Genomic DNA, 57,671 nt, shown 5'->3' on the forward strand with positions numbered 1-57,671 from the left:
CAATATTTAAAACTATAAAGCTGCAATCCAGTTCATGCCTTAGCGAATCGACTATTTTAAGCACCTTAATTTATAATCCGCCTAAGAAAAGCTGATAACATTATATTGACAGCATACAACTCGCTCATCTTGCCGTTTTCATTTATCATGAGGCCAAATGATCCAAAATTAAACAATTAGCTTTATTGGAAAGGAAAATACTATGGTAATTGATATTACCCCTTCACCGATTCGAAAAATTCAAACGAATAATCCTGCAACCTTGGCCCTTGGCATTAAAGGTTCACTGAGCGATGCGGATATTGAAAATCTCTATGGCCTTATAGAGGCTGAAGCATCATTAAATGAAACATTCAATATCATTATTATTTTTTACAGTAGTGATGAAGTTGAATGGGCAGCCCTGTTTAAATCCGATGTACTTTCGATGAACAAAGACCTACATGCAAAAGTCAATCATTGCGCTGTTGTTGGTGGCCCTAGCTACATGTCTTTTACAACTAAATTTTTAAGCCCATTTTTAGCACCCAATTTCCGGTGGTTTGCTGAAAGCAATATACAAGACGCATGGGACTTTGTTGACAGCCAGCCGATTGAGGAAGCAGAATAAAAACGCGAAAACTCAGTAAAGCTTATATTTTACTGTCGATTATTTTTAGCAATTTTGCATAAAGGTATTCTTTCGCCTTTCCAATAGCTTGAGGAAGACTATCGCCTTTTGCTAAATTACAGCTAATCGCAGTAGATAAAGTGCAGCCCGTACCACGCATTTGTGCAACTAAACGTGGCTGGCAAAACTCAATGACGTCTTGCTTAGTAACGAGATAATCACACGCATTTATCCCATTAAGGTGGCCACCTTTTACCAATACTGCTTTTGCACCCATAGCAATAAGGCTATTTGCTTGATCTATCGCCTTCCTATCGCATTTCACCATTTCTTCGCCTAGCAAATTGGCTAATTCACTAATATTGGGGGTTAAAAGATTAATATGCGGAAGAAGCTTAGATAGAATAGCATCTTTAAGATGATGCCTAGCCAATGAGCCACCCGAGCTTGCCACCAAAACTGGGTCATAAACAATAGGCTGATTGGGCATGTTCGCCAGCCGATTTGCTATTGTAGCAATATTTTCAACCGTTGCCACCATACCAATTTTAACCGCCCTAATAACATTGGCCGTGTGCGCTGCCTCTATTTGCTGGGCAATAAGCAAAGGAGACATTGGTTCAACCGCCACAACACCTTGATGTGTTTGCGCTGTAACTGCGGTTATTGCCACCGATGATTTGCAAAAAAGGCTATTTGCCGTTTCAATATCGCGGACAATACCAGCACCACCAGAGGAATCACTTCCAGCAATAATCAGCACATGGGGTAAAGTCATACCCGCCACTTCGCTGTTTCATCGAGCCATTCCTTGACACGCGCTTCGGGATCCGAATTTAAGGTAATATCAGTTACCACCGCAGCGCTATCACAACCTGCAGCGAAAACACCTTTTAGCCGATCTATATTTAAACCGCCAATAGCAACAAGTGGTAATTGCCCGATTATTTGTCGCCACCGACTTAATTTTTCGAGCCCCTGCGGTGCCCACTTCATTTTTTTCAATATGGTTGGATAGATTGGACCCAAGGCAATATAATCTGGCTGTTGTGCAAGGGCAGTCGCAAGTTCTGCTTCATCATGGGTTGATAGCCCTAATTTTAAACCATGGCTGCGAATAGCGGCAATATTAGCAATGCTTAAATCTTCCTGCCCTAAGTGGACAAAATCGCATTTTTCCTCAATAGCCAATTGCCAATAATCATTAATAATCAATTGGCAATTATAGTTTTTGCAAATTGCCTTTGATCTTTGAATATGGTGACGAAGTACATCATCTGATTGATCTTTCATGCGCAATTGCACAAGTTTAATCCCTAAAGGGACAAGCCGTTCCAACCAATCAGCACTATCAAATATGGGATAAAATGGATCTAATCTCATGAAAACACCGCCTGACCGATAACTGGAGTGGAGGGAGATGCAAAATCGCGTGGCTCTAAAAACTGTGCTTCAAAAGCTTGGCTTCCAGCTTCAATAGCGAGTTTAAACGCACGAGCCATTTTGACTGGATCACCAGCCTTGGCAACAGCCGTATTAAGCAGCACGGCATCGAATCCCAGTTCCATAACAATTGCGGCGTGAGACGGACGCCCAATTCCAGCATCCACAATAAGCGGAATATCCTTAAAATGCGCACGCATAGCCCGCAAACCATCGCAATCACGCGGCCCCTTTGCCGAGCCTATTGGCGCACACCAAGGCATAAGCACCTCGCAACCAGCATCAAGCAGCTTTTCACCGACAATCAAATCATCTGTGGTATAGGGAAAAACCTTAAAACCATCGTCACCCAATATTTTTGCTGCTTCCACCAAAGCAAATACATTGGGCTGCAATGTGTCTTGATTGCCAATAACTTCAAGCTTAATCCAATCGGTTTTAAATAAATCACGCGCCATTTTGGCAGTAGTAACCGCTTCTTTAACAGAATAACAGCCTGCAGTATTTGGCAAAATTTTTACACCAAGATCACGAATTAACTGCCAAAATTGCCCGCCTTGATTGCCCCCTACAGTCTCGCGCCGCAATGATAGAGTTACAATATCCGTGTTGGATTGGCGAACAGCATCAGCCAATATTGCTGGTGAAGGATATTGAGCAGTGCCTAAAAGCAAACGCGAAGATATATTTTCATTATAAAGTTTTAGCATATCAACCTCCTTGCATAGGACTTAAAATTTCAATGCGATCATTTTCTGTAATCAGGCATGAAGCGCGTTCATCAGCACTTACCAACTCACAATTTTGTGCAGTTGCAAGCCAATCACCTTCAAAACCTTGCTCAGTCAACAATTCGCTTAAAAACCGCGCTTTGGTTTTAACCTTGTTGCCATTAACAAAAACTTGCATAATTTGCTCCAATTATAGTGACGTGACCCATGTTCTAAACAAGGGCTGTGAATGCCCAAAACACTCAATCAAGACATAGCCTATCGGTAACGCGACGCGCCATTTCTGGTGATAATAAAAATCCATGACGATAAAAGCCATTTATATAAAAATGGCGGTTGCCTTCTTGGCTTATTCGCGGAAAATTATCAGCATAGGCTGGACGCACACCAACACCTGTTTCAATAATTTCGCTTTCAGCAAAAGCAGGATGTAATGTATAGGCGGCGTTTAACAACTCCATCATTGAACGCGCACTAATTGGCCCATCATAATCACTCTCAATCATGGTGGCACCAATCATGAATGTATTATTACTGCGTGGCACAATATAAAGGGGAATACGTGGATGCAAAAGTCGAACGGGCCGTTTTAAATGAACATCAGGGCAACGTATAAGTAGCATTTCACCACGAACACCGCGCAGATCCTTATCAACACCCATGCGTGCAATGCCAGTTGCATCAATAATCACGTCATAAGTTTTGGTTTCTTCTTCGCTTTCTAAAGGTGCAATAAAGGCAACGCCGCCTTGCTTTAATTTGTCTTGCAGTCCTTGCAATGCTTTGCGCGGATCAATGTCTGCTTCATTGGCAAAAAACAACCCTTTTTTAAAGCGACCGGCAAGATCGTCTTCAAGCTCAGCGATCTCTTTTTCACCCACCCAAACATGACTACTTGTCCGCTGCGCAAAACGATTAAGTTCGCTATGATCACGCTCTGGCGTTAAAACTAAAGTGCCATTATGCTGAACCAAATCGGGCAAATTTTCTGCCCACCAATTCATCGCTTGCCGCCCCAAATCTTCAACAATTTGTTCCGCGCTTTCACGCTCACAAAAAGGTGCAAGCATACCACCGGCGTACCAACTTGCTGCATGAGCAAAACTATCAAGAGGCGCAGAGATCGTAATATTGGCGCCTTTTAAAAATAGTTGATAAGCAACAACCAAACCGCCAACACCTGCCCCTTTAACCAGGATTTTCATATTTTTTCCTTCCAACTCTTAAACCATTTATAACTTAGTGAAACAATGGCGCCATAAATACATCACCCATGCAATGATGACAGAACGAAGGACAAAAATGGATTTGGAATCAATATATTTTAAAGAGCAAAAGCTCATTCTACCATCCCTCCGCCAGCATAATCTGGATCAGGTTCTATGGGTCATTGCGCCGTAAAAACTAGCAATATCTCAGCCCCTTGTCAGGACTCCCCAGGTGAAATCATTTAGCTAATATTTATAGTATTTTTTACAACAGTCAAGCTATAGAAAACTAGCTCTAGCGGCGTTCTTCGGGTGCAGGCGCGGGTAAAAACGCCATTAAACAAAAAAACAACCAACCAAAAATCATTGTCATACCACCAATAGGAGCCGCATAAGAAAATAAGCGAATCCCCCACGTTTGACTAAAGAGTAAATCACCAACAAAAAGCAATGCGCCAATCATAATCAAAGCACCGCTAAGACGCGTGAACATTGACCTTTTATCAGCAAGCGCCAATGCGACTAATAAAATGCCATGACCAAGCAAAATAGGTGCAATTGCTCCATAATTATTTTGTGAAACATGTATATGAGCCGCGGCAGCATAAGATGCAATGCCGCCTGCCCCAAAAAGACCACCGGTGAAACAAAACACCCGATTTGAAACGCGTTTCATCATGCGAGTTCACCTTCTTTTTCACTTGCAATAATCGCTGGCCTTAAGGCCTCTTCAAAAATATCAATAATATGATCGGGCGCTGTACTTACCCTGATCAAGTGATCTAACCCGCTTGCTGCGGGCTTACGAATAAAAACACCACGTCGTTGTAACTGAAGCAAAAGGCTTTGCGCAAACATAGGCCCCCTTTGGCAATCCATAGCTATAAAGTTGGTAGCAGAAACCAAAGGAATAAAACCACATTCAATGGCAATGGTGGCTAAACGATGACGTGACGCAATAATTTTAGTGACAGATTTTTGTAAATAATCTTGATTTTGCAAAGCTGCTAATGCTGCCTTTTGTGTCAAAATAGATAAAGAAAAATGATCCCGTATCCTATCAAAGCCACTCATTAAATGTTTATCACCTATAACATAACCGAACCGCATACCAGCCAGACCATAGGCTTTAGAAAAAGTCCGCACACGTAAAACATTAGGGCGCAGCGGTAGCAAAGATGGTAATGTGCCTTCGGGCGCCGTTTCACCATAGGCTTCATCAAGCACTAATAATATGTTTTCAGGAAGGACATCTATAAAATTTTCAAGCCCCCCCCTCTCATGCCAAGATCCAAGCGGATTATCGGGATTAGCAAGATAGACAATTTTTGCGTGATGTGTTTTGGCCGCTTCTAACAATCCTTGCAAGTCAGAGCGATAGTCACAATAAGGAACCGAAATAATTTCGCCGCCATAGGCCGTCACATGATAATTGAAGGTTGGATAACCTCCAAGACAATTAATAACCTTATCGCCCTTTCCAACAAACTGGCGTACAATGAGCCCCAAAAGCGTATCTGCGCCCGCATCGACAGCAATATTGTCCATTTCAATATTGTAAAAATTTGCTAATGCCTGCCGAATTTCAAAATTTGTCGGATCACCATAATGCCAAACGTCATTGATACTGGCTTTTACGGCCGCTAATACTGATGGAGCTGGACCAAATGCGCTTTCATTAGCACCAATACGCGCTAAAAAACCATAGCCAATTTGCCGCTCTAATGTTTCCGGCCCGACAAAAGGAACGTCATGCGGAATATTATCAATGTGTGGCAATAGCTTTGGATAGGACATATCGGTAATAACCCATTATAAACGATCTTCAATCATTAGCATGAAGATCGATTTTAACAAGCGATATCGACTTCACTTCTGCTTTATCAAATACATAAAGAGTTTATAATGAAAGATATATTTACAATATCTCGTCAAAATAAAAAATTCTTTGTGCGCTAAAAGCCAGACCTCGGTTATTTAAGCTAAACTAAGCCATACAATACGGAAATTTAATGCCAGCTAAATAGCAGTTGCAACAAACAAAAAAAATAATAAAAACCCGGCAGCAGAGCTACCGGGTTAATTTTAAACCAATCCTAAGATAGGATTAGAATGAACGCTGAAGGCGAACCATACCTTGGAAGGCATCTTGACCCTTCATGCTATCACGAAGACCTGAGTAAACAGTACCGTCAATAACACTTGAATTGAAGCCGTAGTTATTATTCCACTTAACATATGTAAGTTCAGGAGTGATTGTCAAACCAGGAACAAGTGTATGTGATACGTTTATAGACGCAGCTAAAGTACGCGCATCATCATATGATACTTGATAGTTAAAGCTGGTATTTGGTGTGAACTTATATGTACCACCAGTCCAGACAGCCCAGTCACCACCCCAATCACCATAAATGGAATTGATTTGACGATAAACACCAATTGTTCTAGATGTAAGAACATTTTGAGCATTGTAATAGCTACGAACGCCATCTACGCCATATGAACCATCTGCAACATAATAGTCATCCATCGACTTATAGCCGCCCATCACCCAAACAGACAATTGATCAGTAACATTAATGTCTGCACGGATTTTACCAGCCCACTCTTCATTACGGGCATCATAAGCAGCAACGGCCGAAAGTGACCCCCAACCTTGAGCAAATTTTAAACCACCAATAACATGCGGCGCATAATCATCGATCTGCTGCCCCAATACTTTTCCGTCTGCACGGATAGTATAGCCACCATTGGCAAGATAATCACGATGATAGCGGTTACCGTAATCATCTCCATCTTCATTACCTTGCTCAACACCCAAGATAGCGGAGAACCCATTACCTGCATTGAATGTATAGCTAATAACGTTTGTACGTGCAAATTCCATTGGATTAGCAACATCATCATTCAACACGCGACCGTAATAACCTGTCCAATGATTAAATATTGATTCGTCCATACCTACGCGAAGACCACCAAGCTCGATATAAGCAAAGCGAAGTTGTGTCTGGTCTTTAGCGTTGCTATATTCTGCGCCACCCTGCCATTGTGAGCGAAGCTCTACAAATGTGCGAAGTGTACCAAGCTCAGTCTCTGAAGCTGTATGGAAACGAAGAGTTGCACGTGTGCGCCATGCATAAGTGTCACGATCAATTTGATTACGTGTACGAGCTTTAACGTTGTCGCCACCTGCGATGTCGGCGCGAACATAACCTGAAATGCGCATGCAAGTTTCTGTACCAGGAATGTAATAGTAACCTGCGCCATAAGCGTCGCAAACGCGTACATATTCTACTGGTTCTGGATCTGCATAAGTTACAACTGCATCAGCTGCTTTTGCACCAGATACTGCAACAAGTGCTGCAGCTGAGCCAAGAAGAAGACTCTTAATGTTCATAGTATGACCTCCAGTCAAAGTTTTAAATAGGTCGGGGCAATTTAGAATTATGAGAGTAAGCTCCCGATCCCCTTAACCGAAAAAGTCGCCCCAAAGCGCTCCTTCTTCTTTCGACAGCTATACAGCTTAGCTTTTTACCACACAACCGCTAATTGATATTTGGAACCATTGTTAAATCAGTAAAATCCACGCTGTTGCAGAATAGTCACATTCCTTATACTCGGACCAAAGATCGTTTCGCTAATTTATAGTTATACCGCTCTAAAGCAGCAGATTTTGCAATCCAAAGCTCAACCAGCACGATTAAAGCAATTTCACCTGACATATTCTTATAGTTTAATAGATTTGTGCTAAAGAGACATACTCTATCCTTGTAAAGTAATAAAGCCAATCGGTAAAAGAGGAATTTTTTTACGAAAACATATTTGGAATAGAACTACAATCTACATCTAAAACTTCGAGTATCGGAGCTTCAATGTTGGAAATGGCGGCGCATCTCATATAATAAAGGAAATTATGATCGGCCTAAGGACGCATAACATTAAGCGAGTATGCAAGACAGCAGACGCAAGTTGCATGCTATCCTATTCTAGGCTTCATAAACGGCGCGCCATAAAACTATCTTTTAACTTTCAAAAAAATAAAAATATTTAAAAAAAAGGTCTTATACCATGAACATTCAAATATTATTATTTTAGATCATTTTTCTAGCAGCACCATAAGCCATAGCCTATTTTTTCTAACCAAGTCACTTAAATTAATAGGCACACATACAAAAAACCCGGCAGCAGAGCTACCGGGTTAATTTTAAACTAATCCTAAGATAGGATTAGAATGAACGCTGAAGACGAACCATACCTTGGAATGCGTCTTGACCTTTAAGGCTATCACGTACGCCGTATGATACCAATTCACCAGAATTGCTATAAAGTGCTTTATAACCGTAGTTATTGTCCCACTTGATGTATGAAAGTTCAGGAGTAATTGTCAAACCTGGAACGATCTGGTGAGAAATATTGATTGACGCTGCAAATGTACGGCTATCATCATAAGCTGCTTGATAGTTGAAGCTTGTGTTTGGTGTAAAGCGATATTTACCGCCAGTCCAAACAGCCCAATGACCACCCCAGTCACCATAAGTTGATGTAACAGCGCGACGAACGATAATACGATCTTGACCGTCTACAAGCCAATATGCCTGACCGCCTTCAACATAGCTATAGTCATTATAGTAATCGTCCATTGACTTATAGCCACCCATTACCCAAACAGAGAACTGATCGGTAACATTGATGTCAGCGCGAACTTTACCAGCCCACTCTTCGTTGCGTGCATCATAAGCTGCAACAGCTGAGAGTGAACCCCAACCCTGAGCAAATTTCAAACCACCAATAACATGTGGAGCATAATCATCAATCTGACCACCGAATGAACGAACACTTTCATAAGGATTCAAACCAGCATAACCAGCGGCGTTATAGTAACGGCTATAACGGATACCTGATGAATCGTTATCATCTTCATTACCCTGTTCAACACCAATGATAGCTGAGAAGCCATTACCTGCATTGAATGTATAGCTGATTACGTTTGTACGATTATATGCTTTAGGTGTCAAAACATCATCATTGATAACACTACCGAAGTAACCTGTCCAATGATTGAAGATTGATTCATCCATACCTACGCGAAGACCACCAAGCTCGATGTAAGCAAAACGAAGCTGAGTTTTATCAGCTGCATCACCATATTCTGCGCCACCTGACCATTGTGAGCGAAGCTCTACGAATGTACGAAGTGTGCCAAGCTCAGTTTCTGAAGCTGTATGGAAACGAAGAGTTGCACGTGTGCGCCATGCATATGTATCACGATCAATACCGAATACATCACGAGCATAAACGTTGTCGCCGCCTTTAATGTCAGCGCGTACATAACCAGAAATGCGCATGCAAGTTTCTGTACCAGGAATGTAATAGTAGCCTGCGCCATAAGCGTCGCAAACGCGTACATATTCTACTGGCTCTGGATCAGCATAAGTTACAACTGCATCAGCTGCTTTTGCGCCAGATACTGCAACAAGTGCTGCAGCGGAGCCGAGAAGAAGGCTCTTAATGTTCATTGTATGACCTCCAGTCAAAGTTTCACATAGGTCGAGGCAATTTAAAATTGTTGAGAGCAAGCTCTCGATCCCCTTAAACGAAAAAGTAGCCCTGAAGCGCTCCTTCCTCTTAATTTCAACATACAGACTAGAATAATTGTTACAACCCATAAATGCAGTTTGAAACGGTTATCAAAACAGTAGCACCTCCCTTGTTGCAGAAAAGTCACAAAAATGTCATTAAAGCTTCAATTTCGGTATAAATTGTTAGGAAAATGTTAATATATTAACGAATTACAGTTGGGGATAATGCAATTGCATTACCAAAATATAGATGATCAAGACTCAAGATAATGGTCAAAACATAGCCTACCATTCATGAATAGTTAGACACGCGGAGGGAAATTTTAGGATGATTCTAATTTTAGCCCGCCCAAAATCGATCCTTTTAAAAAAAAATGTGTTTTTTATTAAATAGGGCTTGCACTTGTATAAATAAGTGTTTATTGGAACCACATCTCACGGAGAGATGGCCGAGTGGTCGAAGGCGCTCCCCTGCTAAGGGAGTAGGGCTCAAAAGGCTCTCATGGGTTCGAATCCCATTCTCTCCGCCATAAATAAAATATTCTAAATATGTTTTTTTATAGAGATATTTTACAATCTTTTCTTGAGAACTCTATGGTGTAACGCCTAATGGCGTAAAACTGACACACAGACTTACTTGCCGTTCATTTATTAAAATCTTTTCTAAATTTATTAAGGGAATTTTTCATAATCTTTAAATATTGGAATCTCACTTCACCATCTAAGAGCCCCCTGTACAGTACGGGATAAATATTAATACGGAACGAAGTAAATTTGCTTTTATACATAATCAGCTTGCAAATTAATATATTGACAATCTACGTTGTGCTTGGCGGGCGATAAGAATAACAACCTTACTTGAATTAACATAAGATGGAATGAATTTTAACCACCAACAAATAGCTTTATGCGACCTTAATGATAAAAACTCTCCCAAAGGTGCTCGAATTAGCAATTTTATAATAGTCAATTAAAATATTTCTTTTTTTACGCATTCTGAATCAGAGTATTTAAGCATATTAAATACTTAAAGAGGATCAATATGTTGAAATTTTTTTTCAAAAAAACATTTTTTTGTTTTTTTAGCAATTATCTTGTCAGGATGTGCAAGTAGCCAGCCACCCGTAGCATCGCGAGTTTCGAATCAATTAGTCGCAAAAGTTTTTAGTACTAATAATCAACTTGCAGTCACCGCTTTTGAAAAGATTTGCGTTGAGAATGCGTTTTAAAAATTAAAATTGGATAAAAGCTGCTAAAGTCTATAGTGTGGGTAAGATTACTTTAAAAATTCCAATGGTAGCAAATGTGGCCAAAGAGTTGAGACCAGCATAACCACCAGTGATGGTATGATGGAGTTTGTTATTATTGCACCAAATAAAGCTTTGCCAAGTCCGCGTAATTACCGGAAAATCACTTATTATGACCAGTCTATTTGGTACGAGTATGATGATGCAAAAGCATTGGATGTAAGACTTGGCATGATGTTAGTCAAAAGATTTAAGAATGACATCACCATACCACAGGAAGTCAAAGAAAATAAATCGAATCCGCAACGGGGTTTAATATTATACGGCCCTACATATGCCAGTTATGAGAATGGTAAACTGTTACGCTATTCCTTATCTGCGATAGGTAGTGCAAATATTCTATCTACTAATTATAAAAGCTAAAAATCAAAGCAACTTAAGACTGTCATATCTATAAGGATACAATTGTTAATCGGTCTATTATAATTTAAATGTTTAATTTTTGAAATTAAACCCACCCATTGCGGTAGGATTTTTATGCAAAAATAATCATAGGAACGCATGAATGCGATATCGGCGTTTAAATTGCAAGATTGACCGGCTTATTGCCGATGCTGATCATAGCGATAAAAGTCACGCCCGTTTAGGTAAACGTTTAGAAAATGTTTAAAAACCAGTTTATGATTTTAACAGATAATGTCAACGTAAAATTGGTGCGTGAATGCGTGTTTCGCTTATCTATAATGTTATTGGGGGAACCTTGATTTTGTATTGGAGAAGTAAATTTCAATCTTGAAAGTATTTTGATTTTTTCCCAAAATCATTCTGGGAGCTACCCCAATAAACGAAAAATTAAAAACGTGCGTGTCGTTTGTGCTACACTCGCCTGCTTATATCTGCATAAGGCTGCACAATAAAGAAATTCTATACTCTTATAAACTAGCTCAACTATCAGCTTTTAGGAAAATTAACTGGTTCTTTAAGGGAGGATTGAACTCCCGACCTCCGACTTATAAATTAATTGGTCTATATGGAAAGGCCCGAACTAAGATGCATAGAGCCTAAATTTTAATGAACGTTTAGAACATCTCCTCATTTTAACCACCTCATGAGGTTCAAATGAACCTAAAAGCACTTCTTTTTATTCTACCCCTGCCCTAAACCAATTTTTCAAAAAGATTAAAATGCTTTAAATATTGAAATTATCTTACCCCAATAAGAAGCCAAGGTTCCACCAACAAAAGCAGAGATTAGAGAGACAAGCATTAACGCGCCAATGGCTCGCTCTCGCCACCGGTTGAAATCAGAAACTGGCTTTTCAACCTTTTCAAGCCGATGCAAAATTTCTTTTGCCGTACGTTCTGTATGATCTTGTTTTCGCTCAATGCGATCAATTCTTTCATATTGTAAGGCTCTCTTTTCTGTCGCCCTTTCCATATCTTCAATAGGACGGTCTAATTTGCCCTCAATAAGCCCAATGGCGCGGTCATGTGATTCTGTCACTTCCAGCACCTTTGCTTTTGACCAAAGCGGTCTGTTGATAATACCCACTTACTCAAAAGCGGTTCGGTTTGGATTAATTGCACTGGCTCATTTATCGCTGGTGGTTTTGTCCACCCTGCGCAAGAAAACTTTGCATTTGTCTGGCATCCCACCAATGGCAAGGCACAAAGCATAATTGCTATAGCTATTAACTTCATATTGGATCTCATTTGCTGTTTGATAGGCTTTAACGGCTGATTTGAGTGCAGCCTCTTCTTCATGCTCACGCCCATAAATGAAGCCGATTGATGCAGCGATGGTGATAACGGCAATCAAAACGCCAATTTTGTAACGCCACGTCATTTAAGTGTTCTCGCTTTTTGTTCTCTTAATGAAATAAAATGCACCAACGATTGCACCAATAACCATAATTGCCGCTAAGCCCCATTTAAAAGGTCCGTGACCACTTGCAAAGCCTGTTAACCCTGATGCTGCACCAACGATAGGCGCGATCACCTCTGGTTTAATTAAAGGATTGTCTTTAACAGCTTGTGGCTTCACATAATTAGATGAAACAAATTCACCCTTAACCCATAAGCTGCCCTCGGCTGAACGGCGATTAACAAGCCCTTGCAAGCGTTTTCCGCCTGCCTTGACCCATTTCATCAACTCGGCTGGCACTGCGTCATAGTCGCCATTATTGAGCTTTTTAAGCAATGTCGATTTTTTAAATGCCATAACACCAACATTATAGGTAAATGAAACAAGAGCTGCGAATTGGTTGTCGTGTAATTTAACCTCAACCGATTGTTCAACTGCTTGCTCATATTACGTCAAATCATTAGCAAGGATTTTCTCGGCTTCCTTTTCAGTGATAACCATGCCTTGCCGCAGATAAGGATCACCCGCCATGCTTGTGTGACCATAGCCGATAGTCCAAACCTTTGCGCTGTCTAAATAAGCCTTTGTTCGTAAGCCTTCCCATTGCTTGATATGGTTTAAGCCGTCTTGATTGATTTTGCGTGTCATTCGTTTTCCTTTGCGCATAAAAAAAACCGCCAATTAGCGGTATGTATTTCAAAATTTACATTTAATTATTCAAGCCGCGAAGCCCATAACCACAGATCGTTTAACTGACTTTCACTAATGTTATTGATTGCCGCAAGGTTATTCACAAGCGGAAAATCTCGGTTAAAGCTGGTTGCTTTTGTAATATCAATTTTAACCTCGTTACGCTCGGTTTCATCGGCTATATAAAGTGGGCTGCCCTCTGTTGTGATAGCAACAACCAATTGTTCCTCTGTTACGCCAATAACAAGCGCAGCTTGCCAAAATTGACGTGCTGTTAATGATGGGTAAATAATCGGCTTTTCTGGCTCTGGTGGCTTTTCTTGCAATAAGCCGTCTATAGTTGGATCGCCAAGCTCTTTAATAGTGACGCTTTCGCCGCTTTCTGTGTACCATGTTTCACCGCGATGATCTGGTACGATAACCCATTCACCATGCATCATATTATCTGGCGTTCGGTTAAACACTGCCGTTTGATTTTTGCCAGTTTCTGGCGGTGCTATCAATGTGCAGAATGCTGGGTAAGACCATTCATTTTCTCTAAATGGCGATTGTTTCGCTTGGCCTACCGCCAAAAACTCATATGTAATATTTGAATAATTATATATTAAAGGTGCGGTCATTTTTGCCTCATTGATAACGAATGCACATTAATAGCGCGACATTTCGTGGACGGTTTTCATTTGCTGTAGGGACGACACGAGAAGCATCAAAACTGGGGTTAGCGATTGAAGTTGCGGCATTACCTTGCGGATTAGTGTTTGAATAATTCCCTAACTGCGAACCGCTAAACGCACCGGAAGTAGTATAGATAGGCGAACCATTTTCGCTACCATGAATAGTGAAATTACCTGTAATATTCCTTATTGCATCGCCTTGTACTGATCCAAGCGTGCGGCCATTATCAAGGCCGCGCCCATTATCTAAGCCGCGAATAAATTCCCCGCACAAATATGGTAAACGAAAAGTTGTTGAGCCGTCACCAGTTGAATAAGCACCAGATTTAGATGTCCAATCCGCCTCACTTACTGCGCCACCATATTTTTGAACTACAGCCCAAAGCAAAGGCGCATCAGCTCTATTGATAAGCTGTCCATTTGCCTCTAACCAATCGTCTGGTGCTTTAGCTAGGGCAAATGGAGCCGTCATGCCAACATTATTGCTTTGCGACTTTATACTTGCAGCTATTTGCGATCGTTCACTTGCCGTCAAAAATAAATGTTTCGTACCCTCTGTGATGTTATCAGAATTGCGCAAATCTTGAATTGCTTTTCGTTCTGAACTTGTCAAAAATAGATTAGTGGAACCTTGCTTGACATTATCAGAATCAAGGTCAACCGCTTTAATTTTATTATCTGCATCACCTACAATAATTTGATTTTCAGCAAGCGTTAAATCTGCAATTTTCTGCAAATTAGAAAAATCAAATAATGTAACTGTACCATCAATATCATCGCCAATAATCCCCATGCCTTTGGTCATTGACAAAGAAGAAATAGACGATAGCAAGCCTGAATTAATCTTAGACAGAAAGTCGCGAACGGCTGCCGATAAGCTTGATCCATCTGGTTGATAGCGTATGAATGTTTCAATTGTTCCTGCCGCACTATCTGGGCAATCAAAGAACAATTTACCGCTTGTTGCGCTTGTAACTTCCGCTATGGGCAACACCATGCCATTGCTATGATGTATTGTAAAGCCAGGTAAAATATTTACAGCTTGCAAATCGGCGCCATTAGTCACGGTAAAATCTTTTGATCCTGCCGTTAAGACAATATTGCCAACTGTATAGTCTGGCCTTGCGCCAAACCTATAGTTAATATTATTCGCCATTAGTCACCTCGTCATCATCAATGATTGCTGGCATTTGTGGCGCGTTTATTCGTGCCGTTAGCCTGTCAATCTCTGCTTGCTTTAAGGCGTTTTCAGATTTAAGTTTTTCAACTTCTTGTTGTAAATCCTCAACTGCAAGTTGTGTATTGTGCAAATTGGTTGCTGCTACTAAATTACGATTGCGAAAAAATGCGCTTTCGGCCATAGCTTCGCTAGCCGCCACCTCGTAAGGCACGGTTATTTTATTGTTATCCATGTTATTTTTTCCTTAAAGCCCTGTTATATCAATGATCCAATAAAACATTTCGTTGTATTGCCGTCTTACTGTACTCCAACCATATTGTCCCTTATAAACCGGATTTTGTCCTGGCATTGTGAACCATTTTGCAGCATCTAAAATTAAACCGCTCCCGGTATTGCGTGGCGTATATACGTAAATATCTGATGTTGCTGTGTTGTTTTGCTTGTATCTTATAGTTATGCTTCCAACAGATAAAGCAAGAGCAGCGTAAGTCCTCCCTGCTTTTAGTGGCACTGTTATGCTTTCTGGTATCCATGTGGGGTGGTCTGGTAATTGTTGAACTGGTGTTGCATCAATTTCCAGACTACTGATAGGAAGAATACGACTTACCGCCGCTACTATAGAAAGCGGCTTTAAAGCTGAATGATACATCAATTCGCCTGAAGCATTAAAAACGCGCAAACCAAATTGATCTTGTGGCGTTGGGTAATTTTTACCAAAAGCATACCAATAAAATGTTTCCATTGGATTCCATGTATTCACAATGTAATGCCAAACACCGTTTCTTTTCCCATTTTGCACTATAGTTGCGCCTGAATCTGATCTTACTACTACCAACAATTGTTCATCTGACTGTATGTAAAGATCTGTAGCTCGGTCGATCATGGAAGGGCTTGCCCCCGTTCCCTTTTGCACTAGAACATAATTTCTGTAACTATCATCAATTTGCACAACATTATTATCATTAAAAACTTTTAAGCCGACTGCCATTAATGATATACCCCATATAAAATATATGAAGCATAATTATCGCCGATCCGATTACTACCGCCTACCCATTGCCATTTTAAATATTCACCCTCCACCCAAACGCTTGCAAAAATAATAGAATTTGTGTTGCCATTTTTTAAAAACATATCATCCCAATTTATATCTCCAATAACCCAAGGGTTGCCAGTTGAAAATTCGGGAATATGTAGTTGCCCGCTATCGGGCCAGCCTTTGGTGTAAAGGCTACCTAGTGTTCGGCACGGCTGCATATCGGTGTCAAAATATATTTGCCCGTTTTCGTTAAATAATCTTAATCCCTGACCCATTATTCACCTACCATAAACCTAATTGAACGCGCAAAGTGTTGTTGCCATCATAAACAAGCACTTGACTGTTGTTCATAACTAGCCGCGCCCCGTTTTCTGAACTGCGAATAATCACTTCACCCGACCGTGAAACTGAAAACCGATTATTAATATTGATTTCACCAGCTTGAACCCTGCCAATATCTGCTGCATTAAGTCGCAACTTGCCTTCTGCAAAGATGAAAGGAAATTCGCTATAACCTTCACTGGTCAAAATGAACCTATCTGCAACTGCTTGAATGTAACTTACATCATTGCTATCTGCCGTGATGAATAAAGCAGATTTTTTGGTTACGCTTCCTGTAGTTACTGCCGCCGACAACCCTATCCTTGAACTGCCACCGACATTATTAACTTCGGTTGTTACGCGGAATAAGCCATTAGCTGAAACATTGCCGACTTGCGCCTGTGTAGTGTCAACCCGATTAGAAACGGCTGTTAAACGCCCATCAACATTAGTTACCTTTGTATCAACTGAACTGATAGCCGTTGCATTGGCTTGTAAGCCCGTGCCTGGATCGTTAATTTTGCTTTCAATAGTGGTTGTGCGATTGGCCCAAGCTTCAACATCATTTGCTAAAGCAATAGTGCGTTCTGTAAATTTAGCATCTACATTCGCAACGCTTGCGCTTAATTCTTCCGTTTTAAGTGCCACTGCTTGCATTTGATTTGCAACGACTGATATTTCCTCGCGATAGCCGGCTCTTACATTACCAACGGTTGAATTGATCTCACGTTTTAAAACCTGAACCTGCGAATATTGGTCTGTGACCATATCCGCAACAAGTTTATCCATTCGTTCAATGTTTTGGTAAATGTATTCTTGGCCATCTGCTAACCATTTTAACTGACCATCAATTTTTTTATTGATTTCAGCTATATCAATGCCAAAGTAAACATCTAAATCAGACAACCGAATATTTGCCGTTTTGACCACAAGCCATTCAGACCATAGCGTGTCACGATTAGGCGAACCAATATAGCGACCGCGAACATAATATGTTGTATTAGGCAAGATAGCTTGGTGAGCAATAAGCGCAACGCCAACCTCATATTCATCAATTCGACCACTTGCAACTGGTGTGCTATTAACAGTTAAAACAACTTCATATTGTATGCCCCAAATATCAACTTGGTTGCCATCCCAATGAAGTTTAATAGCTGGCCGTCTTGCATTGTTTGAATTATCAAGAATTTCAGACGGTTCTGCATACCAGCCAACAATAGGTTGTGCTACTGGTCTAGGGCTTAAAGTTGGCGTAAATGTTGGTTGAACATAATTATCGGGTATGGCAAAATCATTTGGATCAACCTCAGATATGGTTATTGTTATGTTTTGACCAATTTGCCTGACAATATCATCAACGCGGAATTGCTTATTGCTGTAGAAATTACGCTTTGAAGTCCAAACGATAATATCGCCACATTCAATCGTGCTATACTTGTATGGAAGCGTTAAAACGTGCTTGCGCTCACGTCTTGCAGCTTTAAGGCTGGATTGCATAAGCCTTTGAACTTGAGACCATCTATAAACTGCTGTTAGCTTAATATCAGATAATAAACGCCTGCCACCGTCTTGATCTTCAAATATATCACTATAGACTGGTGTTGCTACTTTGCTGTTCCATCCTTCCTCTGGCTCTGGGTAACTTGCGGTAATACCATTGATTGAACTATCAATTGAGTGAAATGGAATATATTGCTGTGCATCATCGCTGATAATATCGCCATCTGTAAAAGCCATGACTGGCGTGTCTGGCTCGGCAAATACAATGCGATATTGCCCGCCTGTATCAATCAAATCCGCATTACATGCCGCCCTTAGTGCGTCTAATGTTTCTAGGTTTTCTGCGTCAACCGAAACCTCAAGACCCGATAAAAAACGTGGCTCCAAACCACTTGGCCCTTGAACCTGTTCACGACAAAAATTAACCGCCTTGATCCAATTGTCGTTTGGCAAGCGCACCTGTGACATATTTTGAAAGCCATAAAACCATTTTTTTTGGTTAAGGCTGTTTTTGCGGTAAATACCAAGCAATAGATTATAGATTTGAACGGCTGGTAAATGATCGCCATCACCGCCCCATGTGCTTTGGTCGGCTAAACGGTGTGAGCCATTACCACCAATAGAACTATCTTTTGACGGATCATAGAGTTTTAATCCCTCAACTTCAAACTTGAATGATGGCGTGCCAGAAAATATCTTAGCATCGGCTTGCGCTGTAATAACCACATAGGCCATGCCGCGACCAATACGGCTATTTGCATAAGAACGGTTATTGAAAGAGCCGATAACGCCGGTGAGCATTGAATTGGCTACGGTCTGATTGCCATCATGGAAATGAATCCAGAGCTTGTTGTTATATTCTTTAATTGGATGCCCAAAACCAAGATAAGTTGAGTCATTATCAATAGTAACTGGGTTGCCATCCACCCACATTGCAGTAATGCCTTGAACCGGCATATCTGATATTGCGATAACTTGTGTTAAAAAAGCGTTTGGTGTTTCTTTATCGCCGCCCCAAGTATTTGCATAAATCAGCGATCCAGCCGTAACAGTGCGCCCCATGATGAAAGACCGTGCAATATCGCCGCCGCCTTGCAAAGTGCCTTTAACGCCGTTTTCATAAGTTTGCGTTTTACTTTGCTTCTTCTTGCTAAGTTGATTACCTAGTAAGCTCAAACCTACGCCAATAGCTGCACGAACAAGCGCACCGCCAAGGCCAGCCCATAGCCAACCAGCAGTAGCAGCCAAGCCACTAAAAAAAGCCATATTGTTAAACCTTTTATTATTTATAACGGCTTAAAAAAATGCCGTTCTTGCGCAATGTAACCGCGCCTTTGATAAAGTTTTTCAGTGATAGGATTATAGCCTAAGCCAACCATAGAAGCGTATTTGCAACCACGTTCAACCGCCCACCTCTCGTAAAAATTAAGCATCTTAAGGCTTTCAAGCCCTCGGCTTTCAGGCTCTATGAACCATGCAATTTCTTGCGCAACTAAATCAGTTGAAAAATGCAAATAGCCGCATTGAGCCGCTAAAAAACCAACGATCTTATCGTCTTTAACCAATATAATGCAAAGGTGATTAAAATCATCTAAGCATTTTGCAAATAGATTATCAGCCATGCGATATGAAAAAGGCAAAGTAGTGCGTGATGCTTCATGAAACTGTTTTGCAAGAGCAATGATCTCGCCTGCATCTTCAATCCGTGCAAGTCTTATCATACGTTTGCCAATGTGCTAAAGTGGGAAGAAACACGGCCAACGCCAGTAGTGGGTACTGCCTCGCTTTTTTGCCCCCATGTGTGAACAATGGTGCTAACAACTGTCGTGTCTTGGCAAAAGTTATCACAGGGGAACCAATTTTGCTGATCTGCGTCTGAACGTGTAGAAGTGTTCATGCGTCTGATCTCTTGTGCGTGCGAATTGATTGTTAATTCAATGCTACCATCACCTCCTGCCTCTGGTGTATTAACTGTTATTTCATCAATATAGCCAAATAGCTGACATTGCGCCGCATCTAATGGAAGTCGAGACACCGGATCAAAAAAGCCCTCATAAATTTCAAAGATGCCTTGCTTGAAATTATAGGTATGAATGTAATTATAGCTTGCATCTTGGATCTGTGAGAATGTCACTGTTGTTGCTTGCGTTTGCAAGCCGATTGATTGTGATAAGCCGCTAATTGAAACTAGAGAACCTGACCCTTCAAAATTTCGAACGACTTCTTGCCCGGACAATGGATCTATGACGGGGAAAGAAACATTACCAACATCATTCCAAAAGCCATATTCAAATGGTGCGCCATTATCTAAGCGTTTAATCTTAAAATAAGTGAATGAGCGAACCATAATAGCATCACTCTCAAGTGCTGCCTGAACTTTTGCGCTTACTGCTCTCATAATACTTGCTCCGCGTCAAAACTGATTGAACCGCGCCCTGTGTCGTCAATACTCATATCCAAGCTATCTTTTGAAATCCGCATTATACAATAAGTGTCAGTTAACTTAACCTTTACGCCAGCTAGAATTGTAGAGGGAAGCGGCGGAGAAACTGACACTTGCGTTGCGTTAATAACCTCATAAACATTGTGTAGGCTCGCTTCGCCGATTTGCATATAATCGCCAACTGACAAAGTGAAACCGCTTGGAAGCCCTGCAAGTGAAACGCTATTGCGATCCGTTGTTATTGTCGACAATGTAACATTGCTAACATCTGGCATTGAAACGCCATCGCGCAAATAAGCTAAAGGCTTTTTAGCAGGTGCATAGCCATAAAACTTTTTTAGCGATCCTTTCATGCGAATGAATTTGGCTCGCCATTCTTCAAATTCGTAAGGGTGCATAGACTGGTATAAATTCCATGACGCAATCCAATAAGGCGTTGCCATATCTTGCACCAATACTTGACCACTTGCTGTCCGGCTAAATTCTTGGTTGTACTTCAATTCAAATTTTGTGCTTTTGCCTGGAAAGCCATTCAATAAATCTATTGGCATATCGCCCCCATAAAAAAAGCCTCACTAAAAGCAAGGCTATTAATAACGTTCATTTTTGATAATTTGTTGTTTTGATAATTAACGGCTGGCATTAATTGCACCCTACACCCTCAAAATAATTTCTTGAAACCTATTCATTATTGAAAAGGCTTTTTGATATTATGATAATAAAAAAAGAGGCTTGAAGCCCCTTTTGTTGTGGTTAAGATTACTTGCCAAATCCAGCAACTGCGCTATAGTTTGCAGCATTAACATTTTGAAACATTGAAATACTTTCTATGTTTAGATTTTTAATTTTAGCAATTATTATGTTCTAAGTTACGTCTACAGCTAAAAATGAAGGTACTACCAGTGTAGACGAAATCTGTGAAATGTTTGGGCGTATAGCAGAAGGAATTATAGCTCAAAGGCAACTTGATATTTCTATGTCAACTGTTATGGAATTGATATCGTCAGCAGAAGGGCCAGAAGATCAAAAACAAACTATTCGCAAATTAGTGCTACTTGCTTACGAGCAACCATCATATATAACCAAATCAATAAGAGATGAAGAAACAAGAAGATTCCGTAATCTTGTTGAAGTGACATGCTTTAAAAAAAATTACAATAAATAAGTCACCACCATGGCTATAATTCTAAAACCGCTTTGACGGTGTTTTTATAACGCCTCTTGTCACTTGCTCGGCTACCTGTTTCAATTGTGGTGATTGTGCAAATTGTTTGATTTGTTGCTGTGATATTTCTTGCGCCTTTTGCCCAACAATAACATCAAAATATTTTGAAGCCTTAACATCAACGCTAACATTGGTTAGCGTGCCACTTCCGCCTGGATTACCACCCTCACCATGCTGCGACACACCAAGACGACCTTGGGCATCTCTTTTAAGCGGTAAAATAGCTTCTGGCCCTGCTTCCCCCATAAGTCCACTTGAAAAGCTGCCACCATCTGCAAATCTGAAAGCCGTTGGTTTTGAAATAATAGAGTTCGTAAAAGCACCACCTTTTGCAAATCGTTGTGAGCCTGTGCCAAATGCGCCACCATTTGCATACAGTCCAACTGGCCCTATTGCGCTTGGCGCAGCAGGAAAGCCACCACCTAGACCACCCAGCAATGAACTTAACCAACCACCTCCGCCACCTAATCCAAGCAAATTACGAAATAAGCCGCTTATAAGATCATTGGTTGCCATGCTTAAAATCTGATTACCAAGATTTTTAAAAGCGCTTCCAAGGTTTTCCGTGAATTTTGTACCATTCACCAAACCGGCTGTTAATGTATTTGCAAAACTTTGAGCATAACCTAATCCCATCTGCAAAATTGAATTATAGCGGATAGCTGCCGCAGCTTGTTGATTGCTGCCATAAGGAATATTATATTGGTTCATTTTATCATAAACGCCTTGCTCCACTGTGGACAAGCCCATGCGTGTGCGTTCATTATTTAAATCAGCATTTAATTTCGCTTTGGCCGTAGCTTCGGCAATTTTTTCATATGCTTCTGCTTTTTGTTCGGCATCTTTAACCATTTTAGGTGTTAATTTACCAAATTGCTCTTCTGCCGCCTTAAGCAATTCTAATTTTATTTTATAAGCATCAGCAGCAATACCTGTTTTTCCCACTAATTGGGTCTCAAGCTCCAATTGCAACATACGATCATCTGCGCTTTTTAGCAAATTTTGATATGCGCTTGAAACGCCTTCTAACGACTTAACACCGTTATTTGGATAAGCCTGATTTTTCAAACGGTTATCATTGGCAATTTGGCCCTTAATGAAGCGATCTTCTTGATCTGGTTGCAATATGACTTTATCTTTGATCGCATTTTGTCGCAATTGAGTTAGACGTGTGTCATAATCAATTTGTTCCTTTGTTCGCGCGTTTAATTCTTCTTGCTTTTTAAGGTATGCCTCACCTGCCTCATATTGTGCTTCTGCTGTCTTATATGCGTCAATAGCTTGCTTACCAATATCAGTGAATGGTTTGATAAATTCCGCCCAACTAGCATTCGTCATTGTTTGGTTAATAGCGCCCGAAATATTATTAACTTTGTTAAGCTCACCAACAACTTGCCCCAAAATTTCAAGGAGACCTCTAGCTTTAGTGCCAAACATTCCATCTAGTTTTTTCTGTGCGTCGACTGCTGCATCACCACCTTTCTTTATTTCATTTAAAAGATTTTCAACAGTTTTCTTTGCGCTTTCATTTTGACCAGTTGAGTGCGGATCAAGCAACCAATTAAAGTGTTGTTGTGTCTCGTCAATTTTATCTAAAAGCGGTTGTAAATTTAGATTAACACCTTTCTGAGCCGCTGCTTGCTCTAGCGCGTTCATATATCCAACTGTTTGCAGTGCACTTTTTGCATAAGCTTGTAGCTTTGTATTTGCTTCATCCAATCCCTGTGCCGTACCAATACGCTTAAGCGCCTCTTCTGTACTTATCATTTTAGCATCAAGGTCTTGCAATGTTGCTTTAACAGCTAAAACGCCTTTTTGGGTTTGCCCCTCATTAACTGTAAAGCCTCTTGGTGCGCTTTTAATTAAGTTGGGCAATTCATCCCCCTGCGATCCTCCCCACCAACCACTACCCTCACGCAGTCTTTTATATTCAGCTTGTAACTCGTTCACCTTGTCTGTGGTTTCATCGAGCACTTGAATATTATCTGTTGTCGATTTTACCCCATCCATACCTTGAGCGGCTTCTTTCGCCATTAGCCCAAGACTTTGCAATTCACTCTTTAAATTAGCTGTACGTTCTGTCGCATCTTTAGCTGCCCCCTGATATGAAGCAACAGCTAACGAAACCGCTCCCACCGCAGTAACTGCAACGCCTAACGGCCCCCCCAAAAACGATAGCCCTCCCATTGCAACACTCATTACTCGTGCAGAAAATGAAGCGTTTTTCATCGCAATATTCATGACACCCAATGTTTGTGCCGTTGTTTTGCTTTGTGCCGCCATTGTAAGGCTTGCAGCATTTACGGCCTTATTAGCTAAAACTAATTGTCCTGCAGCCTGTGCTCTGGTCATGCCAACCAATTGACCAGCCTTAGCCGATTCAAGTGCTGCAACAGCCAGCACTCTATCAGCTTGTGCAGCTTGCAAAGCAGCGGCAGCAGCATTTTTGTCGGCTAATGCTACCTCATGCGCTGCCTTTGCCCTTGCAAGTGCAGCTGATCTGGTATTAAGCATTGTCGCGTTAGACTTTAAAAAAGCCGCATCAAGTGATAAAATAGAACTTAACGCCTTGGCTGGCTCGGCAATCATCGGACCAAATATACGTCCTGCACTAATTGCACTAAATGCAAGCATTGCATTCCCAACAAGGTCCATATTATTTGCTAATATTTGCAATCCCCCGCCAATAAGATGAGACGCACCTGTAATTTCATTCATTGTGCCGATATATTGCAATCCCGCATTTTGAACGAGTGTTACACCCTGTTCCATTGTAATTGGCATTTTTTGAAACTGGGATTCAATTGTACTTCCAGCAGCCAGGATTAACTGTAAAAATTTTGCAGTTGTTATCTCGCCCTCTGCACCAAATTTTTTGAGTCCTTCAACCGTTGTACCAAAGCCATCTGCAATAACTTGCGCTAACAAAGGTGCATTTTCACTGATGGAGCGTAATTCATCGCCTTCCAGTACGCCTGAGCCCAATGCTTGCCCTAGCTGCAAAATGCTAGCGGCCTGCTCCGACGCTGTCGTACCACCTAGAACAAAGGCCTTAGAAACAAGATTAGTAGCTTTTGCAATATCTTCTTCTGACTGTGCAACACCTTTTGAATTTCGCAAAATATGTGAATAGAGACTAACATATTCTTCAAGTCCAGTCCTCGCATTATCTGCCCCGGATCGCAATTGGTTCAGTGACCGCGATTGCATACCTGATGCTTGGCTAGCAGCTTTGATTTTATTACCAGCATTTACCCAAGTGTCGGCAAATCGCATAACTTCTTTTGTTGCAAGGTCGATACCCGCAATTTGTAAAACGTTTTTAAATCCGCTGAATACTTTTGTTGCACCATTAGCTCTATCTGCAATTCGCGATAGTGCTGTTTCTGTTCTTTTAGCACTAGTGTTAAAGCCATAAAGGCGGTTTTCAATAGCTTTCGCAGCACCGCCCATCTTATCCATGCGCTCTGCTGCTAATAACAATTGTGCAGAATTAACAGTTATGCCAAGATTAGCAATATCCATGTTTAAACTCCAATAAATATAGGAACTGAATTAATTTTTATTTTTGTAAATGAACCAATGGCTCTGCCAGCTTTTTCTAGAAAGAAAATTAATGGACTTAGTATATATTTTATTGGGCTTCTCATGCTTGGTTTTTTTTTATATGTAATTTACCAAGTAACGGGATCCAATCAATCAAACGCACCCAAAAACCTAAACATTCCAACTGATATGGAAAATACTATGCAATCAGAAGAAAAAACGGCCGCTCAAATTGCTACTGAAAATCTCAACCAATTGGCTACAGAATACAATTCTAGGTTTGTAAAAATAACACAAAAGCTAAATGTAACAGGCTGGTTAGGAGTCATATTTTTTATTGGTTCGCCAATTATAAGTATTCTTATGTTAGGAAACCAAATATCACAAGCAAGTATGCGCTACTCTTACAATGTTCCCAATTATTCATTGCAGTATTTAATCTGCGGATTTTTAAGCTTATTGGGCTTAATTTTCATTATTATTGGACGTGATTTTTATTATCCAAAGCAAGACAACCAATAAAATAAGAGGGCTATTGCGCCCTCTTATTCATTTCTGCAAGCGCTTGTTCCCTTGCTTGTGCCATAGCTGATATATAAGCTGTATCCAATGCAAATATGGCCTGTATATCATACCTATTCATAATGGTGCCGGTTAAGTCCATCCAGTCTTTTATATCCCTTGGCTTAATAGGTTCTAATCCGCTTTCTGTTGGCGTTCTAAAGCGGGATAGCTGACTAAACCAAGTAAGTATATGTTGCCCTGCCTCTGGCGGATCATAAGAGGGTACATCATGACCAAAGCGCAAATTTCTTTGCGCTCTGGTTTCTGTTCCCTTTTTAAAAATTGGTGTTTCATATCGTACTTTTAATACAATATAATCCATCAATTCAAAGGTTAGGGTTTCGTAAAATTTGCAAGCCTGTTGGCTGCCTCAACAACTTGCGCAAAAATCCAGTCTGTACTTTGCAAAATTTCTTTGGCTTTTGCAGTGCTAAAAATTGGCTTTTCCCCATTAAAGTCATTGTCGTTAAAGTCCCAATCAATGATATATGAGACAGCCTTATCAATCTCCCATTCAATCGCTTGTGACGCTTTCACCTGCTTCTTGGAAATGTGCCGTTCTTGAATAAGATCAATAATTTCGCGCTGTTTGGCCTTAGCAATATCGCTTTCGGCAGAACGAATAAAAAATTTGACCCCGATAGGTTCAAACGTAACGGGGTGCAACATATCCAACGTGTAGGATTGTTCTTTTTGAATAATTGTTGATAAATCCATTGATTGATCTCTTAAACTTAAGCGCTAATGGCTTTAGGCGCGACAACGATCTCTTGTTGGTTGTAACCAAATGTAAAGGTTGCGGTTACAAAGTCCTCAACGCCTGCACCAGATGTTGCAGGACCAGTGATAAGGCCACGATTGTACAAAACAGTATTTGTCATTGTAGCACTTGGCGCATCTGCCAATTCGCGCTTAAACGCATAATTATAATTGCTACGAGCAGCCTTAACCAATGCCAAATATGATTCATCAGATGAAACGAGGGCAAGCTCAAGCGTACCACTACCAGCATCTGTCATACCCTTTGCTTTTTGGGTAACAGTTGTATCAATTGTATCATAATTAACAATATTGGTTGTTGAACCAGATTCTGGCAATTGACCAATGTTTTTCACTTCAAGCCATGTTAAAGCTTCAAATTCGGATTGGGTTAAGTCTTTCGATTGTGGTGTGGTGCAAATATAGAATTTTGAACCTGAATTAGTATTAGCCATGCTTATTCCTTTGCATCGGTTTAGTGTTTTAGGGAGTATTTTGGCGGTATTTTTTGATTACCGCCCAATCAAAGGGCTTAAGTGGAATTTTCAACTTTCTAAAAGCCGCTTTAATTTTTTCTGTGCCTGGCAAATTGCCAATAGAAAAACTTCTATTATCTTGGGATCACAGACGTTAAAAAAGGCGGAATTAACCGCCTTATGCCGCCTTAACGGCAATTCGTTTTGCGTGGAGTGATCTCCATTGATCATCCAGATGATCGGTATTGAATTATAACGGGCACGCGAACGCGATCACCATCTTTGATGAGCGTTGCAATGCTGGGTCTCGAGTAAATCCGAACAATAACGCTACCTCGCTGTAGCCTTGTGCCTTTGCTAAAATGTTCGGCAACCTGCGCTGCTAAAACACGCGGTTGTATTTCGCCATCCCCCGCTTGTGCAACTACAGTTATTTGTAGCAAGCCGACATAAACCGTTGGGTCATCATCACGCACATAAAGGTTAAGGTTGGCATTTGGTAAATGCTGAACCTCAAGATATGTTTCTTGCGTTGGTGTAAATTCGATATTTGGCAGAACTACTTGTATAGTAGAATTAAAAGCCGTAACATGTATAAAAAGTAAATCAGGAATATCTGTTTCAATGCTCATTTATTAACTCGTGCCTTTACTTGTTTGCTCGCCTTTTGCAGTTGCATTTCCCAATTCTGAGCGGCTACCCCCACCATATGAGCGCCCCTCTGCCCCTTTGTGCCAAACTCAACATGAGCTGCGTAGCTTGCTGTAAATGACGCATAAATTGTTGATCCAAGTTTTGCTTTAGCGATGATAGGTAGAAACTTTGGTGCTTTATATGAGTTTTTTCCAGCGTTAGGAGCCGGCCGTGCATTTTTACGGATGGGGCTTAATTTTGTGGTTGAAACAACCATACTTGCCCGAAGAAAACCTGTATCGACGGGCGTATGCTTTTGAATATCTTCAATAACATATTGTGCTGATAAATGAAAAGCAGCTAACATGCGTGCACGCGTTTGTGACCGCCAATTGTTAATTTGGGCTGTAAAGGATTTTTGCATGGGAACCAGCTTAACTGAGAAAGAGATTTGTAAAGTTTCATTTGATAAATTAGTATTAATGAATCGTGCTGCAATTCTATTTGTATTAATATTACTTTTCAGCGTGTTAATGCTGTCAGGGTTTACATAAATTGGTGAAAAAATTGGATTTTTCCCCAATCAACGAACAAAAGAAATTTGGGAGGCAATATTTGATACTAATACACTTATTTTAAATTTATTATTTGTATCGAGCTCTTATTTATTATGTCTTTTATGTAAAATTTGGCGCGTTAATTGGCCTTCTATATTTAACACTTTTGAAGCACTAGTTCCGGCTTTTATCGGATTTATTTATTTTATTTTTTTAATGTTAATAATTGTAAGTCCAACAGTAAGATTAATATATGGCATGCAGATTACATCCAGCCAATTAAAAATAAACATTATATAATTTGTAGTAGCTACATCATCTTATAATATTATATTTTTTGCATGTATTTTTTCATTGTTAAAGGATGAAATTTCATTGGCGAACAATCATAAAAATAAAATACGTTTTTCTATATTTGTGTTAATATTATATTTTCTTGCATTATTTTTTTTTAGCAAATATGGATTTTCCTTCAAGCCAAATCTTTAGCGTAATTAAACCCTTATTATTTAAATAAAAACGGTCTAACTGTTAAATTCTGATGACTGATATTCTGTTGCTATGGCAAGAATTGCACTTGCCCCTCTTTGTTCACCAACCAAGCGAGCAACTGCTGATCTACATCGCTAAATCATTAGCACCAAATCAAAAAGGCAACCTCACGGGTACCTGTAAACGCAATTATTCAACTTCAATATACATGTCATAAAACATTTATGACTTATGTTCGTCAATAAAAAAATGACGGTTAAAAAAATATAGGTCAAGACATTGAACATCATGCAGGTTGCACCAAATCAAAAAGGCAACCTTACGGCTGCCTGTAAACGCAATTATTCAACTTCAATATACATGTCATAAAACATTTATGACTTATGTTCGTCAATAAAAAAATGATGGTTAAAAAAATATAGGTCAAGACATTGAGCATCATGCAGGTTGCACCAAATCATAATGGCAACTGCTTTAATATAGGTTGCCACTTTATGTTTTGGTTCTCTTACCCTTGAAACTGCGCCAATTAGGCTAACGAAATTTGCTTCTTATCCTTGGAGGCTCATATAATTTCCTAAAGCTTAACTCACCTACAAATTTGCTCAATGTCTTTAAAACAAAAGTTTATGGCTTTCACTAATTTAAGATATTTGGAACTGTGCAACAATGAATTTGGACTTATCGATGGTTTTTGATATGCAGATCTCAACCTATTAAACTGCACTATATTTTTTTACGAAGTGATGAAAAATTTCATTCGTTTTGACACACAATGAAGATAATTTACTGCTAAATCATACTTTCATGCCGCACATTAAATTGGCAATCCACCTAATGTTTTTCACAGCGGCAAAAATATCAGCTTTACTTTAATTAACATGGGATAAAGTGGACTTTGAATGATCTGGCAAGCTAGTTAATAGCACCAAAAAAGACATAAGCACCGCTGCAAGAAATCCAGGCTAGAGGATGTTAGCCTGCGTTTTCCGTTAAACTGCCGCTTATGGATGGCAGAATCTGGAATCAGCATGGGTGAAATTGCATAATATTTTGGGCACACAATCATAACTAAAGAAGTTTATGTGTGATTCTCATCAGATCACTTAAGATCAGCCGCAAATGCGTTAGAAATAACGCCAAGTTTAGTCTCAATAGGTTCAGTGAACCTCAAGAGAACTTCTTTTAATAAAGCTAAGTTATTGATTTTACTGGTGCTGTGAGGGAGGATTGAACTCCCGACCTCTCCCTTACCAAGGGAGTGCTCTACCACTGAGCTACCACAGCATCTTTGTGTGGGCGGTTCTTGCCATATCAAAATGATTTGCGCAAGCACCTATGACTATTTTTTTTAAATTTTTACCAATTTTTTTATATTGCATCGAAAATTATCGACAAAATATTCATGTTATCCAAACATTAGTTGTTACTACTTAAGTTAAATCGCAAAATGAATTTACCGTTTCGTTAGAATCACCAAAATATAAATGCTAATAAGGGTACTATTAAAGAACCCCTATTGTGATCTCATATTTAAAGCCTAAAATGCTTATTCACTTGCCGTTTTGCGTGCCCATGCTAAAGAACCAAGATGCGAGCTTGGTTTTTTACCAATAATTTCGCTAATGAACACTCCGGTTTCAACCAGTGCATCAAGATCAATACCTGTTTCAATTCCCATGCCGTGCAACATATAAACAAGGTCTTCACTGGCAACGTTGCCGGTTGCACCCTTAGCATAAGGACAGCCACCAAGACCAGCAACAGAAGAATCAAGCACATTAACCCCGAGATCCAAACAAGCTAAAATATTGGCAAGTGCCTGCCCATAGGTATCATGAAAATGCAACGCAATATGGTCCACCGCAATCTCGTTAAGTACTGCTTCCACCATTTTTTGTGCTTTTAGCGGTGTACCAATACCAATTGTATCACCCAATGATACTTCGTAACAACCCGCTTCATAAAGCCTACGGGAAACATCCCTCACCGCAGCTAATGGGACATCACCTTGCCAGGGACAGCCAAGAACGCAAGATACATAACCGCGAATTTTAATGTCTTGCGCCTTTGCCGCTTCTATCACCGGTAAAAACCGCTCGAAACTTTCATCAATGGAACAATTCAGATTTTTTTGCGAAAATGCTTCCGAGGCCGAGGCAAAAATAGCAATTTCATCAGCTTTAACTGCCAATGCGCCTTCAAGTCCTTTTAAATTTGGCACCAAAACTGGATAGCTAACCCCTCGCTTGCGCTCAATTTGCAGCATAACTTGCTCGCTATCTGCCATGGCTGGTACCCAGCGCGGCGAAACGAAGCTTCCAGCTTCAATAGTCTGACAACCAGCATTGGTAAGCCGATTGATCAACTCCACCTTCTGCGCAGTTGATGGTGGATTTTTTTCATTTTGCAAACCATCACGCGGACCAACTTCTACAATTCGCACATTTGCAGGATAAGTCATTTATTTGGCTCCATTTCATCAATTTAAAATACATTTTATATTAAGGTTCGTTTATTTTTATCTATTTATTGACAGTCCCACGATCAATCAGACGAAATTGATGGCGAGATTAAAGGGGTAAATTCCTTTTGCAAGAAAGCAATAAAACGCGGATCATTTGCATAAGCAATATTGACCCGCATTGCCGATTTTTTTATTTTTTGATCGACACGAAAGAAACGCCCAGGCGCTATGAAAATGCTTTGATCCGCAGCCCTAACACTCAAAGCTAATTCATCACAGTCGGCAGGTAACTTTGCCCATAGATAAAAACCACAATGGCGAGTCGGCCGTAATTCAATGCCAATTTTGGTAAAGATTGCACGTGCATCAGCAAAAGCATCTATTACACGTTGATTTAGCCGTTTTAAATGACGGTCATAATGACCACCCCTTATCAAGCGATCAACAAATCGCTCGACATAATCAGAACTTGCGATAGTGGTCAGCATTTTTAGCTTGCACAATTCACGAATGATTGCAGCATCCCCTGCAACATAACCAAGCCGTAAATTAGCGGAGAGAGTTTTGGAAAAGGAACCGATATAAAGAACACGCCCAATCTCGGCTGAAGCGGCGAGCCGCGTTAATGATGGTGGCAATAAATCACCGAACACATCATTTTCTACCAATAGAAAACCATATTCTTCGGCGATTTTTAACAAGGAAAAGGCTTTAGCAGGACTAAGCTCACCACCAGTAGGATTTTGCAATTGAGATTGCGTAAAAAATGCCTTGGGCTGATGAAGCATCAATTTGTTACGTAAATCATCAATGTCTGGCCCATCCTCCAACCTATCAATGCCAACGACATTGATATTAGCAAGGGTAAGCTTTGCGAATAGTGGATAATAGCCCGGATCATCTACAAAAACCGTATCACCAGGCGATAAAGCGTAGCGTATGACAAGATCCATAGCATGATTTGCACCATTAGTTAATAAAACACCATCACTTGCTACCGCAATAGAGCGCTCACTCAGACGTTGTCGCAATGTTTCGCGAAGTGGCGCATAGCCCCAAGGCGTACCATAACCAAAATCCACCCAATCACGACTCATCATTCTAAATTGAGAAAACTGACTTTTAAGCTCGGAATTTTCCATCCATGCGGCTGGAGGTCTTCCATCACCGGGTCGTACATCATAATGATGATCCAACTGTTCTAATAAGAGCGAAGCAATATCAATGGCATTATGAACTTGTGGACTTATTTCGTTATTTTTTTTTACATCAATTGCCAAAACATAATAGCCAGAACCTTTACGCGCGTGCAACAACCCCATTGCAACCAACCGGTCATAAGCTTCAGCCATAGTATTTTTAGAAACGCCAAATTGTAAGGCAGCTTTACGCACCGATGACAAACGCTCACCTGTGAGTAAGACTCCCTCGCGGATACGTTTTGCCGTAACGGCAACAATTTCATCCACCCTGCTCATATTGTTTTTAAACTCATTATCCCAACTGTACCAATAATTGCTTGGACAATTGTCCCTTGATTGTCCCAGTCATTTAATATGACATTTGCCCCGTTATCAAGTCTTATCAAGTCTTATAAGGAGAAACCCCTTTGGAAAACCAAAAAGAAAACCGTCTCGCCCATGTTAATTCTCGCATTGAGAATATGCGCAATATGACGCCAGAGGAGCGTTTGACTGCAACCTGTAAGGCAGCAGGTATTGCCCAAGAAGATGTTAAGGCCATGCAAGGCAATGCGTTACCGATTGATCTTGCCAATGGCATGATTGAAAATGTTATTGGAAAATTTGAATTGCCGCTTGGTGTTGCAACCAATTTTACAATTAACAACCGTGATTATCTTATTCCAATGGCAGTGGAAGAACCTTCAGTTGTTGCAGCTGCCTCTTATATGGCAAAATTAGTTCGTGAAAATGGCGGCTTTGAAACCTCCAGCACCGCACCAATCATGCGCGCGCAGATTCAGATTCTTGGTCTTAGTGACCCCTATGGCGCTCGCTTAAAAATTCTTGGTAGTGAACAACGAATTATTGAAGCTGCAAATTCACGCGACGCAATGCTTATCAAGCTTGGTGGTGGTTGCCGTGGTATTGAAGTACATGTATTCCCAGACAGCCACCGTGGCCCGATGGCTGTTGTACATTTAATTGTTGATGTGCGTGATGCCATGGGCGCCAATACTGTAAATACTATGGCTGAAACTGTTGCACCCATTTTGGAAGAAATTACCGGTGGTTATGTGCGTTTACGCATTTTATCAAACCTTGCAGACCTTCGTATTTCACGCGCCCGCATTCGTCTTTCACCGCAATCACTTGCCACCAAAGAATTTAGCGGTGAGCGGATTATTGAAGGCATGCTTGATGCCTATGAATTAGCTGCCATTGATCCATATCGTGCAGCAACCCATAATAAAGGTATTATGAATGGTATTGACCCAGTTATTGTTGCAACTGGTAATGACTGGCGTGCGATTGAAGCTGGCGCACATGCCTATGCGGTAAAAGATGGCCTTTATACCTCGCTTTCTACTTGGGAAAAGGATAAGGAAGGCTATCTTGTTGGCACACTTGAAATGCCAATGGCTGTTGGCCTTGTTGGCGGTGCAACTAAAACTCACCCAGCTGCACAAGCAGCACTTCGTATCTTACAGGTTGAAACGGCGCAAGAACTTGCCCAAGTTATTGTAGCTGTTGGCCTTTCACAAAACATGGCTGCTATGCGCGCTCTTGCAACAGAGGGTATTCAACGCGGCCATATGGCATTGCATGCACGCAATATTGCTATTGTTGCTGGTGCTGTCGGCGCTGAAATTGATATTGTTGCCAAAGAAATGGCGCAAAACCACGATGTACGTGCAGATAATGCTGCAGCAATTTTAAAGCGTATTCGCGGTTAACTCATTTAGGGAGGAGTTACAATGAATACAAAATCGAAGCCGGCTTCTAAAGCCGACTCCCCCGATAAACTTATCCTTGCTGAGGTTTGGGGCGATGTCGTTGATTTACGCCAGCTTGCAATTGCCATTGTCATTGGCGGCACGATCAGTCTTTCAGCCTTTCTGATTGCAGCTCATTTCATGCAACATAGTAACGACGCTGAAGACCTTGGCCGTTCTTATGCCATGCTGGTCGGACTTGTTGCTTGCATTTTGTCAGGTGCTATTTGCGCAAAATTGTTCAAGCCAAAAAGAATTGTCACCGAGGGCCACGAAAATGATGGCTTAAGGGCGGAATTAATTAGCGAACTTGCACAAGAAACTGGAACCATCGGCAAAATGAGCTATCTGCCTACAGAAGCCGTAAATGAGCTCAAGGAAATCGACCTTTACGATCTTTTCCTTGAACAAGAAGCAAAAGAAAAAGCCAATAAGGGAAAGGTATAAGTTTATGGAATTTCTCTTATCAGATATTGGTATAGCCATTGGCATGGGGCTGCTTGGCGCCATTCTTTTTGGAGCTATCGGCCTTGTTTCGGGTACTGACGAAACAACCACCCTTGCGCCTGTAACTCTAGTAGTGGTGCTTATTGGTGTACCGCCAGTTGGTGTTTTTACCTTTTGGATGGCTGCCGCTATCTCAAAACACATGACCCATGCTGTGCCAACGGCATTGCTTGGTATTCCAGGCGACACATTGGCTGTCCCCCTCATGCCTCATGCTCTTGCGATGCGCAATCTTGGCGCACCACATATTGCATTACGCAAAATGATTTCTGGCGGTATTATCGCCGCTCTTATTGCCGTTCCTTTATCGGTGGCCTTTGCACTTTTACTCGCCCCCATCAAGGATAATATTGCAGTTGCCGCACCTTGGTTGTTTTTAACAGCAGCTGTACTGATTGCCTATTTTTCTGCTGGGCGCTGGGCATCGGTTGCTTTACTTGTACCATTTGTTATGCTGATCATCGCTTTGCAAGCCTTTACCGCACAATTTAATGTAAAGTTAAGCGTTAGTTATTTTCTAGGTATTGCTATTGGCCCACTTATCGCTGCTCTATTTACCGTGCTTGCCCCAAAAGAGCGAAAAGCAATGCGCCGGTATAGTTTGCGCCAATTTACCCTTGCAGCTGATGTTAAAGGTTGGGGTGGATATTTTCCAAATCCATTTAAAGTTTTGGACAAAACTCAAATCATGTGGACGTCTATTACTGCAGCCATTTCCAGTGCAACTTTTGTATTTAGCCCTGTTGCTATGACGGTTATTCTTGGTGAAGCTGTTGGCTCACGCATAAAACATGCATATCATCGTATCACGACAGTTTTAGGCGTACGTAATGGTGTGACTGAATCAACCTATATTGCTGAAGCACTTATCCCGCTCATTGCTTTTGGTTTGCCACTAAGTCCCGTTGCTGCAGGTCCTGCAGCTCCGCTGTTTAATGCACCGCCAGTCTTTACTGCGGACATTGAATCTGGTCAATTCTATAACTTGCATAATCTTATGTCGCCTATGGAATTCCTTGGTTATGGCATGTTAGCGGTCATTATTGCTGGCTTGATTGCCTATCCCTTCGCTATGAATTACGCACGTGTTGCGGCTCTTTTTGTTTCACGCAAAATCAGTCATGAAGCAATTATCGCAACCTTTGTTGGTCTTGTTCTCGTCATCAGCGTTTGGGAAGGTGGTATATTAGGCCTTTTGGTGGTTCTAACCATTGGTCTATTCGGCGGTCTACTTTACCGCATATTTGGCTTTAACACAGGTGTACAATTTATGGCCTATTATACAGCTTTGCTCACAGTGCCAGCCTTTTTGGCGCTGTTTACATAAATCAGCTTATAATTAAACAACACTTAAAGGCTGAGGAGAAATCCCAGCCTTTTTTATTTTAATTATTAATAAATTTTGATTTTTGCATTTTGCACCACATATATATTATACGGCAATAAAATTTTGGAACTAAAATGGCGGATATTCATTAATATTAAGAAAGCGATTAATAAATTGATGGATTTTAAATAGGTCCATTAAAGTTTAATTTTGAAATTTAGCATAAAAATTTTTCAAGGAGATCAACAAATGGGTTTAGGTTTTTTCGCAAGCATTATTATTGGTGGCTTTGCTGGCTGGTTTGCTCAAATGTTCATGAATAGCAGCGGTGGCATTATTTTCAATATTATTTTGGGTGTTGTCGGTGCTGCATTGGCAAATTGGGCACTTGGCTGGTTTGGCGTTAGTTTTGGTGGAGCTTGGGGTTACCTTGTAGCTGGCTTTATCGGCTCATGCGCCCTTATCGCCATTGGCCGCGCCATTAGATAACTACATTAACTTTTCTTGCTTAAACATTAAAAAACTATGAACTCATCACAGTTCATAGTTTTTTATTCATTAGATAAAAAATCTACACGTCACTTTATGACAGTTAAACATCAAATGTTTATTTTGTCAGCAAAATGCTTTTCAATATCCTTTCCTTGCTAGTAAGCGGTAAACTTTTATTACTTATTTTTCAATTTATCCCTATACCGCAAAATCGTAGCCACGAGCTGTCTTTCCCCGCTTCTCTCCATGTCTATCTTTCACTAACAAAATAACGCAGTTACAGATACCGCTTTTGGTTAACGCTTTTTCAATCTTGCTAGGGTTAAATAAGAACCTAGGTTTTGGGAATATTATACACAAATTTAGAGCATTTTATCTCTAGCTTTGTAAAAGCCCAAGGTAAGTTTATTTTTAAAAGGTTGCATCATGACCAATGAGCGCTCGAACCAAAAACGAAGACTAGTTTTAAAAGGCACTGGGCTTTTTCTGGTAAGTGGACTTACGGGGTGTACAATGGATCGCTTTTTGCCGGCTATTGATACAACAACGACGAGCACAATCATGGGCCCCAATGCAGGCAATGCTATGCGCCCGCCAATAAGTGTTGACGCAAGAGTGACATCTGCTGATACAATGTATGCCCCAGTGAGCGAACGCGGCTTTCAACTACAAGCCATTCCCTATGAGCAAATACCCCGCCAATATAGGCGGCAAATTGTACCCAACACAACTGGCGAAGGCCCTGGGACAATTGTGGTTGATGCAAAAAATTATTTCCTATATTTTACCCAAAATGGTGGCGATGCCATACGCTATGGTGTTGGCGTAGGGCGTGCAGGTTTTAGCTGGTCAGGACGCGCTAAAGTACAATATAAGCGCGAATGGCCCGTCTGGACGCCACCGGCTGAAATGATTAAGCGCCAACCTGAACTGGTGCAATACCGAAATGGTATGCAACCAGGACCAACCAATCCCTTAGGCGCACGCGCACTATATATTTACCAAAATGGTAATGATACGGGCTATCGTATTCATGGCTCTCCAGAATGGTGGTCTATCGGAAAATCTATGTCATCTGGCTGCATCCGATTGATCAATCAAGATATAATCGATCTTTATGCACGTGTACCAGTTGGTACGCCCATTGTTGTTCGTTAAAAAACATCAATTTATCTAAGCAATTATCATTCTTGGATAAATTGAACTGCAAAGGGTAAGAATGTTGAGCGAACAAGTTGCATGGAATGGCTGTAAAGCACCACAAAAAATAACTTTAGACGGACAATATGTTCTGCTGGAGCCACTTACAACAACCCATGCCCAGCATTTGTTTGAAGCGTCAAAAGCTGGTTTAAGTGACGAGCGTTTTCAATATTTACCAGATTTAGCTCCAAACAATATGCAAGAGTTCCAAAATTGGATAGATCAGGCAATTAGCAATGATAGCCTAATATTTTTTGCTGCCATAGATAAATCAACCAATAGGACTGAGGGACGCTGTGCCCTTATGCGTATGGACCTAAACAATGGTGTTATTGAAATAGGCCATGTGCTATGGGGAGATGCTATAAAACGCAGCCGTATTACAACAGAAGCCTTTTATCTTTTAGCCGAATATGTCTTTTCATTAGGCTTTAGACGTTTGGAATGGAAATGTAATAATCTTAATGAACCATCCAAAAAAGCAGCTCTTCGGTTTGGCTTTCAATATGAGGGCTTATTTCGCCAGCATATGATTGTTAAGGGGCAGAACCGTGATACGGCATGGTTTTCGATTATTGATAAAGAGTGGCCAATTTTACGGCAAAAATATATTGCTTGGTTAAAACCAGAAAACTTTGACGAAAATGGGCAGCAAAAACAGTCGCTAAAACATTTTTAAAACCTTATCCTCAGTTTTATCAACATATTATAAAGGCCATTGGCAATGGCCTTTATTTTAATGTTTTAATTAAAGCCTATATCCTATTTAAACAACTTCTTTGTCGTCCAAAATTTGTGGCTTTACCTTAAAGAACCGCAAGATAATGAGGAAGAAAACTGGCACAAACATAACAGCAAGAACTGTCGCGGTTATCATGCCACCAAGAACGCCTGTACCAATTGCATTTTGACTGCCAGCACCAGGTCCATTAGCAATCGCCAATGGCAATACGCCAAGCGAAAATGCTAGAGATGTCATTAAAATTGGTCTAAAGCGTAATTTTGCGGCTTCCAATGCTGCATCTTTAAGCGTTAGGCCCTGACCATAAAGTTCGCGTGCAAACTCCACAATCAAAATAGCATTTTTTGCCGATAGTCCGATAATGGTAATAAGACCAATTTTAAAATAAAGGTCATTTGCCATATCGCGCATCATCACGGCAAGAACACAGCCAATAATACCCAATGGAACCACCAACATCACTGATACCGGAATGGACCAACTTTCATAAAGCGCCGCAAGCAACAAGAACACGAAGAGAATAGATAGCGCAAATAAAAGGGTAGATTGCGATCCCGATTTAATTTCTTCTGCCGTTTGTCCTGTCCATTCAAAACCAAAACCTTCTGGAAGAAGTTTAGCAATACGCTCCATTTCAGCAATAGCAGCACCGGTTGTATATCCTGGTGCCGGAAAACCTGAAATGCGTACTGACGGATAGGCGTTGTAACCAATAACCTGCGCTGGACCTTTTTTCCAATCTATATGGGCAAAGGCTGATAGTGGCACCATACCGCCATGGGTATTTTTAACATGGATATTTAACAATTGTTGTGCGTCAAGGCGCTTGGTATCAAGTGCTTGGACAACAACTCGCTGTAAACGCCCAACATTTGGAAAATCATTAACATAAGATGATCCCAGATTAGCCGTAATAGCTGTATTAATATCGGCAAATGTCACACCAAATGCGTTGGCTTTTTCGCGATCAATTTCAAGATGAACTTGAGCCGATTCAGGCAAACCTTGTGGGTAAACACCGGTTAAAATAGGGCTTTGATTTGCCATGGCAAGCAATTGCCCCATAGCAGCATTGAGTGGTACTTTTTCTGAACCACCCCGATCTTGCAAGCGGAAATTAAAACCATCGGACGCTTCAAAGCCTTCAATAGCACCAGGTAAAACTGCCATAGCTAAAAACACATCGCTTAAGGGCGCCAATTGGCCATTTGTCCAATCAACAACATCTTGGGCTGATTGACCGCTTTTGCGCTCACTCCAATCTTTTAACGTTACAAAGATAATACCAGCATTGGGGCCAGAGCCAAAGAAACTAAAGCCGCGTACTGCAATAACGTGTTCAACTGCATCATTTGATTGTAAAGTTTTATCAATTTTTGATAAAATTTCATTAGTGCGGTTAGAACTTGCCTCTGGTGGAAGCAATGTACTTACAACAATATAGCCCTGGTCTTCATTAGGAACAAAGCCGGTTGGCAAACGCATATATGCAAAGCCCAGACCAACCACAATCGCTATATAAACGACCATAACACGACGGCTTTTAGATAAGGCAAAAGCAACTCCACCGCGATAACTATTGGTTAAACTGTTAAATTTACGATTAAACCAACCAAAAAAACCACGTTTTTCATGATGACCTTTGGGGATAGGTTTTAAAAATGTTGCACATAAAGCCGGTGTCAGTGTAAGCGCCAAAAGTGCCGAGAATAAAATAGACACCACCATGGTAAGCGAGAATTGGCGATAGATTACACCCGTTGCGCCTGGGAAAAATGCCATTGGCACAAATACGGCTGATAAAACAAGGGTAATACCAATAATTGCGCCAGTAATTTGGTGCATGGCTTTTTGTGTTGCTTGTTTGGGTGGCAACCCTTCCTCAGCCATGATGCGCTCAACATTTTCAACCACCACAATAGCATCATCAACAAGAATACCAATGGCAAGAACCATAGCAAACATTGTCAGCACATTGATGGAAAACCCTGCTGCTAACATGATGGCACAGGTGCCAAGCAATGCCACTGGAACAACAATGATGGGAATAAGCGTATAGCGGAAATTCTGCAAAAAGAGGAACATTACCAAGAAAACGAGGATCACCGCTTCAATTAAGGTATGAAAAACTTTTTCAATGGATGCTGATACAAAAGGCGTTGTATCATAGGGAATGATATAACTTACACCTTTAGGGAAAAAGCTGGCAAGTTCCGCCATTTTGGCATGAATAAGTTTTGACGTTCCAAGTGCATTGCCAGAGTTTGATAATTGAATTGCCGCAGCAGCCGATGGTTGGCCATCAAGTTTGGTTGTAAAGTCATAGCCTTCTGCACCTAATTCAACACGGGCAACATCCGATAGCCTTACAGTAGATCCATCGGGATTAGCGCGTAAAATAATTGACGCAAATTCCTCTGGCGTTGTTAGCTGTCCTTTAACCAACACAGTTGCAGTAAGTTCTTGGGTCAAAGGATTGGGATCTGCACCAACACGACCAGCAGCTACTTGCGCATTTTGTGCACGAATAGCAGCGGTCACATCGTCAACCGATAGATTTAGTCCCACCATACGATCCGGATCAAGCCAGATACGCAATGCGCGCTCCGATCCAAAAAGCTGAACGCGACCAACACCTTCGATACGACGCAATTCACCAAGCACATTTCGGCTCATATAATCTGCAAGAGCAACATCATCGTAAGAACCATCTGGTGAGATCAAGCTAACAAACATCATAAAACCAGTGCCAGCTTCTTCAACCTGAATACCTTGATCGACGACTGATCTCGGCAAACGCGGTTCTACACTACGGATTTTATTTTGCACATCAACTTGCGCCTTTGCAATATCTGAACCAGTATTAAATGTTGCCGTAATTTCAAGGCCACCATTTGAATCGGTGCTTGATTGAAAATAGGCAATATTTTCTACGCCATTTAATTCTTCTTCAATCTGGCGGGTAACGCTGGCATAAATTTCTTGCGGTGAGGCTCCCGGATAAGCTGTCCTGATAGTTAATTGCGGCGGAGCTATTTTAGGGTATTGCATTACAGGAAGATATGGCAATGCAATAATACCAGCCAGAGTTATAAATATCGCTATAACAAAGGCAAATATAGGTCTTCTAATAAAAAACTGGGCCATAATGGTCTCGTTTCATCGGGGCTTATTTCGAATTTATCACAAACATTATAAATGCGAGCTATCATCAGCGTTTGATAATGTTGCGGATTTAATGATTTTATACGCCAATAAAATTTTTATTGGCTAATTGCGACACTAGCGCCATCTTTGATTTTTGCGCCACCATCGGTAATGATTTTCTCTCCGCTTTTAATGCCATTGTGAACAATCCAATTATTGTTAAAGACTTGACCAAGCGTAACAGCGCGTAAATGCGCAACATTTTTCTCATCTACTACATAAACTTGAGCGTTGCCCAAATTGTCACGAATAATGGCTCGTTGCGGAACGAGAATAGCGGCACTATTCACTGCCTGTTCAATACGAACACGCACATAAAGGCCAGCTAAAAGCTCGTCCTTCGGGTTTGGAAACTCCGCGCGCAAAGTAATTTGTCCTGTGGTTGAATCGACTGACGCTTCCGAAAACAACAGGCGGCCTTTTTCACTGTAAGGTGTGCCATCATCAAAAACCAGTTGTACACTGGCTTCCCCTGGGGCTGGGCTTTCAAGATCACCAGCATCTAAGCTGCGGCGAAGTTCACGCACGGCATTGGAAGACTGGGTAAAATCAACATAAACAGGGTCTAGCTGTTGAACCAAAGCAAGGTGATTAGCATCGCTTGGGCTAACCAAAGCGCCTTCCGTTACTAAGGCACGACCAATACGGCCGGATATTGGTGCACGCACTTCCGTGTAGCCAAGATCCAATTTTGCCGCATCAAGTGATGCTTGTGCTAGGGCAACATCCGCCTCAGCTTGCGCAAGAGCTGCAACCGCATTATCATAATTGGTTGTCGATGTAACCTCACGCTCGCGCAATTGCGATTGACGCTCGGCAAGTTGCTTGGCATTTAATTCAACAGCTTTGGCGCGCGCCAGTGAAGCCTCGGCACTTGCAACGCGCACGCGAAATGGCATAGGATCGATACGGTAAAGAACATCACCTTCTTTTACTGTGCTGCCTTGGGTAAAAACACGCTCAACCACAATACCAGAAATGCGGGGACGCACTTCGGCAACTCTTGTTGGTGCAACCCGGCCGGGTAATTCAGTAACAACTGGTACCGATTGTGGTTTGACAACAACAATATTAACTGCAGCAGGAGGGGGAGCTTCACCACCTTGTTCTTGCGCATAAAGTCCGTAGGATGACGTGCTTAAAAGTAAGAATGGTAAGACAAGTTTGATTAAAAAAGCTGGGGGACGCATGAGGATATACCTGTTATTTGGGGAGCTTCATAAAGGTGATACTTTTACTCAAGTAAATATTTGGTAAAAGTAAAATTTGCAAGTTAATTAGAATTTTACAACTCGTTAAAATAAAATGAAAAAATCAGTCTAACGCATTTTAAGCTTCATTTTTTGCCAAATCATCAATGCAATCTAGCAGTATTTGGCGTTGATCTTCACTCCAAGGAAAAACCCCGAGCATTTCAAGACTGCATAATCCGTGCATAGCCAAATAAGCTAGGGATAAATTGGGTTTCTCTAAGTTTTCTATGTTGAGATCTTTTATATCCTTCCAAATATATTGGATGATTTGTTCACGGATAGCTTGGTGGTTTGCCATGCTTGCACAAATGGCAAGACTAACGGCGCGTTCATTGTCGCCACAATGACGCCTAATCACCTCAATATTAGCCGACATGAGCGACATGCCTTTGGATTGTTCATCTGCGACTATTTGATCATAGCATGAAAAATGACGTTTGATGAGCGCACTGATTAAGGCTTCTTTGGATTTAAAATCATAAAGCACTGTCGCCTTACTAACGCCAGCTTTATTAGCAACAGCTTCAACAGTTAACTTAGCAACGCCGCTTTCTATGACAACCGCTTCAACAGCATCTAAGATCTGGTTTTGATCTATACTGCGTTTACGACCCATTCTTTTCAACCTATCAATTTATGCGAATTTATATTTAAACTTGTGTTTATATATTTCCAACCGGTTGTTTATAAAAAAAATCGCAATTTGTCAATGCTGGATTAGAATATCCTTTATCCTTTTAATGGGCGATTTTAAAATGGAAACCTGATATAAAACAATTATAAATTGCTTTAAATGCAACAAACAGACTTTATTGAAAATGTATATTGAACAAAATATTTATTCTAAAATATTGCATAATTTCAGCAAAAAATTCTATTTTATCATAAAATATTAAAATTTTTAAAATGTTAATTGCTTTAAATTTAAAAAATATATTTTATCATAAAAATATTAAATCCAACAACCTTTCGGTAAAAAGATATGAACAACCACATGACCTTTCCTTCCCTTAATGCTCCAAGTCTTTGTACACGCCACTGGTTGGTAGAGGCTATTGAATGTCTTGAAGCGGAAGCCAGCCGCTCAGCCGATACTCATTTGCTACGCTTAGATTTGCCAAGTTGCAATGGCATTACCCTTTATTTGAAGGATGAATCAAGTCATTCAACTGGCAGCTTGAAACATCGTTTAGCGCGTTCGCTGTTTCTTTATGCTTTATGCAACGGCAAGGTAGGGCCACAAACAGCAATTATTGAAGCATCAAGCGGCTCAACCGCTGTATCAGAAGCTTATTTTGCTAAACTGTTAGGCCTGCGCTTCATTACCGTTGTACCGCGCACCACATCCATTGAAAAAATTGCTGCGATTGAATTTTACGGTGGGGAAGTTCATTTTATCGATGATCCAAAGAGCGTTTATAAAACAGCACAAGATCTAGCTAATAGACTAAATGGCTATTATATTGACCAATTTACCTATGCCGAGCGTGCAACCGATTGGCGCGGAAATAATAATATTGCCAATTCGATTTTCTCACAATTAAGCCTTGAAAAAAATCCTATACCTGATTGGATCGTTGCAAGTGCAGGTACTGGCGGCACATCCGCAACCCTTGGCCGCTATATCCGCTATGGTCGCTACCCTACCCGCCTTTGTGTTGCAGATCCTCAAGGCTCGGTATTTCACAAACATTACATGGACCGTTCCATTCAAGAAATTGACGGTTGCAATTCGGTTATTGAAGGTATTGGTCGTGCAAGGGTGGAGCCATCATTTTTGCCTGATGTCATTGATCGCATGATTGCAGTCCCTGATGAAGCAAGCCTTGCGGCGATGCGTGTTATCAGTAAACTTATCGGTCGTAGTTGTGGTGGCTCTACTGGTACCAATCTTTGGGCAGTTGGGGAAATTGTTTCTGACATGATTAAAAACAATCAAACCGGCAGCATTGTTACTCTTATTTGTGATAGTGGCGAACGCTATCGCTCTACCTATCTTGATGATAATTGGCTTGCCAAAAAGAACCTTAATATCGCTCCCTATGTGGCCGCACTGGAAGCGCTATTTATCGATGGACAAGCTTTCACCAATTAAAAGCATATCAGCAATTATGATTGCATTTTTTGGCAAAACACCTAACTTTAAATAGAGTTGTTATTTAGCTCCATTTTTTAGGAGAATCGTATGAATATAGGTGAAGCTGCCAAAGAAAGCGGTGTTTCTGCCAAAATGATCCGCCATTACGAGAGCATTGGACTTATTAAGGCAGCCCATCGCAGTGATGCAGGCTACCGCCATTACACAATGCAAGATCTTGATATTTTACGCTTTATTCGCCGCTCTCGCGATTTGGGTTTTTCACTTGACCAAATTAACACACTTTTGTCACTATGGCGCGAACAATCGCGCAGCTCTGCAGACGTAAAAAAATTAGCCGCGCAGCACCTAACCGAACTCGAAGACAAGATGGCAGCGTTACGAGAAATGACTGATAAATTGCGACTGTTGATTAACCAATGTAATGGAAATGATGACCCTGATTGCGCCATTATTGAAACCTTGGCAGGAAGTACCCCTAATAGCCATTGCTGCTCTTCGGCTAAGCGCTTAGATTAAAGGTTACCCTAAGGAAGGGGTAAGCCCGAGACAATTTGATAGTTTTTACAATCTTATATTTTGCCAAATTTCTATTTCAACTTTGTGATTATCGATGCAGCTTAGATAACTTTTTTTAAGAAAGGCCTATGATGAAACAATTACTCGACATTGCTGATTTTAAAAAAGCAGCAAAGCGCCGCGTTCCAAAAATGTTTTTTGATTATGCCGATTCAGGCGCATGGACAGAAAGTACCTATCGCGCCAATGAAGATGATTTCAAACAAATAAAATTGCGTCAAAAAGTTCTGGTTGATATGACGGGCCGCAGTTTGCAAAGTGAAATGATTGGCCAAAAGGTGGCCATGCCTGTTGCCCTTGCACCAACGGGTCTTTGTGGCATGCAATATGCTGATGGTGAGATACTTGCAGCGCAAGCTGCTGAAGAATTTGGCATACCTTTTACTCTATCAACAATGAGCATTTGCTCCATCGAAGATGTAAGATCTTCAACAACGAAACCCTTTTGGTTTCAGCTCTATGTTATGCGCGACCGTGATTTTGTTGCCAATTTAATTGACCGCGCCAAAGCTGCTAATTGTGGCGCATTGGTGCTTACATTAGATTTACAAATATTAGGCCAGCGCCATAAAGATTTGCGCAATGGGCTTTCCGCACCACCGCGCTTTACACCAAAACATCTAATGCAAATGGCAATGCGCCCGAAATGGTGCTTTAACATGCTTAAAACCCAAAGGCGTACCTTTCGCAATATTGATGGCCACGCCAAAGGCGTCAGTGATTTAAGCTCGCTATCTGCTTGGACGGCAGAACAATTTGATCCCAAATTAAATTGGCAAGATGTGGAGTGGATTAAAAATAAATGGGGCGGCCCCCTCATTTTAAAAGGTATTCTTGATGCAGATGACGCCCATAAAGCAACTGAGAGTGGAGCTGATGCCTTAATTGTTTCTAATCACGGTGGTCGCCAGCTTGACGGCGCACCCTCAACTATCAGCATTTTGCCAGAAATTATTGATGCAGTCGGCAGCAAGATTGAAGTGCATATAGATGGCGGTATTCGCTCTGGCCAAGATGTCTTAAAGGCTTTAGCTCTGGGTGCAAAAGGCACCTACATAGGCAGGCCATTTCTTTATGGCCTTGGCGCTAATGGCAAACAGGGCGTGCGTCAAGTCTTGGATATTATCGCCAAGGAACTTGACATAACCATGGCACTTTGCGGCAAACAAAAAGTAACAGATATTGATGAAACGGTTGTTTACAAACCATAATCATGAATAAAACTTTTGCTTTAAATGCATAAGCAACAATAAAACGCAGATTATTTTAGAAGAAATTTAAATTTTGCATCAAAAACATTCTGTATATATTGATATTTAAATGCATTTAAACTCAATGAAATTTTCTGCCAACCACAAAAAAGCCGCGATTTAAATTACAAAATATGTGTAACTTTCATTTTTCTGTTTATACATAATACATACTGAGAAAAATACTCTTATCGCACTTGCGATAGAGTTATTTTTATTCAATGATGCAATTATAACTTATTGAAATAGCTTTAAATGACTTAGAAAAAAGAGGAATTTTACAATGGCTAGAGAAGGCGTTCTTGCCCGTATGGGGCGGTTAATTGCAGGCATAACCAATGCAGCAATAGATAAAGCGGAAGGAACAAATCCTGTTGCGATTGTCGAACAAGCTATTCGGGAAATTGATGATGCAGCAGAAGAAGCACGTCTTTCTCTTGGTCAATCAAAGGCTGAAGAATACCGCATTAAGACACGGCGTGGTGCATTAGAGACCGAACGCACTGGCCTTGATGATAAAATTCGTCTTGCAGTCAATGAAAATCGTGACGACTTAGCAAAAGCTGCCATTGCCCGCCAAATTGATCTTGAGTCACAGATCACGGCGCTTGATAAAGCGCTAAGCAATGTTAGTGAAGACATGAATGAGGGCCAACAGGCATTGCAAGCCATTTTGGCAACGCGCCGTGAGGCTGAAGAGCGATTAAGCGAATTGAAGCGGTCTTTTGCTGCCTCAAGCAAAGCTGAGGGCGGTAGTGGCAAAAATCCCCATGACAATGCTAGTGCCCAAGCAGACCGTGCTGCAAGCGCTGTTGCCCGTGTAACAGGCGTACCTAAAGGGGAAAAGAACCAATCGAGTGAGCTTGATGAACTAGATCGCTTGCACCGCGACCACGCTATCGCTGAACGACTAGCGCGCTTTAAAACAAGCAATTGAGGTAGATATGGCATTATTATTTGCCCCTGAATGCAGATTTTTTCTTATTGCTTTGATTGTCATGCTTTGTTTGGTAGCGATTGAAATCATTGCACTATTTACCGGAGCATCACTTAGTGATGTAATGGATAATAGTTTTGATTTTTCTTCTATCGGCGTTATTAATTGGTTTAATATTGGCGGCGTACCGCTAATTATTTTACTCATTATGATTTTTGCATGGTTTTCGGCCCTAGGTTTTTGTATTCAGGGGGTTGCCAATGGTTTTTTTCATCCACTACCTCAATCATTAGCAGCTATTGGTGCTTTATTTTTAACCATCCCTTGCGTTAGAGAAAGTAGCCGCTTAGTAGCGCGTTTTGTGCCACAAGACGAAACTTATGCGATAGAAGTTGATGATTTTATCGGCCATATTGCTAAGGTGACTGTTGGGCCATTAGATCAAGGCTTGCCGGGCTTGGTACGGGTAAAAGACAAGCACGGTAATTATCACAAATTGCGCGCGCGCGCCGCACCTAATGCTCCTAAAATGATGGTTGGTGAAGAGGTTTTATTGGCCGACATGGAAAACAGCATTTTTATTGCCATTCCATTTTCACCTGATGAATAGGCGTTTACGAGACAAACAACCTATTACACAGAAGTATATTAGAAATTATCACGCCTTTAGCCGCACCTGATACTGGACATTAAAGAGGGAAAATATGGACATTTTATTACCGGTTGGAATTATTCTTATTGCCGTTATCGGCATAGGCTTCGTATTAGGTACACTTTATACACGCTCATCTCGCGACCAAGCCTATGTTCGTACTGGGCTCGGCGGTCAAAAAGTCGTACTTGATGGCGGCTCCATCGTGCTGCCTATTTTTCATTCTACAGCTTTTGTCAATTTGAAAACACTACGTCTTGAAGTGCGTCGTGGCGAAAATGATGCCCTTATCACTAAAGACCGTATGCGTGTTGATATTGGTGCGGAATTTTATGTGCGTGTAAAGCCCGACGCCTCCTCGATTGCTCTTGCCGCACAAACCCTTGGTGATAGAACCAATAATGCAGAAGAACTACGTCTATTAATTGAAGCAAAATTCGTCGATGGCTTGCGTTCTGTAGCAGCCACCATGAATTTGGACGAATTACAAGAACAACGTGCTGACTTCGTTAAAGCCGTGCAAGAGGCGGTTGGTGCAGATCTGCAATCCAACGGTTTAGAATTGGAATCTGTGTCACTAACCCGTCTTGACCAAACAGATATTCGTCATTTCAATGCCAATAACTTCTTTGACGCAGAAGGTCTTGCAACTCTTACGCGTATTACCGAACAACGTAAAAAAGAACGAAATGAAATTGTTCGTGACACAGAAGTTGCGATTGCGCAAAAGGATCTTGATGCACGCCAACAGCAATTAGAGATCGAGCGGACCCAACGCCAATCTGAACTTAGCCAAGAACGCGATATTGCCAATATTGCTGCATCAACACGCGCAGAAACTGCTCGTCAAGAGCAAGAAGCCCAGCGCGCCGAAGAAGAAGCACGCATTGGACGCGAACAGGCAGTTGCGGAACGCGAAGCAACAGCACGTCAGGCACGTGAAACTGCTAATATTGAATCAAAATTGAATGTTCAACGACGCGAAACCGAAGCGCAACGCGATTTGCAACTTATTGCACAAGATAGCTCGATTGCCGTTGCTGACCGTAGTCGTCAAGAATCCGAAGCAAAAGCACGGGCTGAGGAAGCACGCGCTGATGCTATAGCTGCTGAAGAAAAAGTTTCGACTGCACGAGCCGTGGAAATTGCCGAGCGTGATCGCCGTATCGCAGTTATTGATGCCCGCCGTCAGGCAGAACAAGAAGCAACTTCAGTACTTGTTTCTGCAGAAGCAGAACGTAATGCTGCCAATGATAAGGCCACTGCAGTATTAACCCTTGCAAAAGCAGAAGCCGATGCAGCAGCAGAGCGTGCTCGCGGTATCTTGGAAATTGGTCGCGCGGAAGCGGAAGCAGAGGCTGCACGCAATGAAGCGCGCAATAAATTAAGTGCGCAGGTTATTGAATATGAAATTACCCGTGAGCGTATTCGTATTATTCCAAGTGCACTTGCTGAGATTGTTAAGCCAATTGAGAAGATTTCCGACATTCGTATTTTTGACACGGGTGGCATGTTAGGTCGCAGCAGTGATGGAAAATCTTCTGGCATTGGTATGGGCGAAGGATTAGCAGGCCAATTGCTTGCCTATAATGCACAAATGCCGGTACTAAATGAACTTTTAAAAACTGCTGGCTTTGATGATAAGGATGCCGTTTCATCATTGCTCAATGAAGCAGTTGGCAAAAAAGCTGAAATTGGCGCAGGTCAATCACCAAACGTGCAAACCTCTAATATCATTAGCCCCAAGAAAAGCTAAAATAAATTTAAATGGGAGCATACTTCCTTTAAGCGAAAGGTGCTCTCGTTTTTTTAAAGATGAGATTTTAAAGTAAAAGCTATTTCATCATAAATCCTGCATTTTCATATGCAGGATTTTTTTTGTTATAAAAACTCTAGGAAACAGCTTACACTTTTTCATTGAAGCTGTATTTTTCCAACTATAAAAAAACCCTGCAAATATCAATATTTGCAGGGCATTAGATTGAGTCAGTTTATTAGTCACTCTTAAAGAGTTTAAACATTCATTGCCTTTTGTAGGTTTTCATCAACCTTATCAAGGAAGCCTGTTGTTGAAAGCCACTTTTGATCTGGACCAACCAATAGGGCTAGATCCTTGGTCATGAAACCAGATTCAACGGTATCAACGCAAACCTTTTCAAGAGTTAGTGCAAAGTTTTTCAAGGCTTCATTACCATCCAATTTTGCCCGATGAGCAAGACCACGCGTCCAAGCAAAAATAGAAGCAATTGAATTGGTCGATGTTTCTTCGCCTTTTTGATATTGGCGATAGTGGCGCGTTACAGTGCCGTGCGCTGCTTCTGCCTCAACCGTTTGACCATCTGGTGTCATCAAAACAGATGTCATAAGACCTAATGAGCCAAAACCTTGCGCGACGATATCTGACTGCACATCACCATCATAGTTTTTACAAGCCCAAACATAACCGCCAGACCATTTAAGGGCCGAGGCAACCATGTCATCAATAAGACGATGCTCATACCATAATTTACGCTTTTCGAATTCTTCCTTAAATTCTGCATCATAAACTTCTTGGAAAATATCTTTAAACCGGCCATCATAGGCTTTCAAAATGGTATTTTTGGTTGAAAGATAAACAGGGAAATTACGCTGCAAGCCATAATTTAATGAAGCACGAGCAAAGTCACGGATTGAGTCATCAAGATTATACATAGCCATAGCAACGCCGGAGCTTGGTGCATCGTAAACATCATGTTCAATGACTTCACCATCTTCGCCAACGAATTTAATGGTAAGTTTGCCTTTACCAGGAAAGCGGAAATCGGTTGCACGATATTGGTCACCAAAAGCATGACGGCCAACCACAATCGGCTGCGTCCAACCTGGTACAAGACGAGGAACATTTTCACAAATAATGGGTTCACGGAAAATAACGCCGCCTAAAATATTACGGATAGTACCGTTAGGTGACTTCCACATTTTTTTAAGCTTAAATTCTTCTACACGCGCTTCATCAGGAGTGATTGTCGCGCATTTAATGCCAACACCATATTTTTTGATAGCATTTGCAGAATCAATTGTTACCTGATCATCGGTTGCGTCACGGTTTTCAATTGAAAGGTCATAATATTTCAAATCAACATCAAGATAAGGGTGGATCAACTTGTCCTTAATGAGTTGCCAAATAATCCGTGTCATTTCATCGCCGTCTAGTTCAACAACAGGATTTTCAACTTTGATCTTTGCCATTAAATGTTCCTCTTCGTTAATGTAGTTATGTTTCTATAGCATTGGAAAATAATTAGTAAAAGCATAAAGCGTATTATAACGGACCTTTAAAAACAAAATAAGCCCCAAGGCAAATAAATGAAAAACCAACAAAATGGTTAAGGGTTAGCTTTTCGCCTAAAAAACCTATCGAAAAAATTGCAAAAACCACCAAAGTGATAACTTCCTGAATGGTTTTTAATTGCGCAGCAGAATAAACTGTATGCCCAATGCGATTGGCAGGCACTGCAAGGCAATACTCGAAAAATGCAATGCACCAACTTATAAGAATAATAAGGATTAATGGACGATTTGGAAATTTCAAATGGCCATACCAAGCAAATGTCATAAATACATTTGATGCTAACAACATAATTATCGGCGCGATATAGGGTAATGCTGGCATAGTGATTCCATTCCTTTGAGTTTTCGACAAAGAATTACAAATGTGGTCATAGTTGCAAATCAATTTTTTGAAACCTAATCAAGAATGGAACACAATAAGCCTCCCAAAAACTTTATTGTAAAACGCCACATATATACCTAGCTCTAAAAACTCGTTCAGGATAAATATTAGAAATACGAAATAAGCTTATCTATTTTTGCGCGCTCCTTAATGCTTGATTGCCTCACAGGCGACCTTTAGAATATTGATTTTACGCATAGTTAAGCACTCACTCTCATTTTACTTCTATCTACTTAGAAACGCACCTATAGTGTTATTCAACATTAGTTGGAGGATTAAATGGGTATTAAGAATATTACGGTCATTGGGACTGGCACTATCGGCATGAGTTGGATTTTATTCTACCTTTCAAAAGGTTTTCATGTGACCGCCAATGATATTGCCCCACAAGCTGATGAAAAGATTAGGGCTTTCATAAAAAATAATTGGAAAGACATTTCTGCCCAAAGCGGCTCAATAGAGGATGCGTTTTTACGTTTTAACTTCACCGAAGACTTGGAAGACGCACTGCGTCATGCCGATTTTGTTCATGAAAATGGCCCCGAAAATCTTAACTTCAAACAACAGCTCTTTGCAAAAATTGATGCCGTTTTGGCCGCGCATATTGGCGTCGCCTCAAGCACGTCGGGCATTCCCATGAGTGCTATGCAAGAGGCATTAACTTTACATCCCGAGCGTTTTTTTATCGCGCATCCGTTTAATCCACCTCATATCATGCCGCTTGTTGAAATATTAGGTGGCGAAAAAACCGATCCGAAAATTTTAAAAAATTTCGTTGGCTTTTTTAATGATTTAGGCAAAAAGGCAGTTTTACTTAAGAAAGAGCTTCCTGGCCACGTGGCAAATCGGATAGCCTGGGCTCTTTGGAAAGAGGTTCTTTGGCTTATTCAAGAGGACGCTATCAGTGTAACGGATGTTGATACAGTTGTTTCCGCTGGCCCTGGTTTGCGTTGGGGCGTCATGGGGCCTAACTTGTTATATCACCTTGGTGGTGGTGCTGGCGGTATTGAACATTTTCTTGATCAGTTTGGCGATCAATGGAATGAAGAATTTAAAAAAATGCAAAACCCAGAATTAAACTCATCTTTGCGTCAAAAATTAATTGAGGGCATCAAGGATGAAGTGGGAGAGCAAAGCATCAGCCAGTTAGAAGAAAAGCGCAACCAAGTTTTATTGGGGCTGATTGACCTTAAGAAAAAAGCAAACCTATAATGACGGACATTAATTGCCTTTAAATCGTCGGGCTGATCCAATGGCTGTACAATAAGTTTCTGTAGTTAAAACTATCATTGTTTTAAATAAAGTCAAAGGTGCTTTCATCTTTTTGAAAGCACCTCTTTTACCCATCAAACAAAAGAAAAAGCTGTTTGATTAAAGATCATTGCGTTTGTCACCATAATTATATTTTGCCTTTAAGGCAGAACGCACGCCTTGCTCAAAATCAACATGAACCTTTGCTAAATGACCAAGCTGGCGCTCAATAATATAATCGGGAACACCTTTCATAGCATCCGCGTAATTATTAAAAAGGCGGGCCTTTTCACCTTCATCAAAAATATTGAATAATGCCGTCACCTGCACATAATCATTATTACCTTCACGATGATCATAGCGTGCAGCATCGCCAGAAATTTTGAGTGGTGGCTCAAGAGCAGATTTATCCTCAAATGGGCCATTAAAAGAATTTGGCTCATAATAGGCATCAGGATTACCGCTTTGTATACCGCCTACCGTGTTCATTTGGCCATCACGGTGATAATGATGAACGGGACATACTGGCTTATTGACCGGAATATGTTCATAATTGCCGCCTAAGCGATGGCGATGGGCATCCGCATAAGAAAAAATACGAGCTTGCAACATTTTGTCAGGCGAGAAGCTAATTCCAGGTACAATATTTGAAGGCGAAAATGCCGCTTGCTCAATCTGGGCAAAATAATTATCAGCATTGCGGTTTAATTCCATAATACCAAGATCAATTGGTGGATATTCTGAATGCGGCCAAACTTTCGTCAAATCAAATGGATTATAAGATGTTTTTTCAGCATCTTCTTCCGGCATGATTTGCACTTGCAATTTCCAACGGGGAAATTCGCCGCGTTCAATCGTGCCAAATAACTCTTCTTGGTAAGATTCACGATTTTCGCCAACAACTATTTTGGCTTCATCATTGGTATAGTGACGATGACCTTGCATGGTTTTAAAGTGAAATTTCACCCAAAAACGCTCACCTTGATCATTCCATAAGGAATAAGTGTGCGAGCCGTAACCATTCATATACATGGGTGCTACTGGCAAACCGCGATCCGACATCAAAATGGTAACCTGATGCAAAGATTCAGGCGATAAGGACCAAAAGTCCCACATAGCAGTATTGGAACGCATATGCGTGCGTGGATGGCGTTTTTGTGTATGAATAAAATCAGGGAATTTATAAGCATCACGCACAAAGAAAACCGGCGTATTATTACCAACGAGATCCCAATTGCCTTCTTCTGTGTAGAATTTTAGCGAAAAACCGCGCACATCGCGCTCGGCATCGGCCGCGCCAAGTTCGCCAGCAACGGTCGAAAAACGCGCTAACATTGGTGTTTTGGCGCCGGGCTGTAAAGCTTTTGCTTTGGTATAGCGCGAAATATCATCTGTAATCGTTAGCTCGCCAAATGCACCCCAGCCTTTAGCATGGACTGTACGTTCAGGAATACGTTCCCGATTTTGATGCGCTAATTTTTCAAGTAATTGATAATCTTGAATGAGCACAGGACCACGAGCACCAGCGGTAATCGAGTTTTGGTTATCTGGTACAGGTGAGCCGGCGGTGGTGGTTAATTTAGGACGTTCACTCATTCTACACTCCTTTAAAACTATTCTAAACAGGGTAGATAGGGCAGTTATTGCGCAAGGAAATAGTCTCTAATCATCAAATTTTTAGTAAATAGCTATTTATCGTCAATTTAACTTATTGTTTTAAAGCAAATAAAATAGATAATATTAGAAAATTATAACTTACATATATAAATTAGCTACAATCACACTATAATTTCTGCAGTCTATTTTGACGATATTATACATTCTATTCTTTTTTAAATTTAGACTATTTCCAATCTATCATAATTTTTTCTATAATTAAATTGAATTTTCCATAAAATCAAATTATATTTTTTTAGATTTCCTATAAGAAAAAATTATTACAATTTTTATTTTTTAGCAAAAACAGCATGTTATCAAAACTTCATTTTGGTTCCACATGGGAAAAAACAAAAAAAATAGCATGACAGTACAAAATGCTTTAAGAGTTTTAAGACAAGAAAATTAGATTCGACAGGGAAGCGGCACCATGGCACGCGATACAACAGACAATACCGAAATCCATACACGCCAAGATCTGATCGAGCATTTGGCAGAAGGCAGCAAAAGTGCAGACCAATGGCGTATTGGTACCGAGCATGAAAAATTTGCCTTTTATATCGATGGCAATAGGCCTGTCCCTTATGCTGGTAATAAAGGTATCCGCGCATTATTAGAAGGTATGCAAGCCATGCTTGGCTGGGAACCTATCATTGATGAGGGCAATATTATTGGCCTTGTGGAACCAACAGGGCGCGGTGCTATATCCTTGGAGCCGGGCGGCCAATTCGAGCTATCAGGTGCGCCGGTGGAGACGCTGCATCAAACCTGCCGCGAAGTCAATGCTCATTTAGCGCAAGTACATGAAATTGCTAAACCTTTTGGCATTGGCTTTTTAGGTGCTGGTGGCAGCCCTAAATGGACTTTAAGTGAAACGCCAGTTATGCCAAAATCACGCTATAAAATCATGAGTGATTATATGCCAAAGGTCGGCAGCCATGGCCTTGATATGATGTATCGCACATCAACCATTCAAGTGAATTTGGACTTTTCATCAGAAGCTGATATGCGCCGTAAAATGCAAATCGGCATGAAATTGCAATCTATTGCAACCGCAATTTTTGCCACATCACCCTTTACTGAAGGTAAACCCAACGGCTTTTTGTCATGGCGGTCAGAAATTTGGCGTGACACCGACAACCAGCGCTCGGGCGTGCTGCCTTTCGTTTTTAATAAAGATTTTAGCTTTGGCGATTATGTCGATTGGGCTCTTGATATTCCAATGTATTTTGTTTTGCGTGATGGTCACTACCATCAAGCCACCGATATAACCTTCCGCCAATTCATGAATGGCGGCTTCAAGGGTCGTGTTGATGACTATGCGCCCAATATGGGAGATTGGGCTAACCATCTTTCAACACTATTTCCTGAAGTCCGTTTAAAGCGCTTTTTAGAAATGCGCGGTGCAGATGGTGGCCCATGGCGACGTATTTGCGCTCTTCCTGCATTTTGGGTTGGACTGCTTTATGATAGCACCGCCCTTGACGCTGCCGAAGATTTAACCCGTGACTGGAGCTTTGAGGAAGTATTGGCAATGCGCAATGCAGTCCCAACACAAGGCCTAAAAACAGTATTTCGTGACAAAAGCTTGTTAGATCTTGCTCGCGAAGCATTAGCAATTTCGCGTATAGGGCTAAAAAATCGCGCCCAGCTTAATGATATGGGCAATGATGAAAGTCATTTTTTAAACTCGCTTGATGAAATTATTACCCGCGGCCATAGCGATGCAACAAAAATGCTGAATGATTATAATAGTATTTGGGGCGGCTCAGTAGACCCAATCTTTAATGAATATGCTTATTAAATAAGCACTCTTTTAAAATAACGATGGCTGATGGTAAACCAACATCAGCCACTATAATATTTTGTTGCATGACAGGCGATAAGCAATGAGCGATCTTTTTGAAGCTGCAGAAGCAAAAAAAACCAATGCAGTTGAATTTACTGTTTCTGAAATTTCTGGTGCATTAAAACGCAGCGTTGAAGAAAATTTCGGCAATGTGCGGGTGCGAGGTGAAATATCCGGCTATCGCGGCCCCCACTCATCAGGACACGCCTATTTCGCCCTAAAAGATGACAAAGCCCGCCTTGAAGCAGTGATTTGGCGCGGCGTAATGAGCAAGCTAAAATTCCAGCCCGAAGAAGGCATGGAAGTGATTGTTACCGGCAAGCTTACAACATTTCCTGGCTCTTCCAAATATCAAATGATGATTGATAATTTAGAGCCAGCTGGCGCCGGTGCCTTAATGGCTCTTTTGGAAGAACGCAAAAGGCGCTTTGCCGCACAAGGCCTTTTTAGCGATGATCGCAAACGCCCCCTCCCCTTCATGCCGATGGTTATCGGCGTAATCACCTCACCAACCGGCTCGGTAATCCGCGATATTATCCACCGCATATCCGACCGCTTTCCCGTGCATTTGCTGGTTTGGCCGGTGCGCGTGCAGGGGGAAACCAGTGGCCAAGAAGTTGCCAACGGCATTAATGGCTTTAATCGGCTTGATGCTAACGGCACAATTCCCCGCCCCGATGTATTAATTGTTGCACGTGGCGGTGGTAGTTTGGAAGACCTTTGGGGCTTTAATGATGAAGCGGTGGTAATGGC

Annotated in this window: 52 protein-coding genes, 2 tRNA genes, 2 pseudogenes and 1 riboswitch (1 of these 57 cut by a window edge); of the genes and pseudogenes, 20 read left to right on the plus strand and 36 right to left on the minus strand. The window is 41.1% G+C overall.

Annotated features, from left to right (window positions below; genetic code table 11):
• Nucleotides 1–202: 202 nt before the first annotated feature.
• Nucleotides 203–610, plus strand: coding sequence for a SpoIIAA family protein (locus tag N5852_RS11000; protein WP_262097833.1), 408 nt, complete (start codon nt 203–205; stop codon nt 608–610).
• Nucleotides 611–632: 22 nt separating this feature from the next.
• Here the strand turns inward: N5852_RS11000 and N5852_RS11005 are convergent, their stop codons facing one another.
• From N5852_RS11005 to N5852_RS11045, 9 genes are all read right to left on the minus strand, one after another.
• On the minus strand, nt 633–1,388 hold the full coding sequence (locus tag N5852_RS11005) for a hydroxymethylpyrimidine/phosphomethylpyrimidine kinase (RefSeq protein ID WP_262097834.1): 756 nt from the start codon (nt 1,386–1,388) through the stop codon (nt 633–635).
• Nucleotides 1,385–1,993: a thiamine phosphate synthase gene (locus N5852_RS11010; RefSeq protein ID WP_262097835.1), complete on the minus strand. Its 609-nt coding sequence runs from the start codon at nt 1,991–1,993 to the stop codon at nt 1,385–1,387. The genes N5852_RS11005 and N5852_RS11010 overlap by 4 nt, the downstream gene beginning before the upstream one ends.
• The gene (locus N5852_RS11015) at nt 1,990–2,763 is read right to left on the minus strand and encodes a thiazole synthase (RefSeq protein ID WP_262097836.1); all 774 of its coding nucleotides are present in this window, start codon (nt 2,761–2,763) and stop codon (nt 1,990–1,992) included. The genes N5852_RS11010 and N5852_RS11015 overlap by 4 nt, the downstream gene beginning before the upstream one ends.
• 1 nt (nt 2,764) lies before the next feature.
• Nucleotides 2,765–2,962 (minus strand): sulfur carrier protein ThiS, encoded by a 198-nt coding sequence (gene thiS / locus N5852_RS11020; RefSeq protein ID WP_262097837.1) that lies wholly within the window; start codon nt 2,960–2,962, stop codon nt 2,765–2,767.
• A gap of 64 nt (nt 2,963–3,026) precedes the next feature.
• On the minus strand, nt 3,027–3,989 hold the full coding sequence (thiO, locus tag N5852_RS11025) for a glycine oxidase ThiO (protein ID WP_262097838.1): 963 nt from the start codon (nt 3,987–3,989) through the stop codon (nt 3,027–3,029).
• Nucleotides 3,990–4,116: 127 nt separating this feature from the next.
• Nucleotides 4,117–4,233, minus strand: a riboswitch (TPP riboswitch).
• Nucleotides 4,234–4,287: 54 nt separating this feature from the next.
• A complete protein-coding gene (locus tag N5852_RS11030) occupies nt 4,288–4,671 on the minus strand; it encodes a DUF423 domain-containing protein (RefSeq protein WP_262097839.1) in 384 nt (127 codons plus the stop codon).
• The gene (locus N5852_RS11035; protein ID WP_262097840.1) at nt 4,668–5,789 is read right to left on the minus strand and encodes an aminotransferase class I/II-fold pyridoxal phosphate-dependent enzyme; all 1,122 of its coding nucleotides are present in this window, start codon (nt 5,787–5,789) and stop codon (nt 4,668–4,670) included. Before N5852_RS11035 ends, N5852_RS11030 begins: the two co-directional genes overlap by 4 nt.
• Before the next feature lie 310 nt (nt 5,790–6,099).
• Nucleotides 6,100–7,389: a porin gene (locus N5852_RS11040; protein WP_262097841.1), complete on the minus strand. Its 1,290-nt coding sequence runs from the start codon at nt 7,387–7,389 to the stop codon at nt 6,100–6,102.
• A gap of 829 nt (nt 7,390–8,218) precedes the next feature.
• Nucleotides 8,219–9,508 (minus strand): porin, encoded by a 1,290-nt coding sequence (locus N5852_RS11045; protein WP_262097842.1) that lies wholly within the window; start codon nt 9,506–9,508, stop codon nt 8,219–8,221.
• A 502-nt stretch (nt 9,509–10,010) separates the two neighbouring features.
• On the opposite strand from N5852_RS11045, the gene N5852_RS11050 reads away from it, so the two are divergent.
• Together N5852_RS11050 and N5852_RS11055 are read left to right on the plus strand one after the other, a co-directional pair.
• Nucleotides 10,011–10,101: transfer RNA gene (locus tag N5852_RS11050), tRNA-Ser, on the plus strand.
• Nucleotides 10,102–10,917: 816 nt separating this feature from the next.
• Complete coding sequence (locus N5852_RS11055; protein WP_262097843.1) at nt 10,918–11,241, plus strand: hypothetical protein; 324 nt, start codon at nt 10,918–10,920, stop codon at nt 11,239–11,241.
• A gap of 756 nt (nt 11,242–11,997) precedes the next feature.
• On the opposite strand, the gene N5852_RS11060 is transcribed toward N5852_RS11055, so the two are convergent.
• The 12 genes and pseudogenes from N5852_RS11060 to N5852_RS11115 all read right to left on the minus strand — a co-directional run bounded on the left by N5852_RS11060 (nt 11,998) and on the right by N5852_RS11115 (nt 21,079).
• Nucleotides 11,998–12,321, minus strand: coding sequence for a hypothetical protein (locus tag N5852_RS11060; protein WP_262097844.1), 324 nt, complete (start codon nt 12,319–12,321; stop codon nt 11,998–12,000).
• Between the two features lie 87 nt (nt 12,322–12,408).
• Nucleotides 12,409–12,663 (minus strand): hypothetical protein, encoded by a 255-nt coding sequence (locus N5852_RS11065; RefSeq protein WP_262097845.1) that lies wholly within the window; start codon nt 12,661–12,663, stop codon nt 12,409–12,411.
• Nucleotides 12,664–13,329, minus strand: a pseudogene (locus N5852_RS11070) (lysozyme).
• Between the two features lie 65 nt (nt 13,330–13,394).
• Nucleotides 13,395–13,991 carry a hypothetical protein gene (locus tag N5852_RS11075; protein ID WP_262097846.1) on the minus strand — a complete coding sequence of 199 codons (597 nt, stop codon included), beginning with the start codon at nt 13,989–13,991 and terminating at the stop codon, nt 13,395–13,397.
• A gap of 7 nt (nt 13,992–13,998) precedes the next feature.
• Nucleotides 13,999–15,201, minus strand: coding sequence for a phage tail protein (locus tag N5852_RS11080; protein ID WP_262097847.1), 1,203 nt, complete (start codon nt 15,199–15,201; stop codon nt 13,999–14,001).
• A complete protein-coding gene (locus tag N5852_RS11085; RefSeq protein ID WP_262097848.1) occupies nt 15,191–15,457 on the minus strand; it encodes a hypothetical protein in 267 nt (88 codons plus the stop codon). The genes N5852_RS11080 and N5852_RS11085 overlap by 11 nt, the downstream gene beginning before the upstream one ends.
• 12 nt (nt 15,458–15,469) lie before the next feature.
• Nucleotides 15,470–16,213: a hypothetical protein gene (locus N5852_RS11090; protein WP_262097849.1), complete on the minus strand. Its 744-nt coding sequence runs from the start codon at nt 16,211–16,213 to the stop codon at nt 15,470–15,472.
• Nucleotides 16,213–16,539 (minus strand): hypothetical protein, encoded by a 327-nt coding sequence (locus N5852_RS11095; protein WP_262097850.1) that lies wholly within the window; start codon nt 16,537–16,539, stop codon nt 16,213–16,215. The genes N5852_RS11090 and N5852_RS11095 overlap by 1 nt, the downstream gene beginning before the upstream one ends.
• A gap of 7 nt (nt 16,540–16,546) precedes the next feature.
• Nucleotides 16,547–19,351 (minus strand): phage tail protein, encoded by a 2,805-nt coding sequence (locus tag N5852_RS11100; RefSeq protein WP_262097851.1) that lies wholly within the window; start codon nt 19,349–19,351, stop codon nt 16,547–16,549.
• A gap of 20 nt (nt 19,352–19,371) precedes the next feature.
• Nucleotides 19,372–19,806: a GNAT family N-acetyltransferase gene (locus N5852_RS11105; protein ID WP_262097852.1), complete on the minus strand. Its 435-nt coding sequence runs from the start codon at nt 19,804–19,806 to the stop codon at nt 19,372–19,374.
• On the minus strand, nt 19,803–20,483 hold the full coding sequence (locus N5852_RS11110) for a hypothetical protein (RefSeq protein ID WP_262097853.1): 681 nt from the start codon (nt 20,481–20,483) through the stop codon (nt 19,803–19,805). Before N5852_RS11110 ends, N5852_RS11105 begins: the two co-directional genes overlap by 4 nt.
• A complete protein-coding gene (locus N5852_RS11115; protein ID WP_262097854.1) occupies nt 20,480–21,079 on the minus strand; it encodes a hypothetical protein in 600 nt (199 codons plus the stop codon). The genes N5852_RS11110 and N5852_RS11115 overlap by 4 nt, the downstream gene beginning before the upstream one ends.
• 371 nt (nt 21,080–21,450) lie before the next feature.
• On the opposite strand from N5852_RS11115, the gene N5852_RS11120 reads away from it, so the two are divergent.
• Nucleotides 21,451–21,693: a hypothetical protein gene (locus N5852_RS11120; RefSeq protein ID WP_262097855.1), complete on the plus strand. Its 243-nt coding sequence runs from the start codon at nt 21,451–21,453 to the stop codon at nt 21,691–21,693.
• A gap of 21 nt (nt 21,694–21,714) precedes the next feature.
• Here N5852_RS11120 and N5852_RS11125 read toward each other — a convergent pair whose 3' ends face one another.
• Nucleotides 21,715–25,278 carry a tape measure protein gene (locus tag N5852_RS11125; protein WP_262097856.1) on the minus strand — a complete coding sequence of 1,188 codons (3,564 nt, stop codon included), beginning with the start codon at nt 25,276–25,278 and terminating at the stop codon, nt 21,715–21,717.
• A 57-nt stretch (nt 25,279–25,335) separates the two neighbouring features.
• Here N5852_RS11125 and N5852_RS11130 point away from each other — a divergent pair, with 57 nt between their 5' ends.
• Complete coding sequence (locus N5852_RS11130; protein ID WP_262097857.1) at nt 25,336–25,821, plus strand: hypothetical protein; 486 nt, start codon at nt 25,336–25,338, stop codon at nt 25,819–25,821.
• Between the two features lie 10 nt (nt 25,822–25,831).
• Here N5852_RS11130 and N5852_RS11135 read toward each other — a convergent pair whose 3' ends face one another.
• The 8 genes from N5852_RS11135 to N5852_RS11170 form a co-directional block, all read right to left on the minus strand.
• Nucleotides 25,832–26,185 carry a phage tail assembly chaperone gene (locus tag N5852_RS11135; RefSeq protein WP_262097858.1) on the minus strand — a complete coding sequence of 118 codons (354 nt, stop codon included), beginning with the start codon at nt 26,183–26,185 and terminating at the stop codon, nt 25,832–25,834.
• Nucleotides 26,186–26,196: 11 nt separating this feature from the next.
• Nucleotides 26,197–26,580, minus strand: a complete 384-nt coding sequence (locus tag N5852_RS11140; RefSeq protein ID WP_262097859.1) for a hypothetical protein — start codon at nt 26,578–26,580, stop codon at nt 26,197–26,199.
• A gap of 17 nt (nt 26,581–26,597) precedes the next feature.
• Nucleotides 26,598–27,077 carry a hypothetical protein gene (locus N5852_RS11145; protein WP_262097860.1) on the minus strand — a complete coding sequence of 160 codons (480 nt, stop codon included), beginning with the start codon at nt 27,075–27,077 and terminating at the stop codon, nt 26,598–26,600.
• A gap of 248 nt (nt 27,078–27,325) precedes the next feature.
• A complete protein-coding gene (locus N5852_RS11150) occupies nt 27,326–27,730 on the minus strand; it encodes a phage tail terminator-like protein (RefSeq protein WP_262097861.1) in 405 nt (134 codons plus the stop codon).
• A complete protein-coding gene (locus N5852_RS11155; protein ID WP_262097862.1) occupies nt 27,727–28,314 on the minus strand; it encodes a hypothetical protein in 588 nt (195 codons plus the stop codon). The genes N5852_RS11150 and N5852_RS11155 overlap by 4 nt, the downstream gene beginning before the upstream one ends.
• Nucleotides 28,315–29,992: 1,678 nt before the next feature.
• Nucleotides 29,993–30,067, minus strand: a tRNA-Thr gene (locus N5852_RS11160).
• A gap of 262 nt (nt 30,068–30,329) precedes the next feature.
• Entirely contained in the window at nt 30,330–31,244 is a 915-nt protein-coding gene (locus tag N5852_RS11165; protein WP_262097863.1) for a hydroxymethylglutaryl-CoA lyase, read from the minus strand.
• Nucleotides 31,245–31,327: 83 nt separating this feature from the next.
• A complete protein-coding gene (locus N5852_RS11170; protein WP_262097864.1) occupies nt 31,328–32,725 on the minus strand; it encodes an aminotransferase-like domain-containing protein in 1,398 nt (465 codons plus the stop codon).
• Between the two features lie 131 nt (nt 32,726–32,856).
• Between N5852_RS11170 and N5852_RS11175 the strand changes: the two genes are divergently transcribed.
• From N5852_RS11175 to N5852_RS11200, 6 genes are all read left to right on the plus strand, one after another.
• Nucleotides 32,857–34,164, plus strand: a complete 1,308-nt coding sequence (locus tag N5852_RS11175) for a hydroxymethylglutaryl-CoA reductase, degradative (protein ID WP_262097865.1) — start codon at nt 32,857–32,859, stop codon at nt 34,162–34,164.
• 21 nt (nt 34,165–34,185) lie between these two features.
• Nucleotides 34,186–34,650, plus strand: coding sequence for a hypothetical protein (locus tag N5852_RS11180; RefSeq protein ID WP_262097866.1), 465 nt, complete (start codon nt 34,186–34,188; stop codon nt 34,648–34,650).
• Nucleotides 34,651–34,654: 4 nt separating this feature from the next.
• The gene (locus N5852_RS11185) at nt 34,655–36,037 is read left to right on the plus strand and encodes a tripartite tricarboxylate transporter permease (RefSeq protein ID WP_262097867.1); all 1,383 of its coding nucleotides are present in this window, start codon (nt 34,655–34,657) and stop codon (nt 36,035–36,037) included.
• Nucleotides 36,038–36,286: 249 nt separating this feature from the next.
• Nucleotides 36,287–36,526, plus strand: a complete 240-nt coding sequence (locus N5852_RS11190; protein ID WP_262097868.1) for a GlsB/YeaQ/YmgE family stress response membrane protein — start codon at nt 36,287–36,289, stop codon at nt 36,524–36,526.
• A gap of 429 nt (nt 36,527–36,955) precedes the next feature.
• Nucleotides 36,956–37,687: a L,D-transpeptidase gene (locus N5852_RS11195; protein WP_262097869.1), complete on the plus strand. Its 732-nt coding sequence runs from the start codon at nt 36,956–36,958 to the stop codon at nt 37,685–37,687.
• A 61-nt stretch (nt 37,688–37,748) separates the two neighbouring features.
• Nucleotides 37,749–38,411, plus strand: a complete 663-nt coding sequence (locus N5852_RS11200) for a GNAT family N-acetyltransferase (RefSeq protein WP_262097870.1) — start codon at nt 37,749–37,751, stop codon at nt 38,409–38,411.
• Between the two features lie 87 nt (nt 38,412–38,498).
• Here N5852_RS11200 and N5852_RS11205 read toward each other — a convergent pair whose 3' ends face one another.
• From N5852_RS11205 to N5852_RS11215, 3 genes are all read right to left on the minus strand, one after another.
• Nucleotides 38,499–41,621, minus strand: a complete 3,123-nt coding sequence (locus N5852_RS11205) for a multidrug efflux RND transporter permease subunit (protein WP_262097871.1) — start codon at nt 41,619–41,621, stop codon at nt 38,499–38,501.
• A gap of 116 nt (nt 41,622–41,737) precedes the next feature.
• Entirely contained in the window at nt 41,738–42,871 is a 1,134-nt protein-coding gene (locus N5852_RS11210) for an efflux RND transporter periplasmic adaptor subunit (protein ID WP_262097872.1), read from the minus strand.
• 139 nt (nt 42,872–43,010) lie between these two features.
• A complete protein-coding gene (locus tag N5852_RS11215) occupies nt 43,011–43,550 on the minus strand; it encodes a TetR/AcrR family transcriptional regulator (protein ID WP_262097873.1) in 540 nt (179 codons plus the stop codon).
• Between the two features lie 378 nt (nt 43,551–43,928).
• Here N5852_RS11215 and N5852_RS11220 point away from each other — a divergent pair, with 378 nt between their 5' ends.
• The 6 genes and pseudogenes from N5852_RS11220 to N5852_RS11245 all read left to right on the plus strand — a co-directional run bounded on the left by N5852_RS11220 (nt 43,929) and on the right by N5852_RS11245 (nt 50,206).
• Nucleotides 43,929–45,029, plus strand: a complete 1,101-nt coding sequence (locus tag N5852_RS11220) for a PLP-dependent cysteine synthase family protein (protein ID WP_262097874.1) — start codon at nt 43,929–43,931, stop codon at nt 45,027–45,029.
• 90 nt (nt 45,030–45,119) lie between these two features.
• Nucleotides 45,120–45,551, plus strand: a complete 432-nt coding sequence (gene cueR / locus N5852_RS11225; protein WP_262097875.1) for a Cu(I)-responsive transcriptional regulator — start codon at nt 45,120–45,122, stop codon at nt 45,549–45,551.
• Nucleotides 45,552–45,682: 131 nt separating this feature from the next.
• Complete coding sequence (locus N5852_RS11230) at nt 45,683–46,822, plus strand: alpha-hydroxy acid oxidase (RefSeq protein ID WP_262099750.1); 1,140 nt, start codon at nt 45,683–45,685, stop codon at nt 46,820–46,822.
• A gap of 322 nt (nt 46,823–47,144) precedes the next feature.
• Nucleotides 47,145–47,798: pseudogene (locus N5852_RS11235) on the plus strand (PspA/IM30 family protein); the annotation flags it as partial.
• Between the two features lie 7 nt (nt 47,799–47,805).
• On the plus strand, nt 47,806–48,408 hold the full coding sequence (locus tag N5852_RS11240; protein WP_262097876.1) for an OB-fold-containig protein: 603 nt from the start codon (nt 47,806–47,808) through the stop codon (nt 48,406–48,408).
• 94 nt (nt 48,409–48,502) lie between these two features.
• Nucleotides 48,503–50,206: a flotillin family protein gene (locus N5852_RS11245; RefSeq protein ID WP_262097877.1), complete on the plus strand. Its 1,704-nt coding sequence runs from the start codon at nt 48,503–48,505 to the stop codon at nt 50,204–50,206.
• Between the two features lie 257 nt (nt 50,207–50,463).
• On the opposite strand, the gene N5852_RS11250 is transcribed toward N5852_RS11245, so the two are convergent.
• Nucleotides 50,464–51,678, minus strand: coding sequence for an NADP-dependent isocitrate dehydrogenase (locus N5852_RS11250; protein ID WP_262097878.1), 1,215 nt, complete (start codon nt 51,676–51,678; stop codon nt 50,464–50,466).
• A gap of 73 nt (nt 51,679–51,751) precedes the next feature.
• On the minus strand, nt 51,752–52,102 hold the full coding sequence (locus N5852_RS11255; RefSeq protein ID WP_262097879.1) for a DMT family protein: 351 nt from the start codon (nt 52,100–52,102) through the stop codon (nt 51,752–51,754).
• Nucleotides 52,103–52,441: 339 nt separating this feature from the next.
• On the opposite strand from N5852_RS11255, the gene N5852_RS11260 reads away from it, so the two are divergent.
• Nucleotides 52,442–53,374 (plus strand): 3-hydroxyacyl-CoA dehydrogenase NAD-binding domain-containing protein, encoded by a 933-nt coding sequence (locus tag N5852_RS11260; RefSeq protein ID WP_262097880.1) that lies wholly within the window; start codon nt 52,442–52,444, stop codon nt 53,372–53,374.
• A 159-nt stretch (nt 53,375–53,533) separates the two neighbouring features.
• On the opposite strand, the gene N5852_RS11265 is transcribed toward N5852_RS11260, so the two are convergent.
• Nucleotides 53,534–55,009 carry a catalase gene (locus N5852_RS11265; protein WP_262097881.1) on the minus strand — a complete coding sequence of 492 codons (1,476 nt, stop codon included), beginning with the start codon at nt 55,007–55,009 and terminating at the stop codon, nt 53,534–53,536.
• Nucleotides 55,010–55,499: 490 nt separating this feature from the next.
• On the opposite strand from N5852_RS11265, the gene N5852_RS11270 reads away from it, so the two are divergent.
• Together N5852_RS11270 and xseA are read left to right on the plus strand one after the other, a co-directional pair.
• Nucleotides 55,500–56,873, plus strand: a complete 1,374-nt coding sequence (locus tag N5852_RS11270; RefSeq protein ID WP_262097882.1) for a glutamate--cysteine ligase — start codon at nt 55,500–55,502, stop codon at nt 56,871–56,873.
• An 85-nt stretch (nt 56,874–56,958) separates the two neighbouring features.
• Nucleotides 56,959–57,671 carry the start of an exodeoxyribonuclease VII large subunit gene (gene xseA / locus N5852_RS11275; protein WP_262097883.1) on the plus strand. It continues 883 nt past the right edge of the window, so 713 of the gene's 1,596 nt are visible here — the first part of the coding sequence; the start codon lies at nt 56,959–56,961; its stop codon lies beyond the right edge, outside the window.

Origin of the sequence: Bartonella sp. HY328 (assembly GCF_025449335.1) — a bacterium.
Taxonomy (GTDB): domain Bacteria; phylum Pseudomonadota; class Alphaproteobacteria; order Rhizobiales; family Rhizobiaceae; genus HY038.

Bases quoted from the DNA above. Each gene is read 5' to 3' on its own strand.
- N5852_RS11000 (WP_262097833.1), top strand. From the start codon at position 203: ATGGTAATTGATATTACCCCTTCACCGATTCGAAAAATTCAAACGAAT.
- N5852_RS11005 (WP_262097834.1), bottom strand. From the start codon at position 1,388: ATGACTTTACCCCATGTGCTGATTATTGCTGGAAGTGATTCCTCTGGT.
- N5852_RS11010 (WP_262097835.1), bottom strand. From the start codon at position 1,993: ATGAGATTAGATCCATTTTATCCCATATTTGATAGTGCTGATTGGTTG.
- N5852_RS11015 (WP_262097836.1), bottom strand. From the start codon at position 2,763: ATGCTAAAACTTTATAATGAAAATATATCTTCGCGTTTGCTTTTAGGC.
- thiS (WP_262097837.1), bottom strand. From the start codon at position 2,962: ATGCAAGTTTTTGTTAATGGCAACAAGGTTAAAACCAAAGCGCGGTTT.
- thiO (WP_262097838.1), bottom strand. From the start codon at position 3,989: ATGAAAATCCTGGTTAAAGGGGCAGGTGTTGGCGGTTTGGTTGTTGCT.
- N5852_RS11030 (WP_262097839.1), bottom strand. From the start codon at position 4,671: ATGATGAAACGCGTTTCAAATCGGGTGTTTTGTTTCACCGGTGGTCTT.
- N5852_RS11035 (WP_262097840.1), bottom strand. From the start codon at position 5,789: ATGTCCTATCCAAAGCTATTGCCACACATTGATAATATTCCGCATGAC.
- N5852_RS11040 (WP_262097841.1), bottom strand. From the start codon at position 7,389: ATGAACATTAAGAGTCTTCTTCTTGGCTCAGCTGCAGCACTTGTTGCA.
- N5852_RS11045 (WP_262097842.1), bottom strand. From the start codon at position 9,508: ATGAACATTAAGAGCCTTCTTCTCGGCTCCGCTGCAGCACTTGTTGCA.
- N5852_RS11055 (WP_262097843.1), top strand. From the start codon at position 10,918: ATGATGGAGTTTGTTATTATTGCACCAAATAAAGCTTTGCCAAGTCCG.
- N5852_RS11065 (WP_262097845.1), bottom strand. From the start codon at position 12,663: ATGACGTGGCGTTACAAAATTGGCGTTTTGATTGCCGTTATCACCATC.
- N5852_RS11075 (WP_262097846.1), bottom strand. From the start codon at position 13,991: ATGACCGCACCTTTAATATATAATTATTCAAATATTACATATGAGTTT.
- N5852_RS11080 (WP_262097847.1), bottom strand. From the start codon at position 15,201: ATGGCGAATAATATTAACTATAGGTTTGGCGCAAGGCCAGACTATACA.
- N5852_RS11085 (WP_262097848.1), bottom strand. From the start codon at position 15,457: ATGGATAACAATAAAATAACCGTGCCTTACGAGGTGGCGGCTAGCGAA.
- N5852_RS11090 (WP_262097849.1), bottom strand. From the start codon at position 16,213: ATGGCAGTCGGCTTAAAAGTTTTTAATGATAATAATGTTGTGCAAATT.
- N5852_RS11095 (WP_262097850.1), bottom strand. From the start codon at position 16,539: ATGGGTCAGGGATTAAGATTATTTAACGAAAACGGGCAAATATATTTT.
- N5852_RS11100 (WP_262097851.1), bottom strand. From the start codon at position 19,351: ATGGCTTTTTTTAGTGGCTTGGCTGCTACTGCTGGTTGGCTATGGGCT.
- N5852_RS11105 (WP_262097852.1), bottom strand. From the start codon at position 19,806: ATGATAAGACTTGCACGGATTGAAGATGCAGGCGAGATCATTGCTCTT.
- N5852_RS11110 (WP_262097853.1), bottom strand. From the start codon at position 20,483: ATGAGAGCAGTAAGCGCAAAAGTTCAGGCAGCACTTGAGAGTGATGCT.
- N5852_RS11115 (WP_262097854.1), bottom strand. From the start codon at position 21,079: ATGCCAATAGATTTATTGAATGGCTTTCCAGGCAAAAGCACAAAATTT.
- N5852_RS11120 (WP_262097855.1), top strand. From the start codon at position 21,451: ATGTTTGGGCGTATAGCAGAAGGAATTATAGCTCAAAGGCAACTTGAT.
- N5852_RS11125 (WP_262097856.1), bottom strand. From the start codon at position 25,278: ATGGATATTGCTAATCTTGGCATAACTGTTAATTCTGCACAATTGTTA.
- N5852_RS11130 (WP_262097857.1), top strand. From the start codon at position 25,336: ATGGCTCTGCCAGCTTTTTCTAGAAAGAAAATTAATGGACTTAGTATA.
- N5852_RS11135 (WP_262097858.1), bottom strand. From the start codon at position 26,185: ATGGATTATATTGTATTAAAAGTACGATATGAAACACCAATTTTTAAA.
- N5852_RS11140 (WP_262097859.1), bottom strand. From the start codon at position 26,580: ATGGATTTATCAACAATTATTCAAAAAGAACAATCCTACACGTTGGAT.
- N5852_RS11145 (WP_262097860.1), bottom strand. From the start codon at position 27,077: ATGGCTAATACTAATTCAGGTTCAAAATTCTATATTTGCACCACACCA.
- N5852_RS11150 (WP_262097861.1), bottom strand. From the start codon at position 27,730: ATGAGCATTGAAACAGATATTCCTGATTTACTTTTTATACATGTTACG.
- N5852_RS11165 (WP_262097863.1), bottom strand. From the start codon at position 31,244: ATGACTTATCCTGCAAATGTGCGAATTGTAGAAGTTGGTCCGCGTGAT.
- N5852_RS11170 (WP_262097864.1), bottom strand. From the start codon at position 32,725: ATGAGCAGGGTGGATGAAATTGTTGCCGTTACGGCAAAACGTATCCGC.
- N5852_RS11180 (WP_262097866.1), top strand. From the start codon at position 34,186: ATGAATACAAAATCGAAGCCGGCTTCTAAAGCCGACTCCCCCGATAAA.
- N5852_RS11185 (WP_262097867.1), top strand. From the start codon at position 34,655: ATGGAATTTCTCTTATCAGATATTGGTATAGCCATTGGCATGGGGCTG.
- N5852_RS11190 (WP_262097868.1), top strand. From the start codon at position 36,287: ATGGGTTTAGGTTTTTTCGCAAGCATTATTATTGGTGGCTTTGCTGGC.
- N5852_RS11195 (WP_262097869.1), top strand. From the start codon at position 36,956: ATGACCAATGAGCGCTCGAACCAAAAACGAAGACTAGTTTTAAAAGGC.
- N5852_RS11200 (WP_262097870.1), top strand. From the start codon at position 37,749: ATGTTGAGCGAACAAGTTGCATGGAATGGCTGTAAAGCACCACAAAAA.
- N5852_RS11205 (WP_262097871.1), bottom strand. From the start codon at position 41,621: ATGGCCCAGTTTTTTATTAGAAGACCTATATTTGCCTTTGTTATAGCG.
- N5852_RS11210 (WP_262097872.1), bottom strand. From the start codon at position 42,871: ATGCGTCCCCCAGCTTTTTTAATCAAACTTGTCTTACCATTCTTACTT.
- N5852_RS11215 (WP_262097873.1), bottom strand. From the start codon at position 43,550: ATGGGTCGTAAACGCAGTATAGATCAAAACCAGATCTTAGATGCTGTT.
- N5852_RS11220 (WP_262097874.1), top strand. From the start codon at position 43,929: ATGACCTTTCCTTCCCTTAATGCTCCAAGTCTTTGTACACGCCACTGG.
- cueR (WP_262097875.1), top strand. From the start codon at position 45,120: ATGAATATAGGTGAAGCTGCCAAAGAAAGCGGTGTTTCTGCCAAAATG.
- N5852_RS11230 (WP_262099750.1), top strand. From the start codon at position 45,683: ATGAAACAATTACTCGACATTGCTGATTTTAAAAAAGCAGCAAAGCGC.
- N5852_RS11240 (WP_262097876.1), top strand. From the start codon at position 47,806: ATGGCATTATTATTTGCCCCTGAATGCAGATTTTTTCTTATTGCTTTG.
- N5852_RS11245 (WP_262097877.1), top strand. From the start codon at position 48,503: ATGGACATTTTATTACCGGTTGGAATTATTCTTATTGCCGTTATCGGC.
- N5852_RS11250 (WP_262097878.1), bottom strand. From the start codon at position 51,678: ATGGCAAAGATCAAAGTTGAAAATCCTGTTGTTGAACTAGACGGCGAT.
- N5852_RS11255 (WP_262097879.1), bottom strand. From the start codon at position 52,102: ATGCCAGCATTACCCTATATCGCGCCGATAATTATGTTGTTAGCATCA.
- N5852_RS11260 (WP_262097880.1), top strand. From the start codon at position 52,442: ATGGGTATTAAGAATATTACGGTCATTGGGACTGGCACTATCGGCATG.
- N5852_RS11265 (WP_262097881.1), bottom strand. From the start codon at position 55,009: ATGAGTGAACGTCCTAAATTAACCACCACCGCCGGCTCACCTGTACCA.
- N5852_RS11270 (WP_262097882.1), top strand. From the start codon at position 55,500: ATGGCACGCGATACAACAGACAATACCGAAATCCATACACGCCAAGAT.